Annotated in this window: 42 protein-coding genes; 21 read left to right on the top strand and 21 right to left on the bottom strand. The window is 70.6% G+C overall.

From position 1 onward, the window contains the following. Positions 1-101: 101 nt before the first annotated feature. From ACFVYF_RS14730 to ACFVYF_RS14740, 3 genes are read left to right on the top strand one after another with little or no spacing between them, the layout of a single operon-like run. Entirely contained in the window at positions 102-1,253 is a 1,152-nt protein-coding gene (locus tag ACFVYF_RS14730; protein WP_389455579.1) for a Gfo/Idh/MocA family protein, read from the top strand. Beyond that, positions 1,250-2,401 (top strand): dihydrodipicolinate synthase family protein, encoded by a 1,152-nt coding sequence (locus ACFVYF_RS14735; RefSeq protein WP_389455580.1) that lies wholly within the window; start codon positions 1,250-1,252, stop codon positions 2,399-2,401. Before ACFVYF_RS14730 ends, ACFVYF_RS14735 begins: the two co-directional genes overlap by 4 nt. Before the next feature lie 35 nt (positions 2,402-2,436). Then, positions 2,437-3,234 carry a sugar phosphate isomerase/epimerase family protein gene (locus ACFVYF_RS14740; protein WP_389455810.1) on the top strand — a complete coding sequence of 266 codons (798 nt, stop codon included), beginning with the start codon at positions 2,437-2,439 and terminating at the stop codon, positions 3,232-3,234. A 356-nt stretch (positions 3,235-3,590) separates the two neighbouring features. On the opposite strand, the gene ACFVYF_RS14745 is transcribed toward ACFVYF_RS14740, so the two are convergent. The 9 genes from ACFVYF_RS14745 to ACFVYF_RS14785 all read right to left on the bottom strand — a co-directional run bounded on the left by ACFVYF_RS14745 (position 3,591) and on the right by ACFVYF_RS14785 (position 14,191). After that, entirely contained in the window at positions 3,591-3,986 is a 396-nt protein-coding gene (locus tag ACFVYF_RS14745) for a DUF937 domain-containing protein (RefSeq protein ID WP_389455581.1), read from the bottom strand. Positions 3,987-4,824: 838 nt separating this feature from the next. Then, on the bottom strand, positions 4,825-4,962 hold the full coding sequence (locus tag ACFVYF_RS14750) for a hypothetical protein (RefSeq protein ID WP_389455582.1): 138 nt from the start codon (positions 4,960-4,962) through the stop codon (positions 4,825-4,827). 1,903 nt (positions 4,963-6,865) lie between these two features. Beyond that, on the bottom strand, positions 6,866-7,054 hold the full coding sequence (locus tag ACFVYF_RS14755; RefSeq protein ID WP_389455583.1) for a hypothetical protein: 189 nt from the start codon (positions 7,052-7,054) through the stop codon (positions 6,866-6,868). A 313-nt stretch (positions 7,055-7,367) separates the two neighbouring features. Beyond that, entirely contained in the window at positions 7,368-7,757 is a 390-nt protein-coding gene (gene rbsD, locus ACFVYF_RS14760; protein ID WP_389455584.1) for a D-ribose pyranase, read from the bottom strand. After that, entirely contained in the window at positions 7,754-8,659 is a 906-nt protein-coding gene (locus ACFVYF_RS14765) for a ribokinase (protein WP_389455585.1), read from the bottom strand. Before ACFVYF_RS14765 ends, rbsD begins: the two co-directional genes overlap by 4 nt. Positions 8,660-8,826: 167 nt before the next feature. Further along, positions 8,827-10,773, bottom strand: coding sequence for a substrate-binding domain-containing protein (locus ACFVYF_RS14770; RefSeq protein WP_389455586.1), 1,947 nt, complete (start codon positions 10,771-10,773; stop codon positions 8,827-8,829). Beyond that, entirely contained in the window at positions 10,763-12,280 is a 1,518-nt protein-coding gene (locus tag ACFVYF_RS14775) for a sugar ABC transporter ATP-binding protein (protein WP_389455587.1), read from the bottom strand. The genes ACFVYF_RS14770 and ACFVYF_RS14775 overlap by 11 nt, the downstream gene beginning before the upstream one ends. Then, on the bottom strand, positions 12,277-13,293 hold the full coding sequence (locus ACFVYF_RS14780) for a LacI family DNA-binding transcriptional regulator (protein ID WP_389455588.1): 1,017 nt from the start codon (positions 13,291-13,293) through the stop codon (positions 12,277-12,279). The genes ACFVYF_RS14775 and ACFVYF_RS14780 overlap by 4 nt, the downstream gene beginning before the upstream one ends. A 463-nt stretch (positions 13,294-13,756) precedes the next feature. Then, complete coding sequence (locus ACFVYF_RS14785) at positions 13,757-14,191, bottom strand: VOC family protein (RefSeq protein WP_389455589.1); 435 nt, start codon at positions 14,189-14,191, stop codon at positions 13,757-13,759. Positions 14,192-14,406: 215 nt separating this feature from the next. Here ACFVYF_RS14785 and ACFVYF_RS14790 point away from each other — a divergent pair, with 215 nt between their 5' ends. Both ACFVYF_RS14790 and ACFVYF_RS14795 read left to right on the top strand, forming a co-directional pair. Continuing rightward, entirely contained in the window at positions 14,407-16,680 is a 2,274-nt protein-coding gene (locus tag ACFVYF_RS14790) for an ATP-dependent RecD-like DNA helicase (protein WP_389455590.1), read from the top strand. 262 nt (positions 16,681-16,942) lie between these two features. Continuing rightward, positions 16,943-18,232 (top strand): citrate synthase, encoded by a 1,290-nt coding sequence (locus ACFVYF_RS14795; RefSeq protein WP_389455591.1) that lies wholly within the window; start codon positions 16,943-16,945, stop codon positions 18,230-18,232. Positions 18,233-18,985: 753 nt separating this feature from the next. Here ACFVYF_RS14795 and ACFVYF_RS14800 read toward each other — a convergent pair. The 3 genes from ACFVYF_RS14800 to ACFVYF_RS14810 all read right to left on the bottom strand — a co-directional run bounded on the left by ACFVYF_RS14800 (position 18,986) and on the right by ACFVYF_RS14810 (position 22,635). Then, on the bottom strand, positions 18,986-21,232 hold the full coding sequence (locus tag ACFVYF_RS14800; protein WP_389455592.1) for a heavy metal translocating P-type ATPase: 2,247 nt from the start codon (positions 21,230-21,232) through the stop codon (positions 18,986-18,988). A 117-nt stretch (positions 21,233-21,349) separates the two neighbouring features. Beyond that, positions 21,350-21,589 carry a heavy-metal-associated domain-containing protein gene (locus ACFVYF_RS14805; protein ID WP_389455593.1) on the bottom strand — a complete coding sequence of 80 codons (240 nt, stop codon included), beginning with the start codon at positions 21,587-21,589 and terminating at the stop codon, positions 21,350-21,352. A gap of 95 nt (positions 21,590-21,684) precedes the next feature. Further along, positions 21,685-22,635 carry a PrsW family intramembrane metalloprotease gene (locus ACFVYF_RS14810; RefSeq protein WP_389455594.1) on the bottom strand — a complete coding sequence of 317 codons (951 nt, stop codon included), beginning with the start codon at positions 22,633-22,635 and terminating at the stop codon, positions 21,685-21,687. 181 nt (positions 22,636-22,816) lie between these two features. Between ACFVYF_RS14810 and ACFVYF_RS14815 the strand changes: the two genes are divergently transcribed. Further along, positions 22,817-23,860, top strand: coding sequence for a zinc-dependent alcohol dehydrogenase family protein (locus ACFVYF_RS14815; protein ID WP_389455595.1), 1,044 nt, complete (start codon positions 22,817-22,819; stop codon positions 23,858-23,860). Here ACFVYF_RS14815 and ACFVYF_RS14820 read toward each other — a convergent pair. From ACFVYF_RS14820 to ACFVYF_RS14830, 3 genes are all read right to left on the bottom strand, one after another. Further along, positions 23,841-24,452, bottom strand: coding sequence for a GNAT family N-acetyltransferase (locus ACFVYF_RS14820; RefSeq protein ID WP_389455596.1), 612 nt, complete (start codon positions 24,450-24,452; stop codon positions 23,841-23,843). The genes ACFVYF_RS14815 and ACFVYF_RS14820 overlap by 20 nt on opposite strands. A 107-nt stretch (positions 24,453-24,559) precedes the next feature. Then, positions 24,560-24,760 (bottom strand): MerR family transcriptional regulator, encoded by a 201-nt coding sequence (locus ACFVYF_RS14825; RefSeq protein WP_362510202.1) that lies wholly within the window; start codon positions 24,758-24,760, stop codon positions 24,560-24,562. Positions 24,761-25,048: 288 nt separating this feature from the next. Next, a complete protein-coding gene (locus ACFVYF_RS14830) occupies positions 25,049-25,966 on the bottom strand; it encodes a sugar phosphate isomerase/epimerase family protein (RefSeq protein ID WP_389455597.1) in 918 nt (305 codons plus the stop codon). Between the two features lie 122 nt (positions 25,967-26,088). Here ACFVYF_RS14830 and iolC point away from each other — a divergent pair, with 122 nt between their 5' ends. The 6 genes from iolC (at position 26,089) to ACFVYF_RS14860 (ending at position 34,120) form a co-directional block, all read left to right on the top strand. Continuing rightward, positions 26,089-27,039 (top strand): 5-dehydro-2-deoxygluconokinase, encoded by a 951-nt coding sequence (gene iolC, locus ACFVYF_RS14835; RefSeq protein ID WP_389455598.1) that lies wholly within the window; start codon positions 26,089-26,091, stop codon positions 27,037-27,039. A 161-nt stretch (positions 27,040-27,200) separates the two neighbouring features. After that, a complete protein-coding gene (locus tag ACFVYF_RS14840) occupies positions 27,201-28,073 on the top strand; it encodes a deoxyribose-phosphate aldolase (protein ID WP_389455811.1) in 873 nt (290 codons plus the stop codon). A 7-nt stretch (positions 28,074-28,080) separates the two neighbouring features. Further along, positions 28,081-28,896, top strand: a complete 816-nt coding sequence (gene iolB, locus ACFVYF_RS14845) for a 5-deoxy-glucuronate isomerase (protein ID WP_389455599.1) — start codon at positions 28,081-28,083, stop codon at positions 28,894-28,896. Then, positions 28,893-30,800 carry a 3D-(3,5/4)-trihydroxycyclohexane-1,2-dione acylhydrolase (decyclizing) gene (iolD, locus tag ACFVYF_RS14850; protein ID WP_389455600.1) on the top strand — a complete coding sequence of 636 codons (1,908 nt, stop codon included), beginning with the start codon at positions 28,893-28,895 and terminating at the stop codon, positions 30,798-30,800. The genes iolB and iolD overlap by 4 nt, the downstream gene beginning before the upstream one ends. A gap of 13 nt (positions 30,801-30,813) precedes the next feature. Continuing rightward, entirely contained in the window at positions 30,814-32,316 is a 1,503-nt protein-coding gene (gene mmsA, locus ACFVYF_RS14855; RefSeq protein ID WP_389455601.1) for a CoA-acylating methylmalonate-semialdehyde dehydrogenase, read from the top strand. A gap of 376 nt (positions 32,317-32,692) precedes the next feature. After that, positions 32,693-34,120, top strand: a complete 1,428-nt coding sequence (locus ACFVYF_RS14860) for an APC family permease (protein WP_389455602.1) — start codon at positions 32,693-32,695, stop codon at positions 34,118-34,120. Here ACFVYF_RS14860 and ACFVYF_RS14865 read toward each other — a convergent pair. Beyond that, positions 34,113-34,526 carry a GNAT family N-acetyltransferase gene (locus tag ACFVYF_RS14865; protein ID WP_389455603.1) on the bottom strand — a complete coding sequence of 138 codons (414 nt, stop codon included), beginning with the start codon at positions 34,524-34,526 and terminating at the stop codon, positions 34,113-34,115. The genes ACFVYF_RS14860 and ACFVYF_RS14865 overlap by 8 nt on opposite strands. Before the next feature lie 116 nt (positions 34,527-34,642). Here ACFVYF_RS14865 and ACFVYF_RS14870 point away from each other — a divergent pair, with 116 nt between their 5' ends. The 3 genes from ACFVYF_RS14870 to ACFVYF_RS14880 all read left to right on the top strand — a co-directional run bounded on the left by ACFVYF_RS14870 (position 34,643) and on the right by ACFVYF_RS14880 (position 39,853). Continuing rightward, a complete protein-coding gene (locus tag ACFVYF_RS14870) occupies positions 34,643-37,285 on the top strand; it encodes an alpha/beta fold hydrolase (RefSeq protein ID WP_389455604.1) in 2,643 nt (880 codons plus the stop codon). Next, positions 37,282-38,145, top strand: coding sequence for an ABC transporter permease (locus ACFVYF_RS14875; RefSeq protein ID WP_389455605.1), 864 nt, complete (start codon positions 37,282-37,284; stop codon positions 38,143-38,145). The genes ACFVYF_RS14870 and ACFVYF_RS14875 overlap by 4 nt, the downstream gene beginning before the upstream one ends. A 145-nt stretch (positions 38,146-38,290) precedes the next feature. Continuing rightward, positions 38,291-39,853 (top strand): von Willebrand factor type A domain-containing protein, encoded by a 1,563-nt coding sequence (locus ACFVYF_RS14880; RefSeq protein WP_389455606.1) that lies wholly within the window; start codon positions 38,291-38,293, stop codon positions 39,851-39,853. Position 39,854: 1 nt separating this feature from the next. Here the strand turns inward: ACFVYF_RS14880 and ACFVYF_RS14885 are convergent, their stop codons facing one another. After that, positions 39,855-40,430: a TetR/AcrR family transcriptional regulator gene (locus tag ACFVYF_RS14885; protein ID WP_389455607.1), complete on the bottom strand. Its 576-nt coding sequence runs from the start codon at positions 40,428-40,430 to the stop codon at positions 39,855-39,857. Between the two features lie 174 nt (positions 40,431-40,604). Here ACFVYF_RS14885 and ACFVYF_RS14890 point away from each other — a divergent pair, with 174 nt between their 5' ends. After that, the gene (locus tag ACFVYF_RS14890) at positions 40,605-41,420 is read left to right on the top strand and encodes an SDR family NAD(P)-dependent oxidoreductase (RefSeq protein ID WP_389455608.1); all 816 of its coding nucleotides are present in this window, start codon (positions 40,605-40,607) and stop codon (positions 41,418-41,420) included. A gap of 82 nt (positions 41,421-41,502) precedes the next feature. Next, positions 41,503-43,422: an AMP-dependent synthetase/ligase gene (locus ACFVYF_RS14895; protein ID WP_389455609.1), complete on the top strand. Its 1,920-nt coding sequence runs from the start codon at positions 41,503-41,505 to the stop codon at positions 43,420-43,422. Between the two features lie 77 nt (positions 43,423-43,499). On the opposite strand, the gene ACFVYF_RS14900 is transcribed toward ACFVYF_RS14895, so the two are convergent. After that, a complete protein-coding gene (locus ACFVYF_RS14900; RefSeq protein ID WP_389455610.1) occupies positions 43,500-43,907 on the bottom strand; it encodes a rodlin in 408 nt (135 codons plus the stop codon). Positions 43,908-44,106: 199 nt separating this feature from the next. Further along, positions 44,107-44,517 carry a rodlin gene (locus ACFVYF_RS14905; RefSeq protein ID WP_383283863.1) on the bottom strand — a complete coding sequence of 137 codons (411 nt, stop codon included), beginning with the start codon at positions 44,515-44,517 and terminating at the stop codon, positions 44,107-44,109. Positions 44,518-44,772: 255 nt separating this feature from the next. On the opposite strand from ACFVYF_RS14905, the gene ACFVYF_RS14910 reads away from it, so the two are divergent. From ACFVYF_RS14910 to ACFVYF_RS14920, 3 genes are all read left to right on the top strand, one after another. Beyond that, complete coding sequence (locus tag ACFVYF_RS14910) at positions 44,773-45,183, top strand: rodlin (protein WP_389455611.1); 411 nt, start codon at positions 44,773-44,775, stop codon at positions 45,181-45,183. A 267-nt stretch (positions 45,184-45,450) separates the two neighbouring features. Continuing rightward, on the top strand, positions 45,451-45,708 hold the full coding sequence (locus ACFVYF_RS14915) for a chaplin (RefSeq protein WP_389455612.1): 258 nt from the start codon (positions 45,451-45,453) through the stop codon (positions 45,706-45,708). A gap of 104 nt (positions 45,709-45,812) precedes the next feature. Continuing rightward, positions 45,813-46,664, top strand: a complete 852-nt coding sequence (locus tag ACFVYF_RS14920; RefSeq protein ID WP_389455613.1) for a chaplin — start codon at positions 45,813-45,815, stop codon at positions 46,662-46,664. A 56-nt stretch (positions 46,665-46,720) separates the two neighbouring features. On the opposite strand, the gene ACFVYF_RS14925 is transcribed toward ACFVYF_RS14920, so the two are convergent. Both ACFVYF_RS14925 and ACFVYF_RS14930 read right to left on the bottom strand, forming a co-directional pair. Further along, positions 46,721-47,986: an NAD(P)-binding domain-containing protein gene (locus tag ACFVYF_RS14925; RefSeq protein ID WP_389455614.1), complete on the bottom strand. Its 1,266-nt coding sequence runs from the start codon at positions 47,984-47,986 to the stop codon at positions 46,721-46,723. Next, positions 47,986-49,248, bottom strand: a complete 1,263-nt coding sequence (locus tag ACFVYF_RS14930; RefSeq protein WP_389455615.1) for an ATP-grasp domain-containing protein — start codon at positions 49,246-49,248, stop codon at positions 47,986-47,988. The genes ACFVYF_RS14925 and ACFVYF_RS14930 overlap by 1 nt, the downstream gene beginning before the upstream one ends. A gap of 168 nt (positions 49,249-49,416) precedes the next feature. On the opposite strand from ACFVYF_RS14930, the gene ACFVYF_RS14935 reads away from it, so the two are divergent. Continuing rightward, complete coding sequence (locus ACFVYF_RS14935) at positions 49,417-50,721, top strand: glycoside hydrolase family 26 protein (RefSeq protein ID WP_389455616.1); 1,305 nt, start codon at positions 49,417-49,419, stop codon at positions 50,719-50,721. The last annotated feature ends 120 nt before the right edge of the window (positions 50,722-50,841 follow it).

The raw sequence follows: 50,841 nt of genomic DNA on the forward strand, positions 1-50,841 counted from the left end.
CCGCTGCACAGGAGCTAGCTTCGCACTCGTATAGAAAGCGCTTGCTGTGACGCTCGGGGCCGTGGGCGTACGCGGCGCCGGACGCGTACGAAGGGAATGACGTGACTCGCAAGACGGTGCGTATCGCCATGAACGGCGTGACGGGGCGCATGGGCTACCGCCAGCACCTCGTCCGTTCGATCCTCGCCCTGCGCGACCAGGGCGGCCTCGACCTCGGCGACGGCACCGTGCTGTGGCCCGAACCGGTCCTGGTCGGGCGGCGCGAGCACGCCCTGAAGGCCCTCGCGGAGCGGCACGGACTGGAGCACTGGTCGACGGACCTGGACGCGGTGCTCGCCGACCCGGCCGTCGACCTCTACTTCGACGCGCAGGTCACCTCCGCCCGCGAGGAGGCGATCAGGAAGGCGATCGCCGCCGGCAAGCACATCTACACCGAGAAGCCGACCGCGACCGGCCTCGACGGTGCCCTGGAGCTGGCCCGCCTCGCCCACGGGAAAGGCATCAAGCACGGCGTCGTCCAGGACAAGCTCTTCCTCCCCGGCCTGCTCAAGCTCAAGCGGCTCATCGACGGCGGCTTCTTCGGCCGGATCCTCTCGGTGCGGGGCGAGTTCGGCTACTGGGTCTTCGAGGGCGACTGGCAGAGCGCCCAGCGCCCGTCCTGGAACTACCGCGCCGAGGACGGCGGCGGCATCGTCGTCGACATGTTCCCGCACTGGGAGTACGTCCTGCACGAGCTGTTCGGCCGGGTCCGGTCCGTGCAGGCGCTGACCGCCACCCACATCCCGCAGCGCTGGGACGAGCGGGACAAGCCGTACGACGCCACGGCCGACGACGCCGCGTACGGCGTCTTCGAGCTGGAGGGCGGCGCGGTCGCCCAGATCAACTCCTCCTGGGCGGTGCGGGTGAACCGCGACGAGCTGGTGGAGTTCCAGGTGGACGGAACCGAAGGCTCGGCGGTCGCCGGTCTGCGCAACTGCCGTGTCCAGCACCGCAGTTCGACCCCGAAGCCGGTGTGGAATCCCGACATCCCGGCGACGTACTCCTTCCGCGACCAGTGGCAGGAGGTGCCGGACAACGCCGAGTTCGACAACGGCTTCAAGGCCCAGTGGGAGCTCTTCCTCAAGCACGTCTACGCCGACGCCCCCTACCGCTGGGACCTGCTGGCCGGCGCCCGCGGTGTCCAGCTCGCCGAACTGGGCCTCAGGTCCTCGGCCGAGGGCCGCCGTCTCGACGTACCGGAGATCCAGCTGTGACGCTCCGACTCCCCGACGGACAGGGCGGGTTCCGCTCCCACACCCCGCGCTCCGCACCGCCGGCCCGCTCCGCCGGCCCGCCCCTCACCTCCCGCACGGTCTTCTCCGCCGCGCATGTCGTCGCCGACCCGTACGCGGACACGACCCCCGACTCCCCGGCCGCCGTCGACTGGGAGGCGACCCTCGCCTTCCGGCGCCATCTGTGGTCCCACGGGCTCGGCGTCGCCGAGGCGATGGACACCGCGCAGCGCGGTATGGGCCTCGACTGGTCCGGCGCCGCCGAGCTGATCAGGCGGTCCGCCGCCGAGGCGAAGGCGGTCGGCGGCCGGATCGCGTGTGGGGTGGGCACGGACCAGCTCGTCGCCGGCTCCCTGGCGGAGGTACGGGCCGCATACGAGGAGCAACTCGCGCTCGTGGAGGGCACGGGCGCGCAGGCGATCCTCATGGCATCCCGGGCCCTGTGCGCGGCCGCCACGAACGCCGAGGACTATCTCGCCGTGTACGGCCATCTGCTGAGGCAGTCCGCCGAGCCGGTGATCCTGCACTGGCTGGGCCCGATGTTCGACCCGGCGCTGGAGGGCTACTGGGGTTCCTCGGACCTCGACATCGCGACCGACACCTTCCTTGAGGTCATCGCCGCCCACCCCGACAAGGTCGACGGCATCAAGGTCTCCCTCCTGGACGCCGACCGGGAGGTCGAACTGCGCCGCCGGCTCCCGCAGGGCGTGCGCTGCTACACCGGTGACGACTTCAACTACCCCGAGCTGATCGCCGGCGACGAACAGGGCTTCAGCCACGCCCTGCTCGGCATCTTCGACCCGCTGGGCCCGCTGGCCGCCGAGGCCGTGCGCGTCCTCGACACCGGGGACGTGAAGGGATTCCGCGAACTCCTCGATCCCACCGTCGAGTTGTCCCGCCACCTCTTCCGGGCGCCGACCCGCTTCTACAAGACGGGCGTCGTCTTCCTGGCCTGGCTCGCGGGCCACCAGTCCCACTTCACGATGGTCGGTGGCCTGCAGTCGGCCCGCTCCCTCCCGCACTTCGCGCGCGCCTACGAACTGGCCGACGGGCTGGGCCTGTTCCCGGACCCGGAGCTGGCCGAGTCCCGTATGAAGAACCTGCTGACCCTGTACGGAGTGACCCAGTGAGCACCGACGACCTCGCCCGGTTCAGCATCAACCAGATGACGGTGAAACAGCTCTCCCTGCCCGAACTGGCCAAGGCGTGCGGCGAGTTGGGGATCGGATCCGTCGGCCTCTGGCGCGAGCCCGTCCAGGCGTACGGCCTCGACGCCACCGCCCGGCTGGTCCGTGACGCGGGGCTCACCGTCACCACCCTGTGCCGCGGCGGCTTCCTCACAGCTCTCGACCCGGCCGAGCGCGCCCGCGCCCTGGACGACAACAGGGCCGCCATCGACGAGGCCGCGACGCTGGGCACGGACACGCTGGTGCTGGTCTCCGGCGGGCTGCCGGAAGGCTCCAGGGACCTGCACGGCGCGCGCGAGCGCATCGCGGACGCGCTGGCGGAACTGGGCCCCTACGGCGCCGAGCGCGGCGTACGCCTCGCCATCGAGCCGCTCCACCCGATGTACGCCGCCGACCGCTGCGTGGTGTCCACCCTCGCCCAGGCCCTGGACCTCGCCGAACGCTTCCCGGCGGACCAGGTGGGCGTCACGGTGGACACGTACCACATCTGGTGGGACGACACGGCACCGGCGCAGATCGCCCGAGCGGGTGCGGCCGGACGCATCCACACCTTCCAACTCGCCGACTGGACCACGCCGTTGCCCGAGGGCGTCCTCACCGGCCGCGGCCAGCTCGGCGACGGCGCCATCGACATGCGTCAGTGGCGGGGGTACGTCGAGGCCGCCGGGTACGACGGGCCGATCGAGGTGGAGCTGTTCAACGACGGGCTGTGGGCGCGGGACGGGCGCGAGGTGCTCGCGGAGACGGCGGGGCGCTTTGTGGAGCATGTCCTGTAGCTGGGGGCGGGTGCGGGGGCGTTCACTCCTGCGTCGGGTGCCGGGGTCGGGTGCGGGGGCGTTCACTCCTGCGTCGGGTGCTGGGGGCGGGTGCAGAGGTCGCTCGCCCCTGCTTCGGATGCCGGGTTCGGATGCCGGGGTGGCCCCCGCGTCGGATGCCGGGTTCGGATGCCGAGGTGGCCCCTGCTACGGACGCCGGGGTGGCCCCTGCGTCGGATGCCGGGCGAGCCGGTGGAGCGTCGTCGCCCGGGATCCGGCGCGGCGCCCAGGTCTTTGCCCGGCTCCGGGGTCGTGCCTCCTTCTCCGCCCGGCTTCGGCCGTCGTGGCTTCTCCTTCGCCCGGCTTCGGCGTCGTGTCTACTTCTTCGCCCGGCGCTTTGTCAGCACGGTCAGTACCACCGGGATCAAGAGCTCGATCACCCTCGTCACGGCGGGGGCCGGCAGGCCCGTCTTCTTGGCGACGGCCTGCGCGACGGGCTTGCTGACCTTGGCCAGCATCCCGGCCAGCAGACCACCGCCCGCGACTCCGCCCAGTCCGCCCAGGGTCACCACGCCCTGCAGGGGAGCCTCCTCGGGAGGTGCCGCCGCGGCCTCCTCCTGTACGCCGCCGGACAGCTCGGACACCGTCGTCCCGACCACCTGCCGGGCCCCTGCCGCATCCGTCCCCAGCACCCCGGCGATCTCCTGGAGCTTGTCGTCACCCAGCTCGTCGAGCACGTCCTTCTGCAACGAAGGAGAGGTTTCTTCACTCATGCGGCAAACGCTACGTCTGTCCATATCTGTCGGCACGCCGAAAAAATCTGGGAAGAGCGTGCAACCCTTCGGGCAACCCGTGGGTCTAGCTTGGCATCAGGACTTCTGGAGGGGGATCCGGGGGGATCGCGGGGGTTCTGATGTGGAGGGGAAAGCCGAGGGAGCCCGGTCGACGGACCGGGCCCCTTCGAAATTCGTCATCGTCACCACGGACGAACGGCGCGCCGGCCGCAAGAGCCCGCGTCCAGTGGTCTTGCCTGGCCCCGGTACTGCCTTGCCTTGCCCCGGTAGATCAGCGGCACGGCCACGGGTCGCCCGGCGGCGACCAAGGGGCCTCACCTTCTCCCACCTGCACGATTCAGTCCTTCCTCGTGCCGGATACCGGTGATGCCGATATCTGCAATTGCTCCAGCGGTTGCCGCCTCGGCCGCACCCTGGCCGCCTGTAAGGCCCGCGTAGACAACGCTCGCAACGGTGAGCCCGCTGCCCAGGTTTTCCAACGTGCCCAAAGAAATTAGCCCGTTGGGGGTCGATGCGCCCGAGACCGCGTTGCTCGCGATGGTGCCCGCTGCCCACCCTGCGGCGAAGCGCACGGGCGAGCTGCTGCGGCCCGTCTCTGTGTGCGCGGAGGAAACTCCTCCCGGCCCTCGGATTGTCTATCCGCCAACTGCACTGATGCCAGCTGATTGGCACTCCACGCGATAGCGACGCATTCCAGCTTTCAGGGTGCCTCCGGGCTCGCGGTTGAATCCCGTTCCCACGCCGGCAGTTGAGGTGCCGCCAGGCCGAGGCCCGTAGTGGAAGTAGGTGTCCCCCAGCCGGAGCGAGTGCGCGGCCTTCATTTTCTACGGCGCCCGCGCAACAAGCAGTAGGACACCGCGGCGATCGCCGCGAAGACCAGGATGAAGATCAAGGCATCCTGTCCATTGTCCACAGGAGAATATTTTCCGCTTGCTGCAAGGTCCAGGGCGTGCATTCAACGTCTCCTTGCCATCTACACGAAGAGTAAAGATATTCCGGAGCAAAGGAAGAGCGCAGAGAGCGCCGCACTGAGGGCGCCGCAGAGACAACTGCTGCGCTTCTGCGCGCGTGCCGCCCACCACTGCCTCGGTGTTCGACCCCATCGACCGCTGCGGCGAGACGTCGGCCATGGTTCGCCGACTGGGTGCACTGTCTCGTGGGCCTCGGGCGAGGGACTTCGGCTACATCCCGGGGCACTGCACAGCCCTACCGCTGCACCGGCAAATACCAGGATCCCTCGAGCCTCTACCACCTCTGCGCCCGCTATCACGACCCCAACATCGATTCACTCAGGCGAACCGGTCTCCGGCCATCCGCATCGTCGGGATCAGTACGGTGTGCGAAACCGGATCCGAATCACCGTGTTAGGAGCGATTCTTGCGATGAGCCAAGAAGGCGAAGCCCGCCAAAACAACTCCGCTGACTGCGGCGATCACTCCAAGTACGAGCGGAACAGCATCGTCAGTAGCCGTTCCTGCGACGCCCGCGCAGATTCCTCCTACGATCAAGGCCGCAGAGAAGATTCGCACCCCTCTGATTGCGTCATCCATCGATGCACCCTTCCGCCGCACTCGTAGGAGAACCGTTGGGCCGAGAATGATTTCCCGACCCAACAGCGATCTAGGGAGGCCGTGGCCTCCTATTCACTTTGAGCGCCGCAGGACCAGGAGGCCCCGCGGTTCCTCCCGACTACGCGGTTTACCCATTCCTCGTGCCCTTATTCGCCCATACGCCCACAAAGAACATGTACGCAAGAAGAATTAGCAGCATAAATATTCCGACGGCCAATCTCTCTCCGTACGGCATATCGCTCATCCACTGAGTTACTGGCCATGCAAGGATCCCCAGAAAAACCAGCCCCAATAGGAACACGCCGAGCCGAGTCGAGTATTTCTCCATTCGTTGTCGCTCCTCTGCTGTGTGTGGGACGCCGGGACGCCCCCCACACGTGACTCCTTGGCTTCACTTTGGTCTGTTCATTTACCTATCCGGCGCACTATGCCTTCAACACTAAGCCGAGGGGCCCGATCGACGGACCGGTCCCCCTCAAAACCTGTCAACTTCACCATGGGCGATCAGCAGTGCGGCCGAAAGAGCTGGCAGAGCGGCGTCAGCTCCGTCCTGGATTGCCCCGTGTTCACGCAAGGACAAGAGCTATGAAGGCGAGCCACAACAGGAATGCAATCACTCCTATGACCTTCGCCGTCCGTTTCTGCTCTGGACTGGGTGTTCCCCGTTTCCACCGTGAGTACAGGATGCTGCCCGCGACCAGCGCTAGACCGCACGCGATGACGAGTGGCTCATACCCGTCGGGTATGGCGTCGCGGGCGAGTACGTATCGAGTCTCCATCGATCACCATCTTCTGTTCGGTTTGCGGAGGTCGGGCGCTTCACGCCACACCCCCCACTAACAGTCAGACCTTTCCTTCTGCCCACTCCCCGAATCCTTCGCCAATAGCCGCACAGCCGACCGTGCCTGCCGTGCTTCCTCCCGCCGTCTCTGGAGCCGACACCACCAGGACAAATTCGCACGTGGCCGGGGCAGCTTGACCGCCGACATATCCAACGGCTTTCGCTCTAACGGTCTGCCAGTCCCCGCGTTTGGCGGCCTGTATGCCTTCAAGGGCATCGACATCGCGCACTTCATGGCTGGTCTTCCCCTCGAGGCGGCCTCACGTGCCCGTTGGCTCGACGGACAGCAGCCCACCCGCCAGCGGTGGCGGACGCTGGTCACCACTCGCCGCGATCACCTGCACGTCCCCCGGTGACACATGCCCGCAGCCCCGCCGGACGGCGGGGCTGCGGGCATGTGCGCTGTTGCGTTCAGGGGGTGAGGTTTTTGCTGTCTCACTCCGGTTTCAGTGGTTGCCCTTACGTCTGGCCAGCGCGGCCATGACGGCCAAAACCACTCCGCCCGTGATCGCCACTGCCCCGAAGATAATGGGAGGTGTGTCGCCAGTCGCAGCACCAGCAATGCATCCGCACACGCCAGCTATTATCGCAATAACCGAGAAGATCAGCGTTTTCCGAATCGCTTCCTGCATCATGCATCTCCTCGTCGCCCGCCTTGCGCATTCTTCCGATTTCGGTGCTTGCTGCTTGCCGGAATGTCCGGGCCGAGGCAACCCGGCCCAGACGTTGATTCACGCCACCGGTGTTACCCGTATGTGATGATGTCAGTGTTGTGGTACGGACCTTCCTGCGGCACCCAAAAGCGTCCGAAACAAGTCGCGTGCGACCGCGACCGCGACCGCGACCGCGACGGCGACTGCGACTGCGACTACGAGGCCGGCGCCGACGACGACCGACCCTCGCACTGACCCGCCGCCCGCGCCCCGGAGCCATCCCCGACAAAACCGCCTAAAAAAACACCCCGCACCGCAGCAGCACATTCGCATACGGCCGTGCCTCTCCCGTGCGGACGATCAACCGTGCCCCGGCCGACAGGGACTTGAGCTTCTCGTGGGGGACCAGTTCCAGTGGGGGCAGCCGCGCCTCCAGCAGCGTCGTCGCCGGCGGGTTCGCGGTCCGGACCTCCGCCGCGGCCGTCGCGCCCTCCACCACCAGCTCCGCGAGCAGCCCGTCGAGCACCTCGGCGAACGACGGCACCCCGGCCCGGAAGGCCAGGTCGACCACGCGCGGCCCCGCCGGTATCGGCATGCCGGCGTCGCACACCAGCACCCCGTCCCCGTGCCCCAACTCGGCGAGGGCGCCCGCCAGATGACGGTTCAGGATTCCGGCCTTCTTCACAGTGCCGCGACCTCCTCGGCGGTGGGGAAGGACACCTGGGCGCCCTCCTTGGTGACGGCGGCGGCCCCGACCCGGGCCGCGTGCGCCGCGGCTTCGGCGAGCGGCGCGCCCGCGCCCAGCCGCCAGGCCAGCGCCGCGGTGAACGCGTCCCCCGCCCCCGTGGTGTCCACGGCCGTCACCTTCACGGACGGAATCCGGGCCGTCCCCTCCGCGTCCGCCACCAGCGCCCCCGCCGCGCCGAGCGTGACGACGACCGACCGGGGACCGAGACCGAGCAGCGCCCGCGCCCAGTCCTCGGGCACCGGGCCCGCCGACTCGCCGAGCAGGACCCGGGCCTCGTGCTCGTTCACGATCAGCGGGTCGCAGGCGGCCAGCACCTCGGCGGGCAACGGCACCGGAGGCGACGGGTTCAGCACGAAGCGGCTGCCCGGCGCCAGGTTCCGTACGACCTCCACGACCGTCTCCAGCGGGATCTCCAGCTGCGCCGAGACCACCCGGGAGGCGCGCAGCAGACGCAGACTCCTGGCGGCACGGATGTCCGCGGGTGTCAGCCGTCCGTTCGCGCCGGGCGAGACCACGATGCTGTTGTCCCCGGACGGGTCCACGGTGATCAGGGCGACCCCGGTGGGCGCCCCGCCGACGAGTACGCCCGCGGTGTCGACCCCGGCCGCCCGCTGCGAGTCGAGCAGCAGTCGTCCGTGTCCGTCGTCGCCGACCCGGGCCAGCAGGGCCGTACGGGCCCCGAGCCGGGCGGCGGCGACCGCCTGGTTGGCGCCCTTGCCGCCCGGGTGCACGGCGAGGTCGGAACCGAGCACCGTCTCCCCGGCGGCGGGCCGCCGCTCGACCCCGATCACCAGGTCGGCGTTGGCCGATCCCACGACCAGCAGGTCGTAGTCGTACATCAGCACACTCTTTCCGTACGTCGACGGAGGCGGACCTCCGTACGTTCCTGGGGGAGTCACCCCCGTACGTCGATGGGCCGGTCCCGGGACGACGTGTGCCGGAACCGGCCCGGCCCGGCCGGCGGCACAGCGCGGCCGAGCCGTAGAAGCGGAGCGGCGCCGGCCGGTCAGCCTCCGAAGCCCGCCACGTTCTTCGAGGTCACCACCTTCACCGGCACCTTCACCGTCTTCTGGACCGTCTTGCCCTCGGCGGCCTTGAGCGCGTTCTCCACCGCGATCCGGCCGAGCTCCTTGGGCTGCTGGGCCACCGAGGCGTACAACGTGCCCGCCTTGACCGCCGACAGTCCGTCCGGGGTGCCGTCGAAGCCGATGACGGCGACCGACTTGCCGGCCTTGGAGCCGAGCGCCTTGATCGCGCCGAGCGCCATCTCGTCGTTCTCGGCGAAGACACCCTGGACGTCCGGGTGGGCCTGGAGCATGTTCGTCATGACGTCGAGGCCCTTGGTGCGGTCGAAGTCCGCGGGCTGTTTGGCGACGACCTTGATACCGGGGTAGTCCTTCAGACCCGCGGCGAAGCCCGCCCCGCGCTCCCGGCTGGCGGACGTGCCCGCCTGGCCCTGCAGGATCGCGATGGTGCCCTTGCCGCCCAGCTTGTCGGCGAGTGTCTTCGCGGCGAGCTTGCCGCCCGCGACGTTGTCGGAGGCGACGAGCGCGGCCGTCTCGGCCTTGTTCACGCCCCGGTCGACGCCGACGACGGGAATGTCCGCCTTGTTGGCGGCGCGTACCGAGGGGCCCGCCGCGTCCGAGTCCACCGGGTTGACGATGATCGAGCCGAGGCCCTCGCTGGTGAAGTTCTGCAGCTGGTTGGCCTGCTGGGAGGCATCGTTCTGGGCGTCCGTGACGGTCAGGTCGGCACCGAGCTTCTTCGCCTCCTCCTGCGCACCCGCCTTGATCTGGACGAAGAAGGGGTTGTTCAGGGTCGACAGGGACAGGCCCAGCTTCTGGCTCGTCGTGGCGGAACCGTTGTGCAGGAACGACATCGCGCCCACCACGGCCGCCGCGACCACGGCCGCGATCACATAGGTGGCGGCCTGCCTGCCCTTGCCGCCGCTCGACGTACCGGCGGCCACCGGAGTCGCCCCGGCTTTCCGCCGCACGGTGTCGAGCAGCACCGCCAGCGCGATCACGACACCGATGACGACCTGCTGCCAGAAGGCGGACACGGAGAGGAGGTTGAGGCCGTTGCGCAGCACCGCCAGGATCAGCGCGCCGATCAGCGTGCCGGACGCCTTGCCGGTGCCGCCCGCGAGCGAGGCGCCGCCGATGACGACCGCGGCGATGGCGTCGAGCTCGTAGCCCTGGGCCGCCTGCGGCTGCGCGGAGGAGAGCCGGGAGGCGAGGACGATGCCGGCGGCCGCGGCGAACAGCCCGGACAGCGCGTAGATCGCGAGCTTCTGCTTCTTGACGCGGAGTCCGGAGAGACGGGCCGCCTCCTCGTTGCCGCCGATCGCGTACATGGAGCGCCCGATGTACGTACGGCCGAGGACGACCGCCGTGATCAGCCCCATCACGATCATCACCAGGACGGGCACCGGCAGCCAGCCGCCGAGGGTGTCCCCGAGGTGCGAGACGGAGGAGGGGAAGGCGATCGGGCTGCCCTGGGAGATCACCAGCGACAGACCGCGGCCCACCGAGAGCATGGCCAGCGTCGCGATGAACGGCGGCAGTTTCCCGTACGAGATCAGGACGCCGTTGACCAGGCCGCACGCGATGCCGGTGGCGACCGCGAGGATCACCGCTGTCCAGACCGGGACGCCCTGCGAAGTCGCCATCCAGGCAAGGACGGTGGCGGAGAGGGCGGCGACGGAACCGACCGACAGGTCGATGCCCGCCGAGACGATCACGAAGGTGACGCCGAAGGCGAGGATGGCGGTCACGGCCGCCTGGACGCCGATGTTGAGCAGGTTGTCCGTCGTCAGGAAGTCGCCGGACAGCGCCGACATCGCGACGACGAGGACGATGAGCGCGGTGAGCGCCCCGTTGTCGAGCAGGAGGCGGCGGACCGCCGAGGCGCCACTCGCGCCCGAGGTGCGCAGATGCGTGTCAGTGGCCACGGGGGGCCTCCTTTTCTGTGTTCGTGCTGACGGCGAGCGCCATCACCGCGTCCTGCGTCGCCTCGCCGGCGGCGAGTTCGCCCGCGATCCGGCCCTGGGCCATGACCAGCACCCGGTCGCTCATGCCGAGTACCTCGGGCAGATCGCTGGAGATCATCAGGACGGCGGCGCCGGCGGCCGTCAGTTCGTTGACGAGCTGGTAGATCTCGACCTTGGCGCCGACGTCGATACCGCGCGTCGGCTCGTCGAGGATCAGCACCTTGGTGTCGGCGAGCAGCCACTTGCCGATGACGACCTTCTGCTGGTTGCCGCCGGACAGGGTGCGCACCTGCTGACCGATCCCGGCCATCCGGATGCCCAGCTGCTGCGCGACCCGCGCGGCGGCCGCCCGCTGGCCCTTGAGGTCGACGAGCCCGCCATGGGTGGCCGCCCGCAGGGTGACCAGGCCCAGGTTCTCCTCGACGGAGGCGTCCAGGAGCAGACCCTGGCCCTTGCGGTCCTCGGGGACGAGCCCGATGCCCGCGGTCATCGCCGCGTTGACGTCGTGCCGGGGCAGCCGCGCACCGGCGACCGCCACCGACCCCTTGTCGTAGGGATCGGCGCCGAAGACGGCCCGGACGACCTCCGTCCGTCCCGCGCCGACCAGCCCCGCGATGCCGACGACCTCACCGGCCCGCACCTCGAAGCTCACGTCGTGGAAGACACCGTCCCGGGTCAGCCCCTCGACGGTCAGCAACGCGGCCCCGGCGTCGCCGCGTTCCCGCGGGTACTGCTGCTCGATCGACCGGCCCACCATCAGGCGGACCAGTTCGTCCTCGGAGGCGGACGCGGGCACCTGGCCGACGCTCCGGCCGTCCCGGATGACCGTGACCCGGTCTCCCAGGGCGGCGATCTCCTCCAGATGGTGGGTGATGAAGACGATGCCGACACCGTCCTCGCGCAGCGAGCGCACGATCCGGAACAGCTTCTCGACCTCCTCGGAGGTGAGCACCGCGGTCGGCTCGTCCATGATCAGCAAGCGTGCGTCGAGGCTGAGCGCCTTCGCGATCTCGACCATCTGCAGCCGGGCGATGCCGAGTTCACGCACCCGCGCGCGGGGCGACACCCGCACACCGACCCGCTCCAGGAGCGCGGCGGCGTCGGCCTCCATCCGCTTGCGGTCGATCATCCCGAAGCGGCGCGGCTGCCGTCCCAGGAAGATGTTCTCGGCGACCGTCAGATCGGGGACCAGGTTGAACTCCTGGTAGATGGTGGCGATCCCGAGACGCTCGGCGTCCTGCGCCCCGTGGATCCGCACCTCCCGGCCGTCGACGAGTACGCGCCCGGAGTCGGGGCGGTAGGCGCCGGAGAGCATCTTGATCAGCGTGCTCTTGCCCGCGCCGTTCTCGCCGAGCAGCACATGCACCTCGCCGCGGCGCAGATCGAAGTCCACGCTGTCGAGCGCGACGACGCCGGGGAACGTCTTGCGTATCCCCTCGATGCGCAGCAACTCGTCCTGGTCGCTCACGACTTGCTCCTGTTCCTTGCGGGGGACTCGCCGCACGAGCGGCGTACGACCAGCCGTGCGGGGAGGGTGACGGACTGCGGAGGCCGCCCCTCGATGCGGTCGGCCAGGGCGCGGACCGCGGCCCGGCCCAGTTCGCCGGTCGGCTGGGCGATCGCCGTGATCGGCGGATCGGTGTGCACGAACCACGGGATGTCGTCGAAGGCGGCGAGCGCGATGTCGTCGGGGACCTTCATCCCGCGCGCCCGGATCGCGTCCAGCGCGCCGAGCGCCATCAGGTTGTCGGCGGCGAAGACGACCTCGGGCGGCTCGGCCAGATCGAGGAAACGCTCGGTGGCCCGGCGCCCGCTCTCGGCCTGGAAGTCGCCCTGCCCTGTGTAGGCGTCGGGCAGCGCGAGACCGTACGCGCCGAGCGCCTCCCGGAAGGCCTCCACGCGCTCGCTGCCGGTGGTGGTCGCCGCCGGACCCGCGATGATGGCGAGCCTGCGGTGCCCGAGACCGTGCAGATGGGCGACGAGATCGCCGATGGCGCCGCGCCCGTCCGCCCGGACGACGGGTACGTCCACGCCCGGGATCCAGCGGTCCACGAAGACCATCGGGGTCCCCGCGCGCGCGGCGTCCAGCACTCCGGGGGAGCCGCCGTCGGCGGGGGAGACCAGCAGTCCGTCGATACGGCGGTCGAGGAGCGTACGGATGTGGTGGTCCTGCAGCTCGGGCCGCTCGTCGGCGTTGCCGATGATGACGCTGTAGCCGAGGGCGCGGGCCTCCTCCTCGACGGAGCGGGCCAGTTCGGTGAAGTACGGGTTGAGTACGTCGCTGATGACCAGGCCGAGGGTGCGGGTCTGGTCGGTGCGCAGGGAGCGGGCGACGGCGTTCGGGCGGTAGCCGAGCGACGCGACGGCGGCGAGGACACGGGTGCGCGCGGCGGGGCTCACGGACGGGTGGTCGTTCAGCACACGGGACACCGTGGCGACGGAGACGCCCGCCTCCGCGGCGACATCCTTGATGCTCGCCATCACCGCTCCACCTCCTCGTGGAATCGATTACACGGAGGATTGGAATCGATTACACGGGCGCTGGCAAGACCTTGAGACCGGATCGTGATGTTCCGGGCCGGGCGGGCGGCGGCCGGGCGGCTCAGACGGTCGGGCCGGCCGCCTCGGCGCGCTCCAGCCGGCGCCGGTACCGCACCCCGGGCGTCCCTGCGGCGACCTGGTGCCCCACGAGCGTGAACCCGTTCCGTTCCAGAACCGTCCTGGACCCCGTGTTCCCGACCGCGGTGCTCGCGGTCAGCTCGGTGAGGGATGCGCCGTTCGCACCGCATCCCGATGGTCGGTCGCCGCCGGTACGGACGGATCATGTCCAACCGGCCGGGAAGTCCGCCACAGGCGGCCGAGCGCCGGCTCGCCACCCTCGAAGGCGTCCTGGAGCGGACCCCACATCACCCATGGCGACCCGGGTGACTGAGGGGGGTGTGGGTCAGTCAAGGCAGAACTCGTTGCCCTCGATGTCCTGCATCACGATGCAGGACTCGTTCTCGCCGTCGGCACGCATCGTCCGCACATGTACCGCGCCAAGCGCGACCAGCCGTGTGCATTCGGCTTCGAGCGTGGCCAGGCGCTCCTCACCCACGAGCCCGATGCCAGCCCGCACGTCGAGATGCAGCCGGTTCTTGACGACCTTCCCTTCGGGAACGCGCTGGAAGAGCACGCGCGGGCCCGCACCCGAGGGATCACTGCACGCGAAGTAGGTGACCTGATTCTCGGGCGGCAGCGAGCGGTGGTACTCCTCCCACGTCGCAAACCCCTCCGGGACGGGCGGTACGACGTACCCCAGCACCTCGCACCAAAAGCCGGCGAGGCGCGCAGGTTCTGCGCAGTCGAAGGTGACCTGGAACTGTTTGATCGCTGACATCGGTGCACCGTAGCAAGGGGACTCCGGTCCGTATCTCCCGGCGTGGATGCGCATCGATCGCTGGAGTGCCGTGTGAGGGGGATCTGCCCTGTGGCCGGAGCCACGGCCGTTGCAGGGCGTCCCCATACGCACCCCATCGGGAGATCGCGGTCCCGCTGTCGGTGGCGGCCGATAGCCTCGCAGGGACCGTAGACACAGGATGAGCAGGTGGGGCTGTGCCCAGTAGGGGAGTTGACGCCAAGCGGGGCAGCCGTGAGGGTGTTTGTGAAGTAACTGGCGTCCTGGAGCGCATCACCTACGCCAACGAGGAGAACGGATACACGGTCGCCCGGGTCGACACCGGCCGGGGCGGCGGCGATCTGCTCACCGTCGTCGGCTCCCTGCTCGGCGCCCAGGTCGGCGAGTCCCTGCGCATGGAGGGCCGCTGGGCCTCCCACCCGCAGTACGGCAAGCAGTTCACGGTGGAGAACTACACGACGGTCCTGCCGGCCACCGTCCAGGGCATCCGCCGCTATCTGGGCTCCGGCCTGGTCAAGGGCATCGGCCCGGTCTTCGCCGACCGCATCACCCAGCACTTCGGCCTCGACACCCTCCAGATCATCGAGGAGGAGCCCAAGCGGCTCATCGAGGTCCCGGGTCTCGGCCCCAAGCGCACCAAGAAGATCGCTGACGCCTGGGAGGAGCAGAAGGCGATCAAGGAGGTCATGCTCTTCCTCCAGAGCGTCGAGGTGTCCACGTCCATCGCCGTCCGCATCTACAAGAAGTACGGCGACGCCTCGATCTCCGTGGTCCGCAACCAGCCCTATCGCCTGGCGTCCGACGTCTGGGGCATCGGCTTCCTCACCGCCGACAAGATCGCCCAGTCCGTCGGCATCCCGCACGACAGCCCGGAGCGCGTCAAAGCCGGTCTCCAGTACGCCCTTTCGCAGTCCACCGACCAGGGCCACTGCTATCTCCCCGAGGAGCAGCTGATCACGGACGCGGTGAAGCTCCTCCAGGTCGACACGGGCCTGGTCATCGAGTGCCTCGGCGAACTCGCGGCGCCCGCCGGGGAGGACGAGGAGCCCGGCGTCGTCCGGGAGCGGGTGCCCGGCCCCGACGGCGGCCCGGACACCGTCACCGCCGTCTATCTGGTCCCCTTCCACCGCGCCGAACTGTCCCTCTCCGCCCAGTTGTTGCGCCTGCTGCGCACCGACGAGGACCGGATGCCCGGCTTCCATGACGTCGACTGGGACAAGGCACTGGCCTGGCTCAAGGGGCGTACGGGCGTGGAGCTGGCCCCGGAGCAGGAGGCCGCCGTCCGGCTCGCGCTCACCCGGAAGGTCGCCGTCCTCACCGGCGGCCCCGGCTGCGGCAAGTCGTTCACGGTCCGCTCGATCGTGGAGCTGGCCCGCGCCAGGAAGGCCAGGATCGTGCTGGCCGCCCCCACCGGCCGCGCCGCCAAGCGCCTCGCCGAGCTCACCGGAGCCGACGCCTCCACCGTGCACCGGCTGCTGGAGCTGAAGCCCGGCGGCGACGCGGCGTACGACAGGGACCGCCCGCTCGACGCCGACCTGGTCGTCGTGGACGAGGCCTCCATGCTCGACCTTCTGCTCGCCAACAAGCTGGTCAAGGCGGTGGCCCAGGGCGCCCATCTGCTCTTCGTGGGAGACGTCGACCAGCTGCCCAGCGTCGGCGCGGGCGAGGTCCTGCGCGATCTGCTCGCCGACGGCAGCCCGATCCCGGCCGTCCGCCTCACCCGCGTCTTCCGCCAGGCCCAGCAGTCCGGCGTGGTGACGAACGCCCATCGGATCAACTCCGGGCAGCCGCCCCTCACTCAGGGCCTGAAGGACTTCTTCCTCTTCGTCGAGGGCGACACCGAGGAGGTGGGCCGGCTCACGGTGGACGTGGTGGCCCGGCGCATTCCCGCCAAGTTCGGCCTCGACCCGCGCCGGGACGTGCAGGTGCTCGCGCCGATGCACCGGGGCCCGGCGGGCGCGGGCGCGCTCAACGGCCTGCTCCAGCAGGCGGTCACACCCGCCCGCCGGGATCTCCCCGAGAAGCGCTTCGGCGGCCGGGTCTTCCGCGTCGGCGACAAGGTCACCCAGATCCGCAACAACTACGAGAAGGGGAAGAACGGCGTCTTCAACGGCACCGTGGGCGTGGTCACCTCGCTCGACCAGGACGAGCAGCGCCTGACGGTGCGCACGGACGAGGACGAGGAGGTGGCGTACGAGTTCGACGAGCTCGACGAGCTGGCCCACGCGTACGCGGTCACCATCCACCGCTCCCAGGGCAGTGAGTATCCGGCGGTGGTGATCCCGGTCACCACCAGCGCCTGGATGATGCTCCAGCGGAACCTGCTCTACACGGCGGTGACCCGCGCCAAGAAACTGGTCGTCCTGGTCGGCTCCCGCAAGGCCATCGGCCAGGCGGTGCGTACGGTGTCCGCAGGCAGACGGTGTACGGCCCTGGACTTCCGCCTCGCACCCCGGCCCCTCGTCTCCTGACCGCGGCTCCGGCCTCAGCGCCGCCCCTGGTCACAGCACCAACGGGAGGCATCCCAAAAAATGATCGATCAAATGAGTCACAAAGGTCACACACCACTTCCGGAACCAGGGCGAAGAGGGGCAGGATGAGCAGGTTGGCGGCACTGAGTGCCGCCAATAGGCCCAATGGTCGACCCCGAGTGCACTCTCCAGGGCCAAATGGGGGATGGTAGAGACAGTCAGGGCACCTCGAAGAAGAGGCACAACGTCGGTGAGGGATGACGTGAGCGACAACTCTGTAGTACTGCGGTACGGCGATGGCGAGTACACCTACCCGGTGATCGACAGCACCGTCGGCGACAAGGGCTTCGACATCGGGAAGCTCCGCGCCCAGACCGGTCTGGTGACGCTCGACAGCGGATACGGCAACACAGCCGCCTATAAATCCGCGATCACCTACCTCGACGGCGAGGAAGGCATCCTCCGGTACCGCGGCTACCCGATCGAGCAGCTGGCCGAGCGCTCCACCTTCCTCGAGGTGGCGTATCTGCTGATCAACGGTGAGCTGCCGACCGTCGATGACCTCTCGACCTTCAAGGGCGAGATCACGCAGCACACCCTGCTGCACGAGGACGTCAAGAACTTCTACCGCGGCTTCCCGCGGGACGCCCACCCGATGGCGATGCTGTCGTCGGTGGTCTCCGCGCTGTCCACCTTCTACCAGGACAGCCACAACCCGTTCGACGAGAAGCAGCGCAATCTCTCCACGATCCGCCTTCTCGCCAAGCTTCCGACGATCGCGGCGTACGCGTACAAGAAGTCGATCGGCCACCCCTTCGTCTACCCGCGCAACGACCTCGGGTACGTCGAGAACTTCCTGCGCATGACCTTCTCGGTCCCCGCCCAGGAGTACGACCTGGACCCGGTCGTCGTCTCCGCGCTCGACAAGCTGCTGATCCTGCACGCGGACCACGAGCAGAACTGTTCGACGTCCACGGTCCGCCTGGTCGGCTCTTCGCAGGCGAACATGTTCGCGTCGATCTCCGCCGGCATCTCGGCGCTCTGGGGCCCGCTGCACGGCGGCGCCAACCAGTCGGTGCTCGAGATGCTCGAGGGCATCCAGAACTCCGGCGGCGACGTCGACACCTTCATCCGCAAGGTGAAGAACAAGGAAGACGGCGTGAAGCTCATGGGCTTCGGGCACCGCGTCTACAAGAACTTCGACCCCCGGGCGAAGATCATCAAGGCGGCCGCGCACGACGTCCTCTCCGCGCTCGGCAAGTCCGACGAGCTGCTGGACATCGCGCTGAAGCTCGAGGAGCACGCGCTGGCCGACGACTACTTCGTCGAGCGCAAGCTCTACCCGAACGTGGACTTCTACACGGGCCTGATCTACCGCGCCATGGGCTTCCCGACCGAGATGTTCACGGTCCTGTTCGCCCTCGGCCGCCTTCCGGGCTGGATCGCCCAGTGGCACGAGATGATCAAGGAGCCCGGCTCCCGCATCGGCCGCCCGCGCCAGATCTACACGGGCGAGGTCCTGCGCGACTTCGTCCCGGTAGAGGCCCGCTGACACCGGCCACCCCCAGCTTCACCAGTCCCACGGCGCCGCAAGGGTTCACGAACCCCCGGCGCCGTCGGCGTATCCGGCCCGGCCTACGGCCGTCTTTTCGCGTCACTGTCCCCACGGCGCCCTACAGCGAGTGAGCCGAAGGGGCGCGCCGTGTTGAGACGGCGAACGCGCGGAGGCCCGACGAAGGAGGGTCGAGCACGATCGCCGTCTCAACACCGGCTTTGCCGCCCCGGAGGCGACCCGAGCTACAAAAAAATACGGAAAGCGCCCCGCTGCCGGTCCCCCCACGGGCCGACAGTCGGGGCGCTTTCCTTGTCCCGGTTCGGATTCCCCCCACGGGATCCGGCCGGGCGTCTGTGGACAGCGCCTGAACCGCTGCGAGCAAAACGAGCAAAACTCTGTGTACTTCTGCGTCCTACGGTGCGGTCTGCCGGGACGCGTACGGACCGGGAGGGCCGCTCAAAGCTCCCCGGCGTACGTGCCCCGGCAACGCAATTCCGGGAACGTCCCCCAAGACATCCCCAGATGCCAGAAACGCCCCCCAAGACGTGTCTGACATCGCCAACTTAGACTCACGAACCCCTTCGATGGTTACGTTCACAGCACTGTGATCTGTGTCTCTTGCATATGTCCTGAAGATGCGCAAGAGCCCCGATATGGCAATCGGAGGCCAAGCGTAAGGAAGATGCGCGAGCCTTGTGAAGAGCTTATGTGAGCCTGCCGTTGGACTCTAGAGGGACTCTTACCCCGGCGTCATGAGAATGTCCTGAGCCGAAGGCTGTTCGTCACCACGAACACCGAGGAGAAGGCCATGGCGGCCCCCGCGATCATCGGGTTGAGGAGTCCCGCCGCGGCGAGCGGCAGCGCGGCCACGTTGTATCCGAAGGCCCACACCAGGTTCCCCTTGATCGTGGAAAGCGTCTTCCGGGACAGCCGGATCGCGTCGGCGGCCACGCGCAGATCCCCGCGGACCAGCGTCAGATCGCTCGCCTCGATCGCCGCGTCCGTGCCGGTCCCCATCGCGAGGCCGAGATCGGCGGTGGCGAGCGCGGCCGCGTCATTGACCCCGTCGCCCACCATCGCGACGGTCCGCCCCTCACCCTGGAGCCGCTTCACCACGGCCACCTTGTCCTCGGGCAGCACCTCGGCGACGACCTCGTCGATGCCGACGGCCCGGGCGACGGACCGGGCGACCGCCTCGTTGTCACCGGTCAGCAGCACCGGCGTGAGCCCCAGGGCGCGCAGTCGGCGTACGGCCTCGGCGCTGGTGTCCTTGACCGCGTCGGCGACGGTCAGCACGCCGATCGCCGTCCCGTCCCGGCCCACCACGACCGCCGTGCACCCCGCCGCCTCCGCCTCGGCCTTGGCGCGGGCCAACTCCTCGGGAAGCGCGTCCCGTACGAGCCGGCCCACCTGGACGTCGTGGCCCTCCACGCGGCCGCGTACGCCGAGCCCGGGCACGTTCTCGAAGTGCTCCGGCGCGGGAAGCGCTCCTGCGCGCTCCTGGGCGCCCGCGGTGATCGCCTGGGCAATGGGATGCTCCGAGGCGTGTTCCAGGGCGCCTGCGAGCCGCAGAAGGTCCTTCTCGGCGACGCCCTGGGCGACGTACACCTCCTGCAGGCTCATGCGGCCGGTCGTGACCGTGCCGGTCTTGTCCAGGACGACGGTGTCCACGCGCCGTGTGGACTCCAGGACTTCGGGGCCCTTGATGAGGATGCCGAGCTGGGCGCCGCGGCCCGTGCCGACCATCAGGGCGGTCGGGGTGGCGAGGCCGAGGGCGCACGGGCAGGCGATGATCAGCACCGCGACGGCTGCGGTGAAGGCGGCGACCGTGTCGCCCGTGACGCCGAGCCAGCCGCCGAACGTGCCGAGCGCGATCAGCAGCACCACCGGCACGAAGACCCCGGAGATCCGGTCGGCGAGGCGCTGTACCTCCGCCTTGCCGTTCTGCGCGTCCTCGACGAGCCGTGCCATCCGCGCGAGTTGGGTGTCCGCGCCGATCCGGCTCGCCTCGACGACGAGTCGCCCACCGGCGTTCACGGTCGCGCCGGTGACGGCGTCCCCGGCCGAGACGTCGACCGGTAGCGACTCGCCGGTCAGCATGGACGCGTCGACCGCCGAGGTGCCCTCGACGACGGTGCCGTCGGTGGCGATCTTTCCGCCCGGCCGTACGACGAAGTGGTCGCCGACGGCCAGCCGGGCCACCGGGACCCGTACTTCACGGCCGTCGCGCAGCACGGAGACGTCCTTCGCGCCCAGCTCCATCAGCGCCCGCAGGGCCGCTCCCGCGCGCCGCTTCGAGCGGGCCTCCAGATAGCGGCCGAGCAGGATGAACGCGATGACGCCCGAGGCGACTTCGAGGTAGATCGTCGACGAGCCGTCCGTGCGCGCGACGGTGAACTCGAAGCCTTCCTCCATGCCGGCCATCCCGGCGTCCCCGAAGAACAACGCCCACAGGGACCAGCCGAAGGCGGCGAGCGTGCCGACCGAGACGAGGGTGTCCATGGTGGCCGCGCCGTGCCGCGCGTTGGTGAACGCGGCCTTGTGGAAGGGCAGTCCGCCCCAGACGACGACAGGAGCGGCGAGGGTCAGCGCCAGCCACTGCCAGTTGTCGAACTGGAGCGGCGGGATCATCGACAGCAGGACCACGGGGAGGGCGAGCAGGGCGGAGACGGTCAACCGTTCGCGCAGCGAGGCCAGTTCGGGGTCCTCGGCGGGCGCCGCGTCCTCCTCCGGGGGCGCGGGCGGTGCCGGCTCCTCGGCCGTGTAGCCCGTCTTCACCACGGTGGCGATCAGGTCGGCGACCTGGACCCCTTCGGGATACGCGACCTTCGCCCGTTGTGTCGCGTAGTTCACCGTGGCGGTGACCCCGTCCATGCGGTTGAGCTTCTTCTCGACGCGGGCCGCGCAGGAGGCGCAGGTCATCCCGCCGATGGTGAGCTCCACCTCCGACGCGGGGGAGGCCTGCGTTATCGGGGTCTCGGGTGCTGCGGTGGTCATGTGTCCGGCTCCAGTCAATGAGCCGGGCCGTACGGAGCCAGTATCAGCTGGTCGGTACGGCCCGGTGTGGAGAAGAAGCTGTTGTGGGCCGCCGAGGTGCCAGGGTGGGCCTGTCTCCTAGGCCTTGCCGGTGAGCTCGAAGCCCGCCTCGTCGACGGCGGCGCGTACGGCCTCGTCGTCGAGCGGTGCGGCGGAGACCACGGTCACCTCGCCGGAGGAGGCCACGGCCTTCACGGAGGTCACGCCGGGGATCCCGGAGATCTCGGTGGAGACGGAGCCTTCACAGTGCCCGCAGCTCATCCCGCTCACCTGGTAGACGGTCGTGATGGAGCCCTGGGTGTCGGTCTGGGCGGTCATGGCGTTACTCCTCGTCGAGGCATGTGGGGCGTCGGTGCACGGGTGGGGCACCCGGGAATCCAGGGTCCCCTCCCGACGCTCTCCACACTATACCCCTAGGGGGTATTTCTCCAAGAGGGGTCCCGCCGGGCGAGCGAGCGCACCCAGGCGACGCCCAGCAGTGCCACGACGACCATGCCGCCCACCGAGAACAGCGTGAAGAGATGTTTCTGCTCGTCGGTCGGGGCCGGGATGTAGCCCACCCCGAAGAGCGCCTTGCTGAGCCCGGTACTCGTCAGCCGCGCCACGAGCCAGATCGCGATGCCGTGCGTCGAGTCCCACAGGGCGTGCAGCAGGGAGACCCCGAGGTAGGTGCCGAGCACCCGTCCGGTGAACTGGAACCGCCCGTTCGGGTGGCGGTGCGCCAGTAGTACGGCGCCGGCGATCGCCGTCCACAGCCCGTGCCCGAAGGGGGCGAGCACCCCGCGCAGGATCTCGGTCTCGAGCAGGGCGCGCAGGTCGATGCCCTGCAGGGAGACAGCCGCGTTGAAGGCGTACCCCGCGCTCTCCAGGGCCGCGAAACCGAAGCCGACGCTCGCGCCCAGTACGAGTCCGGCCCGCAGCCCGTGGATCCGCGGCCGGCGGCGCAGCACGAACATCAGCGCGGCGAGCTTCACCGCCTCCTCGATCAGGCCGACGCCGACGTACATCCACAGCGAAGGGTGCAGCAGGTAGTACTCCATCACCGACGCGCCGAGCACGCCGAGGAGACCGCCGGTCAGGAAGCAGCCGAGGATCACCTGGACGCCCAGGTCGCGGCCGTGCCGCTCGTACGCCCAGAGCACGAAGGTGACGGGGACGAGGAAACTGCCGAGCAGGATCAGGGTCGGCAGCAGGGTGGTGTTCTTCGTCGCGTACGTGACGAGCGCGGTCAGCGCCCACAGTGCGAGCCCGCCCCACAGGCACCGCCGCCAGAGGCCGGCGCGGATCGAGGGGTACGGGGGCGGGGGTTGCTGGGGGCCGGGAATACGGGCTCGGGGCGCGCCGGGCGGCGGAGACTGGGTCACGTCACATCCCTCGGGCTCGGGCTGGTTTGTCCGAACTTTATGCGAGAGAACCCTTATGTCGCAGTCCGAGGTGCCGGAGGGTCCCGGTGAGCCGGACGCGGAGGGGCGCGACCGGGACAAGGCCGAGGCGCGAGGCTAGCGTTCGCCGGGACGTTGATCTCCGGGCGGAGGGGCGAGGCACATGCGGGCAGTGGTGTTCGAGCGGTACGGCGAACCGGCCGAGGTGCGTGAGGTGGCGGACCCGCGGCCCGAGGAGCACGGGGTCGTGGTGCGAGTCGAGGCCACCGGCCTGTGCCGGAGCGACTGGCACGGCTGGATGGGACACGACCCGGACATCACCCTCCCGCACGTCCCGGGGCACGAACTGGCCGGTGTCGTCGAGGCGGTGGGCGGCCGGGTGACCTGCTGGCGCCCCGGCGACCGGGTCACCGTCCCCTTCGTCTGCGCCTGCGGAAGCTGCGCCGCCTGTGCGGCGGGCGACCAGCAGGTGTGCGAGCGGCAGACCCAGCCGGGGTTCACGCACTGGGGCTCCTTCGCGCAGTACGTGGCGCTGGACCACGCGGAGGTGAATCTGGTCGCGGTGCCGGAGGAGCTGTCGTCCGCGACGGCGGCGGCCCTCGGCTGCCGCTTCGCCACGGCGTTCCGCGCGGTGGTCGCGCAGGGGCGGGTGGCGGCGGGCGAGTGGGTCGCGGTGCACGGCTGCGGGGGCGTCGGGCTGTCGGCCGTGATGATCGCGGCGGCCTGCGGGGCGCGGGTCGTCGCGGTCGACGTCTCCCCCCGGGCGCTGGATCTGGCACGGAAGTTCGGGGCCGCCGAGTGCGTGGACGCGTCGGGGACCGGGGACCCGGCGGAGGCGGTGCGCGAGCTGACGGGAGGCGGCGCCCATCTCTCCCTGGACGCGCTCGGGGCTCCGGCGACCTGCGCCGCCTCGGTGAACGGCCTGCGCCGGCGCGGCCGCCATGTCCAGGTGGGGCTGCTCCCCTCGCCGACGGGCTCGACGCCGGTCCCGATGTCCCGTGTGATCGGTCTCGAACTGGAAGTGCTGGGCAGCCACGGGATGGCCGCGCACGCCTACCCGGGGATGCTGGAGCTGGTGCGGGCGGGCGTGCTGCGACCCGACCTCCTGGTCACGTCCACCCTTCCGCTGGACGCGGCGCCGGCCGCGCTGGCCGCGATGGGGACGGCACCCGGGCCGGGGGTGACGGTCATCGAGCCGTGGAGCTGACCGCGCCGGTGGGCCGGGCGGCGTCCGGTGCGTCCGGGTGCCCGCGATGCGCGTTCCACTCCGGGGCGAGGAGCGACATGAGGACCTCGTCGGTCCACTCGCCGTCCCGGAGTTGGGCCTCCCGTCGGACACCCTCCGTCACGAAGCCGACCTTCTCGTAGACGCGGCGGGCCCGGTGGTTGTGGCCGTAGACCTCCAACGCGATGCGGTGCAGCCCCAGTTGCTCGAAGCCGTGCCCGACGATCAGCCGTGTCGCCTCCGTCCCGATGCCGCGCCCGCGGCCCCGGGGCCCGATGAGGGTGCGGAAGGTGCAGCTGCGGTTGCGCGGGTCCCAGTCGTACAGGACCACTTCGCCGAGCAGTTCACCGGTGGCGCGGTCGGTCACGGCGAGATCCAGCCGGTCGTCGCTGTCACCACGGGAGCCGTACCAGGAACGCAATCGCTCCAGGGTGAGGTCGGTGGAGGGTTCGAAGGTGAAGCGGATGACGTCCGGGTCCTCGATGATCCCGGCCATGCCGACCGCGTCGTCCTCGGTGAACGGCCGCAGCACGGTCTTCGCGCCGGTGAGGACAGGCTTGTCGGAGAAGTTCATCTCCGGATTCTCGGCAGTCGGACGGCGTACGGACAAACGAATAAAGGGCTGTGCCCCGCACCACGGGATCAAGTGACGGGCGGGGCACAGGTCGCAGCGCGAGCGGGTCAGTCGTATCTGCGTCCGCGGTTGCCGGGACGGGAGGCGACCCAGGCCCGGACGGTGTCGGCGTACCAGTACGGTTTCCCGCCCTCGACGTGGTCGGGGGGCGGCAGCAGCCCGTGCTTGCGGTAGGACCGCACGGTGTCCGGCTGCACCTTGATGTGCGCCGCGATCTCCTTGTACGACCAGAGCCTACGGTCGGTCATGAGTGGCACCTCCCTACGCGCGCCGCAGCGGCGGCCGGGGGTGGCCGTCGGGGGAGCCGGGCGCTGCGCTGGCGATCACAAAGCCTGTGCCCGCTGAACGACACAGAGTGATCAGGAGGACGTGCCTGTCGCCCGGGTGTGACCCAAGACCCGCGTACACGCGACATGTGTGACAGAAGGGGGTTCTTTGTGACACGGGTGACGCAATCACCGCCGTGAGCGGCCCCCGCAGGGCGCGCAGACCCCAGCCCCGCAGGGCCTGCAGAACCCCGACGTCCCGCAGACCCCCTAAGCCCCGCAGGACCTGAGGAAGGACCGGGTGCGTCGGGCGATCGGCAGGGGCTTGTCCGGCGGGCACGGGTACATGTCCTGCTCGACGATCGCGAAGAGGTCGACGCCGAGCTGCTGCGCGGCGGCGAGCACGGGCTCCAACGCCGGTACGCCGGACGGTGGTTCGCACATGACGCCGCGGGCCACGGCCGGCCCGAACGGCACCTCGTTCGCCCGCACCTCGGCCAGGATCAGCGGGTCCACCTGCTTGAGGTGGAGGTAGCCGATGCGCTCGCCGTACGTCTCGATGAGCTTGACGTTGTCGCCGCCGCAGTACGCGTAGTGCCCGGTGTCCAGACACAGCGAGACGAGCGAGGAGTCGGTCGCGTCGAGGAATCGGGTGACGTTCTCCTCGCTGTCGATGTGGGTGTCGGCATGCGGGTGGACGACGATCCGCAGGCCGTAGCGCTCCCGCACCTCGTGGCCGAGACGCTCGGTCTGGGCGGTGAGATTGCGCCACTGGGTCGGCGTCAGCGTGCTGTCCTCCAGCACCGCGCCCGTCTTGTCGTCCCGCCAGAAGGAGGGGATGACGACGAGGTGCTCGGCGCCCATCGCCTGGGTGAGCGCCGCGATGTCGGAGACGTGCGCCCAGGTGGCGTCCCAGACGTCAGGTCCCCGGTGCAGCCCGGTGAAGACCGTGCCGGCCGAGACCGTGAGCCCGCGCCGCGCGGTCTCCTCCTTGAGGACGGCCGGATCGGTGGGCAGATAGCCGTACGGGCCCAGCTCGATCCACTCGTAACCGGACTCGGAGACCTCGTCGAGGAAGCGCTGCCAGGGCACCTGCTGAGGGTCGTCCGGGAACCAGACGCCCCAGGAGTCGGGAGCCGAACCGATCCGGATACGGGACAGTGAGGAGTGAGGTGACAACGACGTCATGAGCGTCAGCTTCCGACCGCTCAGGAGAGGTGTCAAGGGCTGGTCCGAATGTCTGGACAAAACGTTGACAGGGCTCCCCGCGCCGGGCTAGACCTGGGGACAGCCGAAGCGAAGGGAACTCGATGGCGTACGACCTGATCACCATGGGGCGGATCGGCGTGGACCTCTACCCGTTGCAGACGGGCGTGTCGCTGGCCCGGGTGTCGTCCTTCGGGAAGTTCCTCGGCGGGTCGGCGACGAACGTCGCGGTGGCCGCGTCCCGGCTCGGCCGGCGTACGGCGGTGATCACGCGGACGGGTGACGACCCCTTCGGCACGTACCTCCACGAACAGCTGCGCGACTTCGGCGTCGACGACCGCTGGGTCACACCCGTCGCCGGGCTTCCGACGCCGGTCACCTTCTGCGAGGTCTTCCCGCCGGACGACTTCCCGCTCTACTTCTACCGGCAGCCCAAGGCCCCCGACCTGGAGATCGACGCGCACCAACTCGACCTGGACGCCATCCGTTCGGCGCGCATCTTCTGGGTGACGGGCACCGGCCTGAGCGAGGAGCCCAGCCGTACGGCGACGCTCGCCGCGCTCGCCCACCGCGCGCGGTCCGGTACGACGGTCTTCGACCTCGACTGGCGCCCCATGTTCTGGGCCGACCCCGAGTCGGCGCGCCCCTTCTACACCGAGGCCCTGCGCCACACCACGGTCGCCGTCGGCAACATCGACGAGGTCGAGATCGCCACCGGCGAGCGTGAACCCCATGCCGCGGCCGGGGCCCTCCTCGAGGCGGGCGTCGAACTCGCCGTCGTCAAACAGGGCCCCAAGGGCGTCCTCGCCGTCCACCGCGACGGCACGTCCGCCGAGGTGCCGCCCCTCCCGGTGACGGTCCTCAACGGCCTGGGCGCCGGCGACGCGTTCGGCGGCTCCCTCTGCCACGGCCTGCTCGCCGGCTGGGAGCTGGAACACGTCATGCGGTACGCCAACGCCGCGGGCGCCGTCGTCGCGTCCCGGCTCGAGTGCTCCTCGGCGATGCCGACCCCGGACGAGGTCGAGGACGCGCTCACCGCGGGAGCGGTGCGGTGAGGGCGGGATCCGTCGGGGGAGCGCGCCACGAAGGGGACGACACCTCGCCGTACCGGGAAGGGGGCGACCCCACGCCGTACAGGGCAGGCCGCGACCCCAAGGCCGACGGGGCCGGCGGCGGCACCCGGGCCGACGCTGCCCGGGACCGCAAGGGCGTCGACCTGGCCGATCTCGTCCGCACCCGTGCTCACCACCCCGAGGCCATCGCCGAGGCCGCGGCCCGGCGCCCCCGCCGTCCCCTCGTCAACGACAGCGGCCGGCTGATGATCATCGCCGCGGACCACCCGGCGCGTGGTGCCCTCGCCGTGGGCGACCGCAAGCTCGCCATGGCGAACCGCACCGACCTCCTGGAACGGCTCTGTCTGGCGCTGAGCAGACCGGGCGTCGACGGCGTCCTCGCCACCGCCGACATACTCGACGACCTCCTGCTGCTCGGTGCCCTCGACCACAAGGTCGTCCTCGGCTCGATGAACCGGGGTGGCCTCGCCGGCGCGGCCTTCGAGCTGGACGACCGCTTCACCGGCCACCGCCCGCGGGACATCGAGCGGTTCGGCTTCGACGCGGGCAAGCTGCTGCTGCGGATCGACTACGACGACCCGGGTTCGCTGCGCACCCTGGAGTCAACCGCGCGGACCATCGACGAGATGGCCGAGCGCCGGCTCCCCGTGTTCGTCGAGCCGTTCCTCTGCCGGCGCGACCCCGCCACCGGCGCGCTGCGCAACGACCTGAGCGCGGAGGCCGTCACCAAGTCGATCGCCATCGCGAGCGGCCTGGGCGGCAGTTCGGCGTACACCTGGCTGAAGGTGCCCGTCACCGAGAACCCCGACGACATGGCCCGCGTCATGGAGGCCTCCACGCTGCCCGCCGTGCTCCTCGGCGGCGATGTCGGCGAGGACCAGGATCGCGCCTACGAGAAGTGGCGCGGCGCGCTCCAACTCCCCACCGTGCAGGGCCTGGTCGTCGGCCGCTCCCTGCTGTACCCGGCCGGCGGGGATGTGACCGCCGCGGTGGACACCGCCGTAGGACTTCTGTGAGGACAGGATGACGAGCAACGAGCTGTACGTCCGCAAGGGCGCGTCCGCCGGCCCGCTGTACGCCGTCGACATCGACCCCGAGCGCGCCGGCTGGACCCACAGCAGCCTGCGCGTCGTCGAACTCGCCCCGGGAGGCACCCATACGTTCACCACGGGTGACAGTGAGTGGATCGTGCTTCCCCTCAGTGGCGGTTGTACCGTGCGAACAGAGGACGAAGAGTTCCACATCCTGGGCAGGGACAGCGTGTTCAGCGGAGTCAGCGACTTCGTGTACGTGCCCCGCGACGCCCGGGTACTGATCGCCTCCGGTGCGGGAGGCCGCTTCGCCCTGGCAGGAGCGAAGTGCGAGCGCAGACTCCCCGCCCGCTACGGCCCCGCGCCGGAGGTTCCCGTCGAAGACCGCGGCAGCGGCACCTGCGCACGCCAGGTGCGCAACTTCGCCTCGGCCGACGCCTTCGACTGCGACCAGCTCATCGCCGTCGAGGTCATCACTCCCGGCGGCAACTGGTCCTCGTACCCGCCCCACAAGCACGACGAGAACCGGCCGGGGCAGGAGACCGAGCTGGAGGAGATCTACTACTTCGAGATCGACGGTCCGAACGGTTTCGGGTACCAGCGCGTATTCCCTTCGCGTGAGGGCGGATCCGACGTCCTCGCCGAGGTCCGCAGCGGCGATGCCGTCCTCGTCCCCGACGGATGGCACGGCCCCTCCATCGCCCAGCCCGGCCACACGATGTACTACCTGAACGTGATGGCCGGACCGGGCAAGGAGCGGGAATGGCGGATCTGCTTCCACCCGGAGCACACGGAGGGGTACCGATGACAGAGCCGACGGCGAAGGCGCCACGGACGACGACCCGGCTGACGGTCGCGCAGGCGCTGGTGCATTTCCTGGCCGCCCAGTACACGCAGCGGGACGGTGAGCGGCAGCGGCTGATCGGCGCCACCTGGGGCATCTTCGGCCACGGCAACGTGGCGGGGATCGGCCAGGCCCTCGTCGAGTACGGCGACGAGATGCCGTACCACCAGGGCCGCAACGAACAGGCCATGGTGCACGCGGCGGTGGGGTACGCGCGGCAGTCCAACCGGCTGTCGACGCACGCCGTCACCACCTCCATCGGCCCCGGCGCCACCAACCTCGTCACCGGCGCCGCCCTCGCGACGGTCAACCACCTCCCGGTGCTGCTCCTGCCCGGCGACATCTTCGCCACCCGCGCCGCCGACCCGGTGCTCCAGCAGCTCGAAGTGCCGTACGCGGGCGATGTGTCGGTCAACGACTGTCTGCGTCCGGTGTCGAAGTACTTCGACCGGATCTCCCGTCCCGAGGCGCTCATCCCGGCCGCGCTCCAGGCGATGCGGGTGCTCACCGACCCCGTCGAGACGGGGGCGGTCACACTGGCGCTGCCGCAGGACGTGCAGGCGGAGGCGTACGACTGGCCGGAGGAGTTCTTCGCGGAGCGCGTCTGGACCGTCCGGCGTCCGGCGCCCGACTCCGCCGAGCTGTCCGCCGCGGTCCGGGCGGTCCGCGAGGCCCGGCGGCCGCTCATCGTGGCTGGCGGCGGCGTCCACCACAGCCGCGCCGAGACCGCGCTGGCGGAGCTCGCCGGGGCCACCGGCATCCCGGTCGCCTCGACCCAGGCGGGCAAGGGGTCCCTGCGGTGGGACCATCCCCAGGACGTCGGCGGCATCGGCCACACCGGCACCGCGACCGCGGACGAACTCGCCCGCACCGCCGACCTGGTGATCGGCGTCGGCACCCGCTACACGGACTTCACCACCGCCTCGGGCACCCTCTTCAGCAACCCGGCCGTGCGCTTCCTGAACCTCAACATCGCGCCGTACGACGCCCACAAGCTGTCCGGACAGACCCTCGTCGCGGACGCGCGCGCCGGACTGGAAGAGCTCACCGAGGCCCTCACCCTGCACGGCCACCGCGTCGAGCCGGCGTACGTCATGGAGTACACCGACGACAAGGAGCGCTGGGAGTACCGGGTCGACGCCGCGTACGAGGCGGAGGACCCCGACATCCGGCCCACCCAGCCGCAGGTCCTCGGCATACTCGACGCGCTGGTGGACGAGGAGGACATCCTCATCAACGCGGCCGGTTCGCTCCCCGGCGACCTGCACAAGCTGTGGCGGGCGCGCTCGCGCGACCAGTACCACGTCGAGTACGGCTACTCCTGCATGGGCTACGAGATCCCGGCCGCGATCGGCGTGCGCATGGCGGCGCCCGGGCGTCCCGTGTGGGCGCTGGTCGGCGACGGCACCTATCTGATGATGCCCACGGAGATCGTCACGGCCGTCCAGGAGAACATCCCGGTCAAGGTGCTCATCCTGCAGAACCACGGCTACGCGTCCATCGGCGGGCTCTCGGAGTCGGTGGGCGGCGAGCGTTTCGGTACCGCGTACCGCTACCGGGCCGCCGACGGTACGTACACGGGGGCGCCGCTCCCCGTCGACCTGGCCGCCAACGCGGCCAGCCTGGGCCTGCGCGTCCTACGCGCGAAGACCGTCCGTGACCTGCGGGCGGCGCTGGCCGAGGCGCGGGCCGCGGACACTCCCACATGTGTCTACGTGGAGACCGAAACGGCAGACACAGTGTCGGGCGCGCCTCCGGCCCAGGCCTGGTGGGATGTACCTGTGGCCGAGACCGCGACCCGACCGTCGGCGGTCAAGGCGCGCGACGAGTACGACCGGCACGTCTCCACCCGACGCCGCCATCTGTGAGGGAGTTACTGGCATGACGAAGATCGTCAACCACTGGATCGGCGGGAAGCCCGCCGAAGGCGCGTCGGGTACGTACGGGCCGGTCACCGACCCGGCGACCGGCGCCGTCACCACGAAGGTCGCCTTCGCGACCGCCGACGAGGTGGACGCCGCGGTCGCCGCCGCCAAGGAGGCGTACGCGACCTGGGGCACCTCCTCGCTCGCCAGGCGGACCGCGATCCTCTTCAGGTTCCGGGCCCTGCTGGACGCCAACCGCGACGCGATCGCCGAGCTGATCACCGCCGAGCACGGCAAGGTGCACTCGGACGCGCTCGGCGAGGTCGCCCGTGGCCTGGAGATCGTCGATCTGGCCTGCGGGATCACCGTGCAGCTGAAGGGCGAGCTGTCCACCGAGGTGGCCTCCCGGGTCGACGTGTCCTCGATCCGCCAGCCGCTGGGTGTCGTCGCCGGCATCACGCCGTTCAACTTCCCGGCCATGGTGCCGATGTGGATGTTCCCGATGGCCATCGCGTGCGGGAACACCTTCGTCCTCAAGCCGTCCGAGAAGGACCCGTCGGCGTCGATGAAGATCGCCGAGCTGCTCGCCGAGGCGGGCCTGCCCGACGGCGTCTTCAATGTCGTGCACGGCGACAAGGTGGCCGTCGACCGTCTGCTGGAGCACCCGGACGTCGCCGCGGTCTCCTTCGTGGGCTCGACCCCGATCGCCCGCCACATCCACACCACCGCCGCCGCGAACCACAAGCGCGTCCAGGCCCTGGGCGGCGCCAAGAACCACATGCTGGTCCTCCCGGACGCCGACCTGGACGCGGCGGCCGACGCCGCGGTCTCGGCCGCGTACGGCTCCGCGGGCGAGCGCTGCATGGCCATCTCGGCCGTCGTGGCCGTCGGCGCGATCGGCGACGAGCTGGTGGCGAAGATCCGCGAGCGCGCCGAGAAGATCAAGATCGGTCCCGGCAACGACCCGGCGTCCGAGATGGGCCCGCTGATCACGGCCGCGCACCGCGACAAGGTGGCGTCCTATGTGAAGGGCGCGGCCGACCAGGGCTCCGAGGTCGTCCTCGACGGCACCGGATACACGGTCGAGGGCTTCGAGGACGGCCACTGGATCGGCCTCTCGCTGCTCGACCGGGTGCCGGTCACCTCGGACGCGTACCGGGACGAGATCTTCGGCCCGGTGCTGTGCGTCCTGCGGGTGGACACGTACGAGGAGGGCCTCGACCTCATCAACGCCTCGCCGTTCGGCAACGGCACCGCGATCTTCACCCGGGACGGCGGCGCCGCCCGCCGCTTCCAGCTGGAGGTGGAGGCGGGCATGGTCGGCGTGAACGTGCCGATCCCGGTGCCCGTGGGCTACCACTCCTTCGGTGGCTGGAAGGACTCCCTCTTCGGAGACCACCACATCTACGGCAACGACGGCACGCACTTCTACACCCGCGGCAAGGTCGTCACCACCCGCTGGCCGGACCCGTCCGAGGCGCCGGCCGGCGTCGACCTGGGGTTCCCGCGCAACCACTGAGCGTGCTCGGAACCGCCCGTGCAGCCGTCCGCAATGCGGACGGCTGCACGTTTTTTTAACGCCCCCGCAACGGTTCCCGTTCAGACGGGATGAAACGGGTGACGCAGGGGTTATGGCTGGCTGACCTTCGAAAGCAAGGTCACATTCGCAGAGATCTTGATGATTGCCACATGGAGGCGTCAAAGCCTGGGAAAGTGATGTGGCCTGGGTCGCTTCCCATCTGCGGATTCCGTAGGTAAACAGCCATTGACGTGATGGTTTTCGTCGGGGTTCCATTCAGCGCCGGGAGCGGACGAGAGATGTACGACACGAGCCGCCGGAGGCGATAACGCTCCCGCCCGAATCACCTGACGCACGAGTCGATCGGAACCGCTTCATGACCGACACGCTCCGCCCTGTCGAGACCGCCGTCCTGGACGCCGCCCCCACGGCCTCCGGCAGCCCTCAGCTCAAGCGCTCCATCGGAATCGTCGGTGGCACGCTGCTGACGCTCTCCTGCGTGACCCCCGCCTCCACGCTCTTCGTGGTCGTGCCCGATCTCTTCTCGTCCCTCGGTACGGCGACCGCGCTCACCATCGCGATCGGCTCGGTCCTCTGTATCGCCGTGGCGTTCTGTTACTCGGAGCTGGGCACCCTCATCCCCAGCGCGGGCGGCGAGTACGCCATGGTCTCGACGATGGCCGGCCGCCTCGCCGGCTGGCTGGTCTTCGTGCTCTCCCTGCTGGTCGTGATGATCGTGCCGCCGGTGATCGCCATGGGCACGGCGGACTACCTCGCGCCGATCGTGCACCTGAACCCCTCGATGGCGGGCGCCGGCGTGATGCTCCTGGCCACCCTCGCCGGCCTCCTCGACCTGCGCGCCAACGCCTGGATCACCGGCGTCTTCCTGGTCCTCGAAGTCATCGCGGCGGCCGTCGTGGCGGTCCTCGGCTTCTCGCACGGCGAGCGCGGGCTCGGCAGCCTCACCTCGATGCAGGTCGCGGGCTCCGGAGGCCACACGGACACCGTCACGGCCATGCTGGTGGTCTCCGGGCTCGCCATCGCCCTGTTCATCACCCAGGGCTTCTCGACCGCGGTCTACCTCTCCGAGGAGCTGGAGAACCCGCGCCGCAACGTCGCCCGCACCGTGCTCGCCACCCTCGCCATCTCGACGGTGATCATCCTGGTGCCGGTCGTCGCGATCACCATGGGCGCCCCGGACCTCTCGGCCCTGACCGGCGGCGACATCAGCAGCATGGTCACCGCCTGGTCCAACTCCGCCGTCGGTACGTTCGTCAGCCTCTGCGTCGCCCTCGCGATCATCAACGCGGGCATCGTCATGGTCATCCAGAACTCCCGCGTCCTGTTCGCCTCCGCCCGCGACAAGGCCTGGCCCGAGCCGGTCAACCGGGGCCTCTCCCGCCTCGGCCGCTTCGGCTCCCCCTGGGTCGCCACGCTCCTCGTGGGCGTCCCCGGCGCGCTCCTGTGCTTCGTGAACCTGGACACCCTCTACGGCGTCACGGGCGTCTCCGTCACCGGCATGTACCTGCTCGTCGCGGTCGCCGCGCTGCTCGCCCGGCGCGGCAAGCACGCCCACACCTCGGCCTGGCGGATGCCGCTGTGGCCCGCCGTGCCGGTCCTGCTGATCGCCGTCCTCGCCTACATCCTCAGCCAGCAGGAGGCCGGTTACCTGCTGTGGACCGGCGGCATCACGGCCGTCGCCACCCTGTACTGGGCCTTCTACCTGCGTCCGCGCCGCGAGACCCGCTGGCTGGTGTCGATCCCGGAGGACGCGCAGGACCAGGGCCTGTCCGGCGTCAGCTGAAGTCCCACGTCACCACGGTGCACGTGCCGTCGTCCTTGCCACCCGCGCTGCGGTAGGTGGCGAGGGCGACGTCGTTTCCGGTGTCGACGCCGACCCACATCCCGTAACAGCCGCGTTCGCGGGCGAGGGCGGCCAGCGTCCGGATCAGCGCGCGTCCGGTGCCCCGCCGCCGGAAGGGCCCGGCGACCGCCAGCTCATACAGGAACATTTCGGTCCCCTTGTCGGGGTGCACCGTCTCCACACCGCTCACGAAACCCACCGGGCCCTCCCCCTCCTCGTGGGCGAGGAAGAGATGGTGTCCCTGCGTGTCCAGGAAGCGCCGGGCCCACTCGGGCCGTACCGGGTGGTCGAAGAGGTGCTCGGCGGCGGCCAGTTCATCGACGGTGGTGGCGCGGCGAATCTCCATGGGGCGTTCGTACCACGGCTGCGGTACACGCGGCCGCGACCGTACTCCCAGGGGAGGGCGGTGGGTTCAACCCGGTGGCTGCATCGGTTGTCGGTGCGGGCCTTTACGGTTGACGCATGGATCTTCGACTGCCCCGAACCGCGCTGCGGGGGCCGCGCCGGTGGATCGCCGCCGCGGCCGCCGTGGTCGTGCTCGCCGGCGCCGGTACGTGGACGGCTGTCGCCTCGGACGAGGCCCCACCCGTGCACCGTGCCGACAGACTCATGTCCGTGGGTGACGGTGTGAGGATCGACACGTCGTACTTCACCGCGGGCTCGGGCCGCCGCCCCGCCGTGCTGCTGGCCCATGGCTTCGGCGGCAGCAAGGACGACGTCCGCAGCCAGGCGGAGCAGCTCGCCCGCGACGGGTACGCGGTACTGACCTGGTCGGCCCGCGGCTTCGGCAAGTCCACCGGCAAGATCGGGCTGAACGACCCCAAGGCCGAGGTCGCCGACGCCTCGAAGCTCATCGACTGGCTGGCCAAGCGCCCGGAGGTGCAGCTCGACAAGGCCGGCGACCCGCGCGTGGGCGTCAGCGGCGCCTCGTACGGCGGAGCGGTCTCGCTGCTCGCCGCCGGGTACGACGACCGGGTCGACGCGATCGCCCCCGAGATCACGTACTGGAATCTGGCGGACGCCCTGTTCCCGAACGGTGTGTTCAAGAAGCTCTGGGCCGGCCTGTTCATCAGCTCCGGAGGCGGCTGCGACCGCTTCGAGGCGCAGCTGTGCACCATGTACAACCGGGTCGCCGAGGCCGGGAAGCCGGACGCGGCGGCCCGCGCGCTGCTCGACGCCCGGTCCCCGTCCGCCGTCGGCGACCGCATCAAGGTGCCGACCCTCCTGGTGCAGGGCCAGTCCGACTCGCTCTTCCCGCTCGGCCAGGCCGACGCGACGGCGAAGGCGATCCGGGCCAACGGCGCACCCGTGGACGTCGACTGGATCTCCGGTGGGCACGACGGCGGGGACATGGAGACCGCCCGCGTGCAAGCCCGGGTCACCTCCTGGTTCGACCGCTATCTGAAGGACGACACGAAGGCGGACACCGGCCCAGCCTTCCGTGTCACCCGCACCGGAGGCGTCGACTCCACCGACGGCGCCGCGCAGTTGCGGGGCGCGAGCGGGGACACGTATCCGGGTCTGGAGAGCGGACTCCGCCCGGTCGCGCTGGCCGGCCGCGAGCAGAGCTTCCGGAATCCGGCGGGCGCGTCTCCGCCCGCCATCTCGGCCCTCCCCGGCTTCGGCGGGTCCGGCGGCCTGTCACAGCTCTCGTCCCTCGGCGTCGGCGTCTCGCTCGACTTCCCCGGGCAGTACGCGAAGTTCGAGTCCGCCCCCGTCGCCGACGACCTGCGGATCACCGGCTCCCCGACGGCGACGGTGCACGTGAAGTCGACCAGCGACGACGCGGTGCTCTTCACCAAGGTCTACGACGTCGGTCCTGACGGCACCCGGCAGGTGCTGCCCTCACAGCTGGTGACGCCTCTGCGGGTCGAGGGCGCGAAGGCCGGCAAGGACGTCCGGCTCACCCTGCCGGCCATCGACCACGAGGTGCAGAAGGGCCACCGGCTGCGCCTGGTCATCGCCTCGACGGACCTCGGTTACGCCTCACCGGTGAGCCCCGCGACCTACACGGTCTCCCTGAAGGGCGACCTCCAGGTGCCGACCGCCCCCGGTGTGACGACCGCGGCCGCACCGCTGCCCGGCTGGGTGTGGTGGCTGCCGCTGGCCGGCGCGCTGGTCGCCCTCGCCCTGCTGCTCACCGGCCGCCGGCGGACGAGCGCGGGTTCGCCCGATCCCGGGCTGGCCGAAGTCCCGCTCCAGATCACGGACCTGAGCAAGCGCTACGCCCGGTCCGCCGACCGGTACGCGGTCCGGGACCTGTCGTTCCGCGTGGAGAAGGGCCACATCCTCGGCCTCCTCGGGCCGAACGGCGCGGGCAAGACGACCACCCTGCGCATGCTCATGGGCCTGATCAAGCCGGACGACGGCGAGATCCGCGTCTTCGGGCACGCGATCCGGCCGGGCGCGCCGGTGCTCTCCCGGGTCGGTGCCTTCGTCGAGGGTGCGGGCTTCCTCCCGCACCTCACGGGCCGCGAGAACCTGGAGCTGTACTGGCAGGCCACCGGACGCCCGCCCGAGGACGCCCATCTCGCCGAGGCGCTGGAGATCGCCGGCCTCGGGGACGCACTGGCCCGCGCGGTCCGCACGTACTCCCAGGGCATGCGCCAGCGGCTCGCCATCGCCCAGGCCATGCTGGGCCTGCCGGACCTGCTGATCCTGGACGAGCCGACCAACGGCCTCGACCCGCCCCAGATCCGCGAGATGCGCGAGGTCATGATCCGCTACGCCGCGGCCGGCCGTACCGTCATCGTCTCCAGCCATCTCCTCGCCGAGGTCGAACAGACCTGCACGCATCTCGTGGTCATGGACCGGGGGCGACTGGTCCAGGCGGGCCCGGTGGCCGAGATCATCGGCTCCGGCGACACCCTCCTGGTGGGCACCGGTTCACGCGTGGAGGAGCCGGTGGTCGAGAAGGTCGCCGCGCTGCCCGGCGTGGTCTCGGCCGTGGGCACCGAGGACGGGCTGGTGGTCCGCCTCGAGCCCGGCGGCAGCGCACAGCGCCTCGTGGTGGAGCTCGTCCGGCTCGAAGTCCCGGTGGCATCGGTCGGCCCCAACCGCCGGCTCGAAGACGCCTTCCTCACCCTGATCGGAGGCTCCGCATGAGCACGCTCGTCGAGCGGACCGAGACGGCCGACGGGTACCGCGCGCGGCGGACACTGCCCCTGCGCGTCGAGCTCATACGGCAGTTGAAGCGGCGCCGCACCCTCGTCATGGGGGCGGTCCTCGGACTGCTGCCCTTCGTCCTCGTCATCGCCTTCGCGATCGGCGGCGAGCCGGGCTCGCGCAACGGCCAGGTCAGCCTGATGGACACGGCCACCGCGTCGGGGGCGAACTTCGCCGCGGTGAACCTGTTCGTCTCCGCCGGTTTCCTCCTGGTGGTCCCCGTCGCGCTGTTCTGCGGGGACACGATCGCCTCCGAGGCGAGCTGGTCGTCGCTGCGGTATCTGCTGGCGGCGCCCGTTCCCCGGGCGCGGCTGCTGTGGTCCAAGCTTGTCGTGGCGCTCGGCCTCAGCCTGGCCGCGATGGTCCTGCTGCCGGTCGTGGCGCTGGCCGTGGGCACGGCGGCCTACGGCTGGGGCCCACTGGAGATCCCCACCGGCGGCGCGCTGTCCACGGGCACCGCGGCCCAGCGCCTGCTGATCGTGGTGGCGTACATCTTCGTGTCCCAACTGGTCACCGCCGGGCTCGCGTTCTGGCTGTCGACGAGGACGGACGCCCCGCTGGGCGCGGTCGGCGGCGCCGTGGGTCTCACGATCGTCGGCAATGTGCTGGACGCGGTGACCGCTCTCGGCGACTGGCGCGACTTCCTGCCCGCGCACTGGCAGTTCGCCTGGGCCGACGCCGTCCAGCCGAACCCGGAGTGGGGCGGCATGATCCAGGGCACGGCCGTCTCGGTAACGTACGCGCTCGTGCTGTTCGCCCTGGCCTTCCGCGGTTTCCGGCGCAAGGACATCGTGTCGTAGGTCTCCGGAGGGTCACCTACCGGTCTCAACAGCCGCCTGTCGTGGCCGCTTTGAGATCCATCCGCAACACCCTGTAGCGCACATCCGGGCCCCCTCGGCCGTCACAGTCACAGACGACGGCGTCAGCCGACACAAGGGGGCACGGATGAAGCGGTACCGAATACGGCGGCTGCGCGGCGCGCTGGTCGCCCTCACGGCCGCGGGCGGCCTGCTGCTGTCCGCCTGCAGCGGGAGCGGCGGCAGCCACGACAACACCTCGGACCGCTCGGACAAGTCGGGCGGCCGTACGCTGCCGCTGCCCGCCCCGGGCAGGACCTCGGGCTCCGCCCAGGGGGATCAGAAGGGCGAGCAGACGGGTGACGCCGGCCGCGAGGTCGCGCCGGCCCCCGACTACCTCTCCACCTTCGCCCTGGACGTCGACACCGCCTCGTACGGCTTCGCCCGCCGCACCCTCGCCGACGGACGGCTGCCCGAGCCGTCGACCGTCCGCCCCGAGGAGTTCGTCAACAGCTTCCGCCAGGACTACGAACGCCCGGACGGCAACGGCTTCTCGGTCAGCGTGGACGGCGCCCGCACGGACGAGAAGGGCTGGTCGCTGGTCCGCGTCGGCCTCGCCACCCGGGCGGCGCACGACGAGGAGGAACGCCCGCCGGCCGCCCTCACCTTCGTCATCGACGTCTCCGGCTCCATGGGGGAGCCGGGCCGGCTCGACCTCGCCAAGGACTCCCTCGACGTGATGACGGACCGGCTGCGCGGCGACGACTCGGTCGCGATCGTCACCTTCAGCGACGAGGCCGAGACCGTCCTGCCGATGACCCGGCTCGACGGCCGGCGCGGCCGCGTCCACCGTGCCATCGACCGCCTGGAGCCCACCAACTCGACCAACCTCGGTGCGGGCGTGCGCACCGGTTACGACACGGCCGTCAAGGGCCTGCGCGAGGGCGCCACCAACCGCGTCGTCCTGCTCTCCGACGCTCTCGCCAACACCGGTGACACCGACGCGGACAGCATCCTGGAGCGCATCTCCGACGCCCGCCGGACGCATGGCATCACCCTCTTCGGCGTCGGCGTGGGCAGCGAGTACGGCGACTCCCTCATGGAGCGCCTCGCCGACAAGGGCGACGGCCACACGACGTACGTCTCGGACCGCGACGACGCCCGCACCGTGTTCTGCGAGGAGCTCCCGAAGAACATCGACCTCACCGCCCGCGACGCCAAGGCCCAGGTCGCCTTCGACCCGCGGACGGTCGAACAGTTCCGGCTCATCGGATACGACAACCGGCAGGTCGCCGACGAGGACTTCCGGGACGACCGGGTGGACGGCGGCGAGGTGGGCCCCGGCCACACGGTCACCGCGCTCTACCTCGTCCGCACCGCGCCCGGCGCCGCCGGCCACCTCGCCACCGCGAGCGTCCGCTGGCTCGACCCGGCCAGCCGCGCCCCGCACGAGGAGACGGGCCAACTGGAGGCGTCCTCCCTCGGCGACGACCTGTGGACGTCGTCCTCCCCGGGACTGCGGCTCGCCGCCACGGCCGCGTACTTCGCCGACGCCCTGCGCCAGGGGGACGACCGCTGGGAGCGCCTCCCGGGCAGCCTCCCCCTGAGTGAACTCGGCGCCCGCGCAGACGAGTTGGCGAACACGACAGAAGACAAGGCGGTACGCGGACTCGCCGACGCCATCGATACGGCGACCGGCCTGAGCGGGTGACTCAGACGGCGCCGGGCCGCCGCCCGGCGCCGTGCAGCAGCGTGTCGACGACGAGTGTCGCCAGGGTGTCGGGGTCGGGGTCCGGCCGCTCGTCGCCGTGCAGGGCCTCGCCGATCAGGGCGTAGTAGACGCGGCGGACCCACTCCAGGTCCGCGGCCGGGTCGAGCAGATCTTCGTCCCTGGCTCGTCCCAGGAGTTCGAGGCAGCGCGCCCCCAGCTGATCCCAGCCCGCCGCGGCGGCGCCGCCCTCATCGGTCGGCTGCCCCAGGGCGTAGCTCCAGGCCCCCTTGATCCGCAGCACGTTGGCGGTGACACGATGCAGCGCGACCAGCGGTGGCGTGGTGTCGGGCCGCGCGTCCTCGATGGCCTGCGCGAGCTGCCGTACGGCTGACTCGGCGAGCGCCTCGATCAGCGCCTGCCGGCTGGCGAAGCGCCGGTGGACCGTCGTCCTGGCCACCCCGGCGGCCTCTGCGATCTGCTCCATGGACGCGCCCGGATCGGCGGCGAGCACTCGCTCGGCGGCCTCCAGAATCGCGCGCACACTGCGCTCGGCATCGGCCCGCAGTGCTCGGCCCATGGACTCCTCCACTCCGTCGGTTCCTGACCCCACTGGACGTAGATGATACGCCCGAGTCGCCGTTCCCAGAGTATCTGCATCACAGATGTTGCACTTAACAAAATAAGAGCTACAGTTGTGTCTTAGTTAGGCGTTCGACTCGTCTTCACCCCGGCCTTCCGAAGGGGAACAGTCATGACCACCACATCCACCGCCCTCATCACCGGCGCCTCCTCCGGACTGGGTGCCGAGTTCGCCGCCCAGCTCGCCGCCCGCGGCCACGACGTGATCCTCGTCGCCCGCTCCCGGGACCGCCTGGAAGAACTGGCGGACCGGCTGCGTACGGAGTACGGCGTACAGGCGCACGTCCTGCCCCAGGACCTCGCCGAGCCCGAGGCCGCCGACCGGGTCGCCGAGGCCCTCGCCGCCCGCGGTCTCACCGTCGACCTGCTGGTCAACAACGCCGGCTTCGGCACCTGTGGCCGCTTCGAGGAGATCGACCCGCGCCGCGAGCACGACGAGATCATGGTCAACGTCGTCGCCCTCGTCGACCTCACCCACGCCGTGCTCTCCGGCATGCTGGAGCGCGGCTCCGGCGCCGTCCTCAACGTCGGCTCCACGGCGGGCTACCAGCCGTCCCCGTACTTCGCGGTCTACGGCGCCACCAAGACGTTCGTCCTCAACTTCTCGCTGGCGCTGCGCCAGGAGTACCGGCGTCGCGGCATCCGGGTCACGGCCCTGTGCCCGGGCCCGGTCGAGACGGGGTTCTTCGAGGCGATCGGCACCCGCAAGGCCGCGATGGGCTCGCTCTCCACCGCGCAGCCCGTCGTTCGTGCGGCCCTGCGCGCCCTGGACCGCGACCGCGCGTACCTCACCCCGGGGCTGGGCAACGCACTCGGCGCCCATCTGAACCCGCGCCGCCCGCGCACCCTGGTGGCGGCGATCGGCGAGCGCATCACACGCAAGGTCCTGGAGCCGGAGCAGAAGTCCGCCGCAACCGCGGCCGGCTGAACCGGCCCCGCACAACCCATTGAATTTCCGTTACGCATCGGTAAGTTGACCCCCGTTCAACACCCTGGGACCGGGAGTCGTCATGGGCGTACGCAAGGACCTGAAACGGGCACGGCAGCGCACCGATCTCGCGGCCCGCGGCGGGATCGAGCTGCTCAGGGACGACACCGGCACGGTCACCGAGGTCCGCGCCGGCCCGCTGGCCCCGGGGGTCACCACCGGCAGCACCGCCGACCTGCCCTTCACCAACGCCGCCGAGGCACCCGAGGCCGTGGTGCTGCGCCGCCGGCAGGGCGGCACCTGGCGCCCGGTCACCGCGGCGGCCTTCGCCCGCGAAGTCACCGCCACCGCCAAGGGACTGATCGCCGCCGGCCTCGAACCGGGCGGCCGGGTCGCCGTGATGTCCCGCACCCGCTACGAGTGGACGGTCCTGGACTTCGCCGTCTGGGCCGCCGGCGGCCAGTCCGTCCCCGTCTACGCCACCTCGTCCCCCGACCAGATCGAGTGGATCGTACGGGACTCGGGGGCCCGCTTCGTCTTCACGGAGACCCCGGAGAACACGGCCGCGGTGGCCACCGGCACCGCCGGCCATCCCGAACCCCCGCGCATCCGGGAGATCGAGGCCGGCGCGCTGCCCGAACTCGTCGCCCTGGGCCGGGACACACCGGACGACGAGCTCACCAAGCGCCGTGCCGCCCTTACCCCCGACACGGTCGCCACCATCTGCTACACCTCCGGCACCACCGGACAGCCCAAGGGCTGCGTCCTGACGCACGCCAACCTGCACGCGGAGGCCGCGAACACCGTCGAACTGCTCCACCCGATCTTCCAGGCGGTCACCGGCCAGACCGCCTCGACCCTGCTCTTCCTCCCGCTCGCCCACATCCTCGGCCGCTCGCTCCAGATCGCCTGCCTGATGGCCCGGATCGAACTGGGCCACTGTCCGAGCCTCAAGCCCGACGAACTGCGCCCCGCGCTACGGGAGTTCCGCCCCACTTTCCTCGTGGGCGTCCCGTATCTCTTCGAGAAGATCCACGACACCGGCCGCGCGACCGCCGAGAAGATCGGCCGCGGCGCCTCCTTCGACCGCGCCGACCGCATCGGCGTCCGCTTCGGCGAGGCCTACCTCAACAAGTTCCTCGGCCGCGGCAAGGGCCCGGGCCCCGGTCTCTACGCGGCCTGGGCCCTGTACGACCTGCTGGTGTACCGCCGTATCCGCAAGGAGCTCGGCGGCCGCATGCGGTACGCCATCAGCGGCGGCTCCCCGCTCGACCGCAATCTCAATCTCTTCTTCGCCGCGGCCGGAATCATCGTCTACGAGGGCTACGGCCTCACCGAGACCACCGCCGCGGCCACCATCGTCCCGCCGCTGACACCCCGTCCCGGCACGGTGGGCCTGCCCATCCCCGGCACCGCGATCCGTATCGCGCCGGACGGCGAGGTCCTCGTCCGGGGCGGCGTCGTCTTCGGCGCGTACTGGAACAACCCGGCGGCCACCGACGCCGTCCTGAGCGACGGCTGGTTCGCCACCGGCGACCTCGGCTCCCTCGACGAGGACGGTTTCCTCACCATCACCGGCCGCAAGAAGGACATCCTCGTCACCTCCGGCGGCAAGAACGTCTCCCCGGCAGTCCTGGAGGACCGGCTGCGCAGCCGGTCACCCGTGGGCCAGTGCCTCGTCGTCGGCGACAACCGCCCCTACGTCGCCGCTCTGATCACCCTCGACCCCGAGGCCGTGACCCACTGGCTCGCCGTACGCGGACTGCCCGCCGGCACCTCCGGGGCCGACCTCGTGCGCGACCCCCGCCTGCGCGCCGCCGTCCAGAAAGCCGTGGACTACGCCAACGAGGCGGTGTCCCGGGCCGAGTCCATCCGCGACTTCGCCCTGGTCCCGGGCGAGTTCACCGAGGAGAACGGGCTGCTCACCCCGTCCCTGAAAGTCAGGCGCCACGCGGTGACAGTGGCGTACGCGGACGAGATCGACGCCCTGTACCGAACCTGAGGGGGGCCGCCCGGCGGCGGACATGGGAACAGCGGGCCGCTCCGAAGAGCGACCCGCTGCCCGAGCTGCTGAGGAGATCAGCTGCGGTCGGCGCCGTTGCCCGACAGGACCGGGATGTTGTCCAGGATGTGCGACAGCGGCTCGTCGCCCTTGGCCTGGGTGGAGTTCTCGGTGCACTGCTGGTTCTGCGGGGCCGACAGGATCGGGATGTCCTGGACGGCGATCGGCACGAGGCCGACGAGCGAACCGATGTTGGCCTTGACCGGCAGGCCGACACACGGCTTGTTCAGGGTGCCCTGGACCAGCGAGAGCTGGGGGCTCATGTCGCCCTTGGTCGCCTGGTTGCCGTACTTCTGCTCGGAGCCATTGCCGTTGGCGGTGGTGACGCCTTCGTCGTTGCCGATCGCCAGCGCCTGGGGCGCGGCGGCAGCCGAAATACCGGCGATAGAAGCGGCAATGGCCGCGGTCGCCCACAGCTTCTTCATGTTGGTTCCCTTCGGAGAGCGGACTCCATTGCGGAGCCGCACGTTGATCAACAATGCGATGGAGGGTGTGGATGCGGGGTATGCCCCGATTGGCCCACAGGTTTCTCCGGGACCGGAGAGATGACGCGTCGTCGTTGACGCGACAGAGGCAGCGGGCCACCGGGAGACCGGCGACCCGCTGTCCGCGAGGCTGAGGAGATCAGCTGCGGTCGGCGCCGTTGCCGGACAGGACCGGGATGTTGTCCAGGATGTGCGAGAGCGGCTCGTCGCCCTTGGCCTGGGTGGAGTTCTCGGTGCACTGCTGGTTCTGCGGGGCCGACAGGATCGGGATGTCCTGGACGGCGATCGGCACGAGGCCGACGAGCGAGCCGACGTTGGCCTTGGCGGGCAGACCGATGCAGGGCTTGTTCAGCGAGCCCTGGATGAGGGCCATCTGCGGGCTCATGTTCCCGTACGTCGCCTGGTTGCCGTAGATCTGCTCGGCACCGTTGCCGTTGGCGGTGGTGACGCCGTTGTCGTTGCCGATCGCCAGCGCCTGGGGCGCGGCGGCAGCCGAGGCTCCGACGACGGAAGCGGCGACAGCCGCAGCAGCCATAACCTTCTTGATCACTTGCATGGTCCCTTCTGGAGTAACCCCGTCCACCGGAGCGACCTGGACAACTCGACCTGGGCCGCATGGTTGCTCTGATTCACCCCAATGGCCCAAATGAGGAACCGATTGCACGACATACGTGCGCGCGGAATTCTGCGGGAATTCAGATGAACTGAACGGTCCGACCGGGTGACGTCGCGAAACCAATCCCACCGTCCCCGGTTGAAGGGCGCAGGAACGTGTGTCTCCAGCCAGGAAAGAACCGGAGAAAAAATGTTCAAGAAGGCAATGGCCGCCGCTGCGGTCGCGGCTTCCGTCGTCGGTGCCTCGGCTGCCGCCGCCCCTCAGGCGCTTGCCATCGGCAACGACAACGGCGTCACCACCGCCAACGGCAACGGCGCCGAGCAGAAGTACGGCAACGCCATGTCGGACGGCTCCATGAGCTCGCAGTCCTCGCTGGTCCAGGGCTCGCTGAACAAGCTCTGTGTCGGCCTGCCGCTCAAGGCCAACGTCGGTGCGCTCGTCGGGCTTGTGCCGATCGCCGTCCAGGACATCCCGATCCTGTCGGCCCCGCAGGACCAGCAGTGCGCCGAGAACTCCACCCAGGCCAAGGGTGACGAACCGATCTCGCACATCCTGGACAACATCCCGGTGCTGTCGGGCAACGGCGCCAGCCGCAGCTGAACCGTCGCACCGACGGGATGGTCCCCGGCTCCAGCGAAGTGCGGAGCCGGGTCAGGCCCGGGCGGCCCGCCGAATTCGGCGCGGCCCGTCCGGGCCTTACTGCTCATCGAGGGCCGTGACGTCAATTCGGCGCGAAGCGTTCGAGTGAATTGCCAAACGTCTCACGTTCCGTAGTTTCTTCGGACGTCCGCTCCTCGTTCACAGCCTGCAGGTCGTGCTGCGAGCCGTACATAGCGGTGCTCGCTCGGTTTTGGCCGACACAGGGGCATGACCGCAGAGAAGGGAAAGCACGTGAAGCACAAGAAGAGCGCTGCTGTCGTCGCAGGCGCGATCATGGCCCTCGGGATGGCCGCTCCCGCGTTCGCCGACGCCGGTGCCGAGGGCGCCGCCGTGGGCTCTCCGGGTGTCCTCTCGGGCAACGTCGTCCAGGTCCCGATCCACGTGCCCGTCAACGTGTGCGGCAACTCGGTCGACGTGATCGCCCTGCTGAACCCGACGTTCGGCAACGTCTGCACCAACGACTGACGTCGCAGCGCATCAGCCGCACGGCTGAGTCATGCCGGCCTTGGACTGACCTAATCGGCTCCGAGGCCGGCTTTCCCACTTCTTCAAGCAGGAAGACTACGAGATTGCGACAGACCCTGAGCAGGGGAATGGTCGTGGCCGCGGCCGCGACGGGCATTCTGTCCATGTACGGCACCCCCGCGTTCGCCGACTCGCAGGCGAACGGGGGCGCGGCCGACTCGCCCGGTGTCGCCTCGGGCAACAACGTGCAGGTACCGGTGGGAGTGCCGGTGAACGCGTGCGGCAACTCCGTCGACGTGGTCGGCGCGCTCAACCCGTCCTTCGGCAACTCCTGCGCCAACGGATCGAGTTCCCACGGTCCCCACGGATCGCAGGGTGCTCCGCACCACTCCTCCCACCACGGCTCCGGTCACCACGGCGGGCCGGGTTACGGCGATTCGGGTTACGGCGGCTCGTACGGGCACTCCGGCTCCTCGACGCACGGCGGGACGCACGGTTCGCCCGGCGTCGGCACCGGCAACGACGCCGAGGCGCCGGTGGACGTACCGGTGAACGCGTGCGGTGACACGGCGGACGTGGTCGGCGTGGCCAACCCCGCCTTCGGCAACGAGTGCGGGAGCGGGCACGGGCCCCAGGGGTACGGCGAGGACACCCCGCCGCACCACCAGCCTCCGCACAGCCCGCCGCGCCACCACCCGCACACCCCTCCCCACCACCCCGCGCACACCCCGCCGAGCACCGGGCCCGGGGCTCCTCCCCTCACGCGGGCCATGACACCCCCGGGTGTTCCGCCCACCACCCGTGTGATGACCCCGTCCAGCACGCCGGTCGAGGCCGGACCCGCCCTGGCCCGCACGGGCGGCGACGACGTGCTGGCGGCCGCCGCCGCCAGTGCCGGACTGCTGATCAGCGGAACCGTGCTGTACCGACGAGGCCGGTCCGCGACCCGCCGCTAGGGTCTCTGTCCGCTGCTCCGGGTGCCGGACGCCTCGCGCCCGGCACCCGGGCCCGGTCAGCGCCCCGCCGCGTCCAACGCCCCCTTGGACGAGCGGAGTACGGGCGCCGGGACGCGCCCCCCGCGGGTCCCCGTGTGCAGCCGCCGCCGTACCCCGCGTACCAGCGTGCCCGCCGTGAACGAGGCGCCGTGCACGAACCGCATCGAAGGCCCGAAGCCCGCCGCCGTCAGCAGGCCTGCCATGAACAGGCCGGGGACCGAGGACTCGAAGTCCCGTCCCACCTGCGGCGATCCGTCCGCCACCGCGGCCAGGCTGCCGCGTACCTCGTCGGCCAGCAGTCCCAGCCGCTCGCGGGACGCCCGGAATCCCGTGGCCGCGATGACGTGTTCGGTGTCCAGGGAGGTCAGCTCGCCGCTGCGGCTCACCGACTCCAGCCGTACACCGCCCGGGATCCCGTACGCGGCCGCCACCTCGTGGCCCAGCAGCACCTCGACGGCCGGCTCGACCCGGTCGCGCACCCACCAGGCGCCCGCCGGGCCCAGCGCCGTCGCCGCTACGCGGGCGCGGGTGGTCTCCGGAAGCCGGCGGAAGAGGCCGGGCCGCTCGGCGTAGAACCAGTTGCGCCAGCCGGGGCCCAGACCGCTGTGCGGGGAGCGGGCCGAGCGCCACCAGGGACGCTCCCAGGGCGGCGGCACATCGTTCCAGTTCAGCCGGCCCGCACGGGCCAGGACCCGGACGCGGGTGCCCTGTTCGGCGAGCAGGGCCGCCGTTTCCAGGGCCGCCTGGCCGCCGCCGATCACCGTGACGTCCTTGCCGTGGAAGCGGGTGAGGTCGCTGTGGTGGCTGCTGTGCGAGACGTACGCCGGGTCCAGTTCGCGCAGCGCCGCGGGGACCTCGACGAACGGCAGCACGCCGACGGCCAGGGCCACCGCCCGCGCGTGCAGCACCTCGCCGTCCTCGGTGACCGCCTCGAAGCCTCCGGGGACGACGGCGATCCGCGTCACCGTGCGCTCGTCGACGTCGGGCACCGCGTGGCGCGCGAACCACAGGCCGTACGAGGCGAACATCTCCACCGGGATCGGCTCTCCGTGCCGGGCCTCGACGCCCTGCCCGGCGCAGTACACCTCCAGCCTCAGCCGGCGCTCCGGGTCCGACAGGTTCGACGCCCACGGCTCCGACTTGAGGAACATGCCGCGGGGCATGTTGTCCCGCCAGGAGGCCATGGGCCGGCCGAGGACGCGCAGGCTCAGTCCGGCGGCCGCGGCATGGGAGGCGATGGACAGGCCGTAGGGACCGGCTCCCACCACCAGCAGGTCGTACATCAGCAACTGCTCGCTTTCTCGTCATCGGTCAGGGGACTCGGGACGGCGGCGCCCAGAGGCATCCGCGCCTCCGCCGGGGGACGGACCGCGCCCAGCGCCCGGTCCAGCAGGCGTGCGGCCGCGTGACGGCTCCACAGGGCCCAGAGCGCGAACCCGGGCGCCAGGTCGTCGCGCGCGTGCCAGGCCAGCTCACGCCCGCCGGGCCGGGCGCGCAGCGCGGTGAGCGGGGCGTAGTTCTCCACGACGAACGACCGCCCCGGACGGGGGGCCGGGTCCGGCAGCGGACGGTGTGTCAGGTCCAGGTGCAGGGCGCGTACGACGTCCAGGCCCGAGGCGTCCGTGAAGAGCCGGAACTGGGCGCCGGGGCGCGGGTTGAAGTCGAGCAGGTGGTAGCGGCCCGTCGTGCCGTCCCGCCGGAAGTCGAGGTCGAAGATGCCGCGGTAGCCCAGCTCCCCGGTCAGCCGTTCGGCGAGCGCCTGGACCTGCGGGTTCGGGGTCCAGCGCCCGACCGTGGTGAGGCCGGCGCCGGGCGGCCAGGCGCGCTGCTTGCGGCCGGGGCCGCCCGCGCGCACGGACCCGGACCGGTCGGCGTACCCGTGGAAGAACCAGTCGCGGTCGCGCCCCGGCGGCACGAACGCCTGGAGCAGCAGCCGGCTGCCCGCCTCCGCCGACCGCAGATACAACGTCTGGGCCTCCTGCGCGGATCCCAGGACCACCGTGCTGCGCAGTCCCGTTCCGGCGGGCATCAGCCAGGGGCGGCTCCACTTGGCCACCACCGGCAGCCCCAGCCGCCAGGCCGCCGCGGCCGCCTGGGCCGGGCTGTCCGGGATCAGCGTCACCGGGTGCGGCACGCCGAGCCGTTCGCAGACGGCCGCCAGTTCCGCCTTGTCGGCCACGCGCTCGGCGAGGGGGCCCGGCTGCCGCGGCAGCAGATAACCGGGGCTGAGCCGCTCGCGCAGATGGCCCACCGCGACGGCACTCGCGTCGTCCATGGGAATCAGGACGGCCGGGCGCGACACCCGCGCGGCCACCCGGTGCAGTGCGGCGGCGATTTCTCCCGGAGACGCTCCGGGCGGGGGCGGCGGATGCAGCCGGCTCACAAAACGCGATCTCTGTACGGGACTTCCGGCGGAATCGGCGACCACGTGCACTTCCACACCCGCCCGGCCGAGTGAGCGTACGGCCCCCAATGTTCCGTGGTGAAAGGGATTCCGGTCGATGCGCAGGAGGACGGCGGGGACGCGGGTGTCGAGAAGCGACACGGATATTTCCTTCAGGTCGGTTCACCCGTGCGGGCGATCGGGGCACTCGAAGGCCCGATCCCCGGTTGGCGGAATGGACATTTATATGACTGAGTGTCAGTAGACGGAAGAAGCATGACGGAAGAGCTCGACGGAGAAACTGCGGAAAGAGCGGAGAGAGGAGCAGGTATGGCCGCACAGCAGCACAGGCCCCGCCGGTCGGGGTTCGTCGCGGCCGCGATCGTCGCGTCGCTCGCCCTGGCATCGGGCCCCGGATACGCCCTGGGTCAGGGGGCCGTGGGGGTCGGTGACCCGCCGGCCCCGGTGCCCGCCTCGGTGGCACCCACTCCGGTGCCGCCGACACCGCCCACCGACCCCGTGACCCTCCCCGCCCCGGTCACCCCGCCGGCCGTGACGACCCCGCCCTCCCCGGAGCCGAAGCCCCCGGCGCCGCCCGCGTTCGGCGCCTACCTCGACTACGGGCCCCGGGGTGTGGCCCGGATCGCCGAGCTCAGCCGCTGGCTGGGCGGCGCCGAACTCCGCGTCGGGCACACGTATCTGCCGGGCGACCGCTGGAGCAACATCGAGGGCCCGCCCGGCTTCCTCGACGTGTGGGCGGACTGGCGCCGCGAGAAGGACGACCGGCTGCTGGTCCTCAACGTCCCCATGATGGAGCGCAACGAGGAGGGTGTCTCCGACTCCGGGGTGCGCGCGCTGCTGCAGCAGGGCGCGGCCGGCGCGTACGACAAACACTTCCGCGCTCTCGCCGAGCGGCTCGTCGACCTGAAGGTGCCGGACACCGTCATCGTGCTCGGCTGGGAGATGAACGGCATTACGTACACCCATCGCTGTGGTCCCGACCCGGAGGCCTGGAAGAAGTACTGGAACAGAATCGTCACCACCATGCGGGCGGTGCCGGGCCAGAAATTCCGGTTCGACTTCACGCCGAACCGGGGCCGGGACGCCATTCCCTGGACGCAGTGCTATCCGGGGGACGACACGGTCGACATCATCGGCATGGATTCGTACGACCAGCCGCGGGGACTGACGTTCGACGAACAGGTGAAAGAGCCGTACGGCCTTCAGGCGCACGTGGAATTCGCGAAAGCCCACGGCAAGGCCATTTCCTATCCCGAATGGGGGCTCTTCCGCAACGGCGACAATGGCACGTACATGCGCCGCATGCTCGCGTGGATGGACGAGCACAAGCCGCTCTACAACACGCTGACGGACTATTGCCCGCACGGCGTGTGGCAGTGCGACGACAACCCCACGGCGGCGCAGATCTACCGGTCCGTGCTGTCCGGCCGCACCGACCCGGCTCCGGTGCCGTCCACACCGCCGGCCACGCCCAAGCCGCCCGCCCCGCCGACGAAGCCCCCGACGACCGTGCCCGCGCCCGACTGCTCGCCGGTGCAGCTGGGCGACTGGGTCGAGTACTGGCTCGGCGGGAGGCTCTGCCTCCGGTTCGACTGGTGGTCACGCAACCGGTGACCCCCGAGGGGTGAACCGCGGTGGGGGGGGGGGGGGGGGGGGCCCCCCCCCCCCCCCCCCCCCCCCCCCCCCCCCCCGCCCACATGAAGTGGCCGCCCCCGGCGGGGCCCCCCCGCGGCC

Origin of the sequence: Streptomyces sp. NPDC058274 (assembly GCF_042881375.1) — a bacterium.
Classification (GTDB): Bacteria; Actinomycetota; Actinomycetes; order Streptomycetales; family Streptomycetaceae; genus Streptomyces.

Bases quoted from the DNA above. Each gene is read 5' to 3' on its own strand.
- ACFVYF_RS14740 (WP_389455810.1), top strand. From the start codon at position 2,437: ATGACGGTGAAACAGCTCTCCCTGCCCGAACTGGCCAAGGCGTGCGGC.
- ACFVYF_RS14745 (WP_389455581.1), bottom strand. From the start codon at position 3,986: ATGAGTGAAGAAACCTCTCCTTCGTTGCAGAAGGACGTGCTCGACGAG.
- ACFVYF_RS14750 (WP_389455582.1), bottom strand. From the start codon at position 4,962: ATGCACGCCCTGGACCTTGCAGCAAGCGGAAAATATTCTCCTGTGGAC.
- ACFVYF_RS14755 (WP_389455583.1), bottom strand. From the start codon at position 7,054: ATGATGCAGGAAGCGATTCGGAAAACGCTGATCTTCTCGGTTATTGCG.
- ACFVYF_RS14765 (WP_389455585.1), bottom strand. From the start codon at position 8,659: ATGTACGACTACGACCTGCTGGTCGTGGGATCGGCCAACGCCGACCTG.
- ACFVYF_RS14780 (WP_389455588.1), bottom strand. From the start codon at position 13,293: ATGGCGAGCATCAAGGATGTCGCCGCGGAGGCGGGCGTCTCCGTCGCC.
- ACFVYF_RS14785 (WP_389455589.1), bottom strand. From the start codon at position 14,191: ATGTCAGCGATCAAACAGTTCCAGGTCACCTTCGACTGCGCAGAACCT.
- ACFVYF_RS14800 (WP_389455592.1), bottom strand. From the start codon at position 21,232: ATGACCACCGCAGCACCCGAGACCCCGATAACGCAGGCCTCCCCCGCG.
- ACFVYF_RS14805 (WP_389455593.1), bottom strand. From the start codon at position 21,589: ATGACCGCCCAGACCGACACCCAGGGCTCCATCACGACCGTCTACCAG.
- ACFVYF_RS14815 (WP_389455595.1), top strand. From the start codon at position 22,817: ATGCGGGCAGTGGTGTTCGAGCGGTACGGCGAACCGGCCGAGGTGCGT.
- ACFVYF_RS14820 (WP_389455596.1), bottom strand. From the start codon at position 24,452: ATGAACTTCTCCGACAAGCCTGTCCTCACCGGCGCGAAGACCGTGCTG.
- ACFVYF_RS14825 (WP_362510202.1), bottom strand. From the start codon at position 24,760: ATGACCGACCGTAGGCTCTGGTCGTACAAGGAGATCGCGGCGCACATC.
- ACFVYF_RS14830 (WP_389455597.1), bottom strand. From the start codon at position 25,966: ATGACGTCGTTGTCACCTCACTCCTCACTGTCCCGTATCCGGATCGGT.
- iolC (WP_389455598.1), top strand. From the start codon at position 26,089: ATGGCGTACGACCTGATCACCATGGGGCGGATCGGCGTGGACCTCTAC.
- iolB (WP_389455599.1), top strand. From the start codon at position 28,081: ATGACGAGCAACGAGCTGTACGTCCGCAAGGGCGCGTCCGCCGGCCCG.
- iolD (WP_389455600.1), top strand. From the start codon at position 28,893: ATGACAGAGCCGACGGCGAAGGCGCCACGGACGACGACCCGGCTGACG.
- mmsA (WP_389455601.1), top strand. From the start codon at position 30,814: ATGACGAAGATCGTCAACCACTGGATCGGCGGGAAGCCCGCCGAAGGC.
- ACFVYF_RS14860 (WP_389455602.1), top strand. From the start codon at position 32,693: ATGACCGACACGCTCCGCCCTGTCGAGACCGCCGTCCTGGACGCCGCC.
- ACFVYF_RS14865 (WP_389455603.1), bottom strand. From the start codon at position 34,526: ATGGAGATTCGCCGCGCCACCACCGTCGATGAACTGGCCGCCGCCGAG.
- ACFVYF_RS14870 (WP_389455604.1), top strand. From the start codon at position 34,643: ATGGATCTTCGACTGCCCCGAACCGCGCTGCGGGGGCCGCGCCGGTGG.
- ACFVYF_RS14875 (WP_389455605.1), top strand. From the start codon at position 37,282: ATGAGCACGCTCGTCGAGCGGACCGAGACGGCCGACGGGTACCGCGCG.
- ACFVYF_RS14880 (WP_389455606.1), top strand. From the start codon at position 38,291: ATGAAGCGGTACCGAATACGGCGGCTGCGCGGCGCGCTGGTCGCCCTC.
- ACFVYF_RS14885 (WP_389455607.1), bottom strand. From the start codon at position 40,430: ATGGGCCGAGCACTGCGGGCCGATGCCGAGCGCAGTGTGCGCGCGATT.
- ACFVYF_RS14890 (WP_389455608.1), top strand. From the start codon at position 40,605: ATGACCACCACATCCACCGCCCTCATCACCGGCGCCTCCTCCGGACTG.
- ACFVYF_RS14895 (WP_389455609.1), top strand. From the start codon at position 41,503: ATGGGCGTACGCAAGGACCTGAAACGGGCACGGCAGCGCACCGATCTC.
- ACFVYF_RS14900 (WP_389455610.1), bottom strand. From the start codon at position 43,907: ATGAAGAAGCTGTGGGCGACCGCGGCCATTGCCGCTTCTATCGCCGGT.
- ACFVYF_RS14910 (WP_389455611.1), top strand. From the start codon at position 44,773: ATGTTCAAGAAGGCAATGGCCGCCGCTGCGGTCGCGGCTTCCGTCGTC.
- ACFVYF_RS14915 (WP_389455612.1), top strand. From the start codon at position 45,451: ATGACCGCAGAGAAGGGAAAGCACGTGAAGCACAAGAAGAGCGCTGCT.
- ACFVYF_RS14925 (WP_389455614.1), bottom strand. From the start codon at position 47,986: ATGTACGACCTGCTGGTGGTGGGAGCCGGTCCCTACGGCCTGTCCATC.
- ACFVYF_RS14935 (WP_389455616.1), top strand. From the start codon at position 49,417: ATGGCCGCACAGCAGCACAGGCCCCGCCGGTCGGGGTTCGTCGCGGCC.